Source organism: Dyadobacter alkalitolerans DSM 23607, from assembly GCF_000428845.1.
Classification (GTDB): Bacteria; Bacteroidota; Bacteroidia; order Cytophagales; family Spirosomataceae; genus Dyadobacter; species Dyadobacter alkalitolerans.
In genome coordinates this window covers 1-41,639 of the sequence record NZ_AUAS01000022.1, presented here as the reverse complement: position 1 = coordinate 41,639, position 41,639 = coordinate 1, and the positions used below count along the sequence as shown (strand labels likewise).

At 42.5% G+C, this 41,639-nt stretch carries 29 protein-coding genes and 1 pseudogene; 5 read left to right on the top strand and 25 right to left on the bottom strand.

Translation table 11 applies throughout. The features are described from left to right. On the top strand, positions 1-204 hold a 204-nt coding region (locus tag G395_RS0125205), incomplete at its 5' end, for a transposase (protein WP_026632581.1). A 157-nt stretch (positions 205-361) separates the two neighbouring features. On the opposite strand, the gene G395_RS0125200 is transcribed toward G395_RS0125205, so the two are convergent. From G395_RS0125200 to G395_RS32465, 8 genes are all read right to left on the bottom strand, one after another. After that, on the bottom strand, positions 362-1,837 hold the full coding sequence (locus G395_RS0125200; RefSeq protein WP_051350399.1) for a RagB/SusD family nutrient uptake outer membrane protein: 1,476 nt from the start codon (positions 1,835-1,837) through the stop codon (positions 362-364). A gap of 39 nt (positions 1,838-1,876) precedes the next feature. Then, positions 1,877-4,882: a SusC/RagA family TonB-linked outer membrane protein gene (locus G395_RS0125195; protein WP_026632579.1), complete on the bottom strand. Its 3,006-nt coding sequence runs from the start codon at positions 4,880-4,882 to the stop codon at positions 1,877-1,879. 384 nt (positions 4,883-5,266) lie between these two features. Continuing rightward, positions 5,267-6,169: a bestrophin family protein gene (locus G395_RS0125190; protein WP_026632578.1), complete on the bottom strand. Its 903-nt coding sequence runs from the start codon at positions 6,167-6,169 to the stop codon at positions 5,267-5,269. A gap of 145 nt (positions 6,170-6,314) precedes the next feature. Further along, positions 6,315-9,482 carry an efflux RND transporter permease subunit gene (locus G395_RS0125185; RefSeq protein WP_026632577.1) on the bottom strand — a complete coding sequence of 1,056 codons (3,168 nt, stop codon included), beginning with the start codon at positions 9,480-9,482 and terminating at the stop codon, positions 6,315-6,317. A 38-nt stretch (positions 9,483-9,520) separates the two neighbouring features. Then, complete coding sequence (locus G395_RS0125180) at positions 9,521-10,630, bottom strand: efflux RND transporter periplasmic adaptor subunit (RefSeq protein WP_026632576.1); 1,110 nt, start codon at positions 10,628-10,630, stop codon at positions 9,521-9,523. A 19-nt stretch (positions 10,631-10,649) separates the two neighbouring features. After that, a complete protein-coding gene (locus G395_RS0125175) occupies positions 10,650-12,011 on the bottom strand; it encodes a TolC family protein (RefSeq protein WP_026632575.1) in 1,362 nt (453 codons plus the stop codon). 404 nt (positions 12,012-12,415) lie between these two features. Further along, on the bottom strand, positions 12,416-14,119 hold the full coding sequence (locus G395_RS0125170) for a sodium:solute symporter family protein (RefSeq protein WP_026632574.1): 1,704 nt from the start codon (positions 14,117-14,119) through the stop codon (positions 12,416-12,418). Then, on the bottom strand, positions 14,116-14,283 hold the full coding sequence (locus G395_RS32465; RefSeq protein ID WP_169720083.1) for a hypothetical protein: 168 nt from the start codon (positions 14,281-14,283) through the stop codon (positions 14,116-14,118). Before G395_RS32465 ends, G395_RS0125170 begins: the two co-directional genes overlap by 4 nt. Positions 14,284-14,622: 339 nt before the next feature. Between G395_RS32465 and G395_RS30415 the strand changes: the two genes are divergently transcribed. Next, the gene (locus G395_RS30415; RefSeq protein ID WP_169720082.1) at positions 14,623-16,059 is read left to right on the top strand and encodes a capsule assembly Wzi family protein; all 1,437 of its coding nucleotides are present in this window, start codon (positions 14,623-14,625) and stop codon (positions 16,057-16,059) included. On the opposite strand, the gene rfbD is transcribed toward G395_RS30415, so the two are convergent. The 17 genes from rfbD to G395_RS0125075 all read right to left on the bottom strand — a co-directional run bounded on the left by rfbD (position 16,060) and on the right by G395_RS0125075 (position 35,924). Next, the gene (rfbD, locus tag G395_RS0125155) at positions 16,060-16,923 is read right to left on the bottom strand and encodes a dTDP-4-dehydrorhamnose reductase (RefSeq protein ID WP_026632573.1); all 864 of its coding nucleotides are present in this window, start codon (positions 16,921-16,923) and stop codon (positions 16,060-16,062) included. It lies immediately after the preceding gene. A 112-nt stretch (positions 16,924-17,035) separates the two neighbouring features. After that, positions 17,036-18,403: a sugar transferase gene (locus G395_RS0125150; RefSeq protein WP_026632572.1), complete on the bottom strand. Its 1,368-nt coding sequence runs from the start codon at positions 18,401-18,403 to the stop codon at positions 17,036-17,038. 252 nt (positions 18,404-18,655) lie between these two features. Beyond that, entirely contained in the window at positions 18,656-19,516 is an 861-nt protein-coding gene (rfbA, locus tag G395_RS0125145; RefSeq protein ID WP_026632571.1) for a glucose-1-phosphate thymidylyltransferase RfbA, read from the bottom strand. Positions 19,517-19,587: 71 nt separating this feature from the next. After that, the gene (locus tag G395_RS30410; RefSeq protein WP_084439856.1) at positions 19,588-21,147 is read right to left on the bottom strand and encodes a capsule assembly Wzi family protein; all 1,560 of its coding nucleotides are present in this window, start codon (positions 21,145-21,147) and stop codon (positions 19,588-19,590) included. Positions 21,148-21,244: 97 nt separating this feature from the next. Continuing rightward, positions 21,245-22,300: a dTDP-glucose 4,6-dehydratase gene (gene rfbB / locus G395_RS0125135; RefSeq protein WP_026632570.1), complete on the bottom strand. Its 1,056-nt coding sequence runs from the start codon at positions 22,298-22,300 to the stop codon at positions 21,245-21,247. A gap of 26 nt (positions 22,301-22,326) precedes the next feature. After that, positions 22,327-22,866, bottom strand: a complete 540-nt coding sequence (gene rfbC / locus G395_RS0125130) for a dTDP-4-dehydrorhamnose 3,5-epimerase (protein WP_026632569.1) — start codon at positions 22,864-22,866, stop codon at positions 22,327-22,329. Further along, positions 22,805-23,965: a DUF1972 domain-containing protein gene (locus G395_RS0125125; protein ID WP_211237802.1), complete on the bottom strand. Its 1,161-nt coding sequence runs from the start codon at positions 23,963-23,965 to the stop codon at positions 22,805-22,807. Before G395_RS0125125 ends, rfbC begins: the two co-directional genes overlap by 62 nt. A 16-nt stretch (positions 23,966-23,981) precedes the next feature. Further along, entirely contained in the window at positions 23,982-25,082 is a 1,101-nt protein-coding gene (locus tag G395_RS30405; protein ID WP_051350396.1) for a glycoside hydrolase family 99-like domain-containing protein, read from the bottom strand. After that, positions 25,054-26,178 (bottom strand): glycosyltransferase family 4 protein, encoded by a 1,125-nt coding sequence (locus tag G395_RS0125115; RefSeq protein WP_026632567.1) that lies wholly within the window; start codon positions 26,176-26,178, stop codon positions 25,054-25,056. Before G395_RS0125115 ends, G395_RS30405 begins: the two co-directional genes overlap by 29 nt. A 9-nt stretch (positions 26,179-26,187) precedes the next feature. Then, on the bottom strand, positions 26,188-26,775 hold the full coding sequence (locus tag G395_RS0125110) for an SGNH/GDSL hydrolase family protein (protein ID WP_157486817.1): 588 nt from the start codon (positions 26,773-26,775) through the stop codon (positions 26,188-26,190). 118 nt (positions 26,776-26,893) lie between these two features. Beyond that, positions 26,894-27,604 carry an acyltransferase gene (locus G395_RS0125105; protein ID WP_026632565.1) on the bottom strand — a complete coding sequence of 237 codons (711 nt, stop codon included), beginning with the start codon at positions 27,602-27,604 and terminating at the stop codon, positions 26,894-26,896. 32 nt (positions 27,605-27,636) lie between these two features. Continuing rightward, positions 27,637-28,554 (bottom strand): glycosyltransferase family 2 protein, encoded by a 918-nt coding sequence (locus G395_RS0125100; RefSeq protein ID WP_026632564.1) that lies wholly within the window; start codon positions 28,552-28,554, stop codon positions 27,637-27,639. 38 nt (positions 28,555-28,592) lie between these two features. Further along, positions 28,593-30,047, bottom strand: coding sequence for a flippase (locus G395_RS0125095; RefSeq protein ID WP_026632563.1), 1,455 nt, complete (start codon positions 30,045-30,047; stop codon positions 28,593-28,595). A gap of 2 nt (positions 30,048-30,049) precedes the next feature. Next, on the bottom strand, positions 30,050-31,363 hold the full coding sequence (locus G395_RS0125090; protein ID WP_084439854.1) for an O-antigen polymerase: 1,314 nt from the start codon (positions 31,361-31,363) through the stop codon (positions 30,050-30,052). A 362-nt stretch (positions 31,364-31,725) separates the two neighbouring features. Further along, on the bottom strand, positions 31,726-34,101 hold the full coding sequence (locus G395_RS0125085) for a GumC family protein (protein WP_026632561.1): 2,376 nt from the start codon (positions 34,099-34,101) through the stop codon (positions 31,726-31,728). 36 nt (positions 34,102-34,137) lie between these two features. Next, positions 34,138-34,965, bottom strand: a complete 828-nt coding sequence (locus G395_RS0125080) for a polysaccharide biosynthesis/export family protein (RefSeq protein WP_026632560.1) — start codon at positions 34,963-34,965, stop codon at positions 34,138-34,140. A gap of 221 nt (positions 34,966-35,186) precedes the next feature. After that, on the bottom strand, positions 35,187-35,924 hold the full coding sequence (locus G395_RS0125075; RefSeq protein WP_026632559.1) for a tyrosine-protein phosphatase: 738 nt from the start codon (positions 35,922-35,924) through the stop codon (positions 35,187-35,189). 933 nt (positions 35,925-36,857) lie between these two features. On the opposite strand from G395_RS0125075, the gene G395_RS0125065 reads away from it, so the two are divergent. The 3 genes and pseudogenes from G395_RS0125065 to G395_RS0125055 all read left to right on the top strand — a co-directional run. Beyond that, positions 36,858-38,495: a DUF1800 domain-containing protein gene (locus tag G395_RS0125065; RefSeq protein WP_026632557.1), complete on the top strand. Its 1,638-nt coding sequence runs from the start codon at positions 36,858-36,860 to the stop codon at positions 38,493-38,495. Between the two features lie 11 nt (positions 38,496-38,506). Then, the gene (locus tag G395_RS0125060) at positions 38,507-40,036 is read left to right on the top strand and encodes a DUF1501 domain-containing protein (RefSeq protein WP_026632556.1); all 1,530 of its coding nucleotides are present in this window, start codon (positions 38,507-38,509) and stop codon (positions 40,034-40,036) included. A gap of 7 nt (positions 40,037-40,043) precedes the next feature. Continuing rightward, a pseudogene (locus G395_RS0125055) lies at positions 40,044-41,639 on the top strand (T9SS type A sorting domain-containing protein); the annotation flags it as partial.

Genomic DNA, 41,639 nt, shown 5'->3' with positions numbered 1-41,639 from the left:
CAAAAACAGCAAGCCGACGAGCTGCTAAAAAGTGAGGAAGGCATTGTCAAACGAAAGAAGCGGTGCTATGACGTAGAACCCGTCTTTGGCAACATTAAACATAACCACGGCTTCCGCAAGTTTATGCTCCGCGGCAAACAAAAGGTCGAAATAGAGTGGGGATTGATCGCACTAGCCCAGAATATCAGGAAAAGGGCGGCCTAGGAGGGCTGTTTACGCGCCTACCTGGCAAATCCAGTAAGCTAGCTTTTAACGGCGGATTTTGAATCTTAATTCTCAGTTACAAAAACCAGAAACGAAAGAGGGTGCCCCATTTTGAAATGAGACACCCTCTTTGTATTTTGATCGGGCAATGTCCGGTTTACGGATTCTGGGTCAGCTTTGCATTGCGATCGATTTCGGCTTGCGGGATGAAGAATATCACGCGAGGGTCGGTGGGCAACACTTTCTGATTTACATTGGTTGTAGGCGTATTGTTCAAAGAATGTGTTCCGGGATAATTTCTTTCCATTGGCAAATTATTACGGAACAGATCATACGAGCGGTGCCCTTCAAATGCCAATTCAAGCATTCGCTCCTCCATGACTACATCCAGGGCCTTTTTTGTTCCCAGATTGGCAACGGTGTAAAGTTTATCACCCGTCAGACCCGCACGCTGGCGGATCAGGTTTACATCTTCAAGCGCCAGGGCCGTTTTTCCCAGTTTCGCATTGGCTTCGGCCCGGATCAGGTGCATTTCTGCAAGCCGCAGATACACCGGTGAGCTCAGGTTGATGACGCCTTCCTGCATGGAGTATTTGTTGACATAATACATCGGCGTTGAGGGCGAAAGCTTGACATTGTACTGCAGAGCCCCATTGATCATATACGGAGACACAAAATTGTTTCTCAGATCGTCGGGATTTTTAGATAGAAAGTCAACATACTTTTTTGAGGCATAAATCTCTGCCCAGCCACTTACACCTTGTCCCTGCGGCGTGCCGGATGCATCGGCGCTAAAATACATGGATCCAATCGCCGAGAATGCCCTATCCTGCACTTTTGTATGGCGAATAGCGAAAATTGTTTCGGGATTACTGGCAGGAGCCGTTTTGAAATAGCTGCTGTACTCTCCGCCCTGAACCAGCTTGTAGCGTCCCGATTTGATGACCAGATCAGCATATTTGATTGCATTATCATTCTCACCTTTGTACAGATATACACGTGAAAGCAGCGCCTGAGCGACTTCTTTTGATGCAAACGAATTTGACTTATTTTCAGACATCAGATCCGCTGCTTTGAGCAGATCCTGAATTACGGAGTCATAAACGTCTTTTACTGAGCTGCGGGCAATTGTGTTGATCTGATCGTCACTTAATCCGTCCAAAAGCAGTGGAACGCCGGGGTTATTGCCATTTTCCTGGGGATACGGCCGTCCGAAAACACGCACCAGATTGAAATGCATCATGGCTCTCAGGTAAAGGTTTTCGCCTTTGAGCTGGCGCAATGTAATGGAGGACTCATCGGGAACGTATGCAATAATCTTGTTGGCTGCCGCAATCACCTTGTAAGCCTGGCCCCAGAAATTAGTGGCGTGACCGGAAGTATTGATATGCGTGTAGCGATATGCCCGCGTAAGATCATCGCCTGATGACTGTCCCTGTGCAACCTCGTCACTGGGGTATTCCATCAAAAAATGCACGCTGCGCACATAAGCTGCATTCAATAGTACAGCATAAGTTCCAATGGTTGCCGTCTCAACATCTCCCGCATTGGTTAGTGCCGATTCTTCGTCAATGGAAGTTGTGGGCTCGTAGTACTTTTCACATGACACCGTACCCAGTGTCAGCGACCCCATTAATAGGAATTTAAATATTGAATATTGTCTCATATACTATTAGAATGAAAAGTTGATCCCGATAAGATATTTTTTGCTGATTGGATATCTTAAACTCGATAGTCCGGAGCTTAAATCAACCTGTGATAAGGAAACTTCCGGATCCGGGCCTGAAAACTTGGTTGCCGTCCATAAATTATCACCGCTTACAAAAACAGAAACCCGCGAAAAGCCGCTTCTGCCTAAAACATTGTCAGGAAGAGAATAACCCACACGAACGTTTCTCAACCGGATGTAACTACCATCTTCCAGGTAACGCGAAGAAGACTGGTTGGAATCTTTATTACCTCCCACAATTGCTTTCGGGTGTGTAGCTACATCACCCGGCTTTTGCCAGCGGCTCCAATCTTTGGCTGGAACCATTTGATTATAGGCTTCATAGAAACCATCATTATCGAAATACACCCGGCTTTCGTTGTATACCCAGTTCCCGTAAACAAAGTTAAAGAATGCAGAAAAGGTAATGTTCTTGTAGGTCAATGTATTGGAAAGACCACCCGTGAACTTGGGAGCAGCTGTTTTTCCTGTAAACTGACGTGAATCGGCCGTTTGCGCCTGGTTGTAAGTGCTCGTTAGTTCTTTGGTAAGATTACCATTAGCATCCTTTACAATTCTCTCCCATTGCGGATCGCCGTTTTCCGGATTTACACCCGCCCAGATCGGCATGTTGTACTCATCCATATTGTGGCCGACAGCGATAGGCTGGCGTGCGCCGGAGTTGAATACCGTGGACCCATCGCTCAGTTCGAGAACCTTGTTGCGGTTGAAGGCCATGTTCAGGTTGGTTTCCCAATTAAAACCATTGCGTTTGATGTTGGTAGATGTCAGACTGAACTCGATACCCTTATTGCGGATAGAACCAGCATTTACCCAAACGTAGCTGTAACCCGTCGTTGCTGCCAGGGGTTTGCGGTATAGCAGCTCGCTGGCCTCCTTAACATAGGCATCAACAACCAGGTCAATGCGATTGAAAAAACTCAGGTCAAATCCGATGTTTGAAGATTTGATCTTTTCCCAGGTAAGGTCCGGGTTTCCTTTTTGCGAAGGAGCAGCGCCGGGAAGTCCCGAGTAAGATGCATCGGCAGAAATGGTATACAATCCCAATGAAGCGAAATTGCTTAGACCGTCTGCATTACCAACCGTTCCATTACTCGCACGAAGTTTTGCAAAAGTCAGGGTTTTGTTATTTTTCAGAAACTCCTCATTACTCAAAATCCAGGATGCTCCTAACTGATAGAAATTGGCCGTAGAGTTGTTTTTCCCAAACAGAGAAGAAAATTCGTTTACAAAGGATCCGATCAGGAAATACTTGTTGTCGTAGTTATAATCGGCTTGTCCCAGAAATTTACGGAAACCCACCTGCTCATTGAGCCCGGTAGGATTGGTCAGGATATCCGTAGCCACAGACATTACGTCACGGCCGGGAGGCAAGCCTTTTCCTGCCGCGCTGGTGCTGCTCGAATAAGTCGTTTCCGCTTCGGCAACGCCCAGAAGCGTAAGTCCATGTTTGCCGAAATCTTCGGAATAGCGAATGCGGTTTGAGGTAAGCAAGCGGTTGGAATAGCTTGTTCCGTTATAGAGCTCACCACCGTTGGCCCCGCCCTGTTTGGTGCGTTTGTCATTATAGCTCGCACTCAGGCCATTACCAAAGTTGATCCGGTTATAAGATGATAATGTGATTTTGTCTGTCAGCTCGTAGTCCAGATCCACATCGGTTGTAACATTCAGGCTTTGGGCCTTAGCATAGTTATACTGAACGGAATGCAGGAAATTTTCCCGCTCGCGTCCCAGCCATCCGGGGTAACTTCTGCCGTCTGTGGGTTGGCCCTCACCATCATATGCTGGGTCGAATGGAAGGTTGTTATAGGCATCGTATAAAGTATTGCTGTTTGCATAGTTATCCTTGTTGAAGACGCCATTGAACAGCACTTTGGCGGCCAATCTTTTCGTCAGCTGCGATTGCAGGTTCGCGCGGAAGTTGTAGCCCGTCTTATCATTTTCGATCTGCGTTCCTTGCTCCTTGTAGTAGTTAGCAGAAATGTAAAAAGTGGTTTTCTCACTTCCGCCCGAGGCAGAGACGGTGTGGTTATTGACAAATCCCGTCCTGAAAGCTTCATCCCACCAGTTTGTGTTGGTTTGCAGCACCGACGCATCCCGCGGGTAAAAAGTGCTTTGGAAATCATACAACTGCTGGGAATTCATCAAGCGGAAATTTCCGGTCGTAGCCTGGGCAAATCCCATGGTGTTGGCAAAACTGATTTGCGTTTTACCTGCTTTCCCCATTTTTGTATTGACAATGATGACGCCATTGGCTGCGCGCGAACCATAGAGTCCCGTTGCTGCAACATCTTTCAAGACAGTAATGTTTTCAACATCGACAGGATTGTAACTGCCGCCAATGTTTCCGTCAACGACGATTAATGGGGATGTTCCCGCAGAAATAGTGCCTGCTCCGCGGATTAATATACGTCCTGCGCTGGTAGGGTCACCCGATGCGCTCGAAACCACAACGCCCGGCGCCTTACCCTGTAGCAGGTTGGGAAGTTCATTGGATGTGACATCTCTCAGTTTTTCGTTATTGATCGTTGTAACAGAACTTGACAGGTATTTCATCTTTTTGGCTGAATATCCAACCACCACAACCTGGTCCAGCTCCTGGATTGAAGAGCTCAGCGAAATGTCAAATACTGTTTTCTGACCTAATTCAGCCTCAACGGGTGCGTAACCGATGTAGCTGAATATTAATGTAGCATTGGCAACCAGATTTTCGGGGATGCTCATCGAAAAATCCCCGTTCATATCGGTAGCAGCACCGACAGCATTGTTGTTTTTAAGGGTAATGGTTACCCCCACAAGGGGCTCTCCCTTTTCATCTTTCACTTTACCCGTTACGGTTCTGTCCAGGCTGCTTATCTGCGAAGTGGGGTAGGCCATCAGCGGCAAAGCGCTGCCTGGATGCGGGGCAAAAAGTGATATCCCGATCATCATTGCAAGGGGATAGCGCATTGACTTTTTTCTGGGTAACCACAAGGATTGTTTGGGTTTGGGCTTAGGTTTTGTCATAGTAGTAAATTTTGTTTACTCGGCAAAGTAATCCAAATTTTACTACCCATCAATACTGTCTATTGAGAAATAGTGCAATTTTTATATATTAAATCTTAGATTTTCCAATAGATCTTTTTGTGTTCAGGTCTCATGCGTTATAATATCTACTGACTAGGTGTTTTCGTTCACGCAAATTATGTGCTCGATAACGCAAGAATCCACGATTTTTAGCCGGTATTGATTAAGCCAAAAAAATTATCAAACGCTGCGACAGGGGAAACTTGGAATAAGCATATGTGCCCAAACCAAGTGAAATGAGATAGCTATTCTGTGAAGGAACGGTATTTACATCACCACCCCATTCTTTGGCAAAATCTTCTCAGGAATTTTTGGTGCCCCGATGAGCTCTAAGAGATTAATCTCGATTGTTCGCGAAAGTGAGGTCATTGGAATGTCGTTTGGCCCGTTCTCGAATGGGTTCTGCATGACGTAGGCAATCCATTCCATATACAGGAAGAGAAACGAGATAATGAATGTGATTGGAATGGCGATCCGGCCGATGCTTTCGACAAGACCCATGGGCAGGATCAATGTAAATATGAAGATAACCAACACGACAAAAAAGCTGTATTGCGTTGGGAAAATGGTGTTCTTTATGCGCTCGCACTTTCCCATAGCATCGCATAAGCGTTGCAGGGTCTGGTCAATATTTTGATAAAGCAGGGTCTCGATCTTGCCATCCTGGTGCAGCTCGGAGAATTTGAACTGTATCAGATTTAAAATTGCGTTGGGAATATTATTCTGGTTGGCTGCGTAATCGTGCTCGGAGGCCGTCAAATGCAGATCAGCATAAACCAAAACCGGCTCCTTACGTAAAGAATTGGCCAGGGCATAGCACCAGGCAATCTGCAAATGGGTGATGTTGGCGACTACTTCGTCTTTTTCGTCTTTGTTGGTTTTAATAAAAGTGATTGACTGCCTGATAAGCGTGCGGCTGTCGTTGACAATCTCGCCCCAAACCTTTCGGCCTTCCCACCAGCGATCATACGCCGAGTTGGTCCTGAAACCCAGCAGCAGCGAAATCGCCGTTCCCAGAATGGTAATGATGGATATGGGAAAAGAGAGAAAATGCCAGTTCTGGTAGCTGAAAAGGTAAAAAACCAGCGTCGCGTAGGCAGTAACGGCCAGCAGACCGTGCCAGATGCCTTTGAGCAGCCGCCAGATTGAAAAGACTTGCTTAACGTACATGATAGAGGAATTGGTATAAAGTAAATCCTTGTGCTAAAAAAGAATGCCCGCACTGGGCAGCCAGCAAGATTTCATAAATAATTGATAAAAAAACAGCTCACAGAAATATTATTTCCGTGAGCTGTTTTCTTAAATGTGCTTGATGCTAAGCTATCTCAGTAGCAGGCGCATCAGGTGGAGTATTGTCGTGTTTCTTCTTGCCCATGGCTATCTTTTCAATGGCAACAAAAAGAACAGGCACCACGAAGATGGCCAGCGAGGTTGCTGCAAGCATCCCCCCGAATACGGTCCAGCCGATGGTTTTTCTTGACTCGGCCGCAGCTCCACTGGCAAATGCAAGCGGAAGTACACCCAGGATAAAGGCAAGAGAGGTCATAATGATGGGGCGCAACCTGAGCCGAACGGCTTCCAGGGTTGCTGCTACAAGCTCCATACCGCCATCGACACGTTCCTTGGCAAATTCAACGATCAAGATCGCGTTCTTTGCCGCAAGCCCAATCAGTGTAATCAGACCGATCTGTGCATAAATGTTATTTGATAAATTCGGCAGGAAAGTAAGTGTCAGAATCGAGCCGAAAGCGCCAATAGGGACGGCGAAAAGCACTGAGAAAGGGATAGACCAGCTTTCATATAATGCTGCCAGAAACAGGAACACAAACACGATCGAAATCGAAAAGATCAATGTCGTGCTATCACCTGCTTTGATCTCCTCGCTACTCATGCCCGAGAATTCGTAGCTATAACCGGCAGGTAGTTTCTGGGCAACTTCACGCAGCGCGTTAATGGCCTGACCGCTACTGTAACCTGGCTTAGGCGTTCCGTTGATTTCGACCGAACGGTAAATGTTATAGTGGGAAATCAAAGCCGGGTTTTCCACCACTTTGGTTGTTACCAGCGAGCCGAGCGGGATCATATTTCCCTCGCGGTTGCGGACATGGAATTGCTTGATCTTATCCAGCGACGAGCGGAAACTGCTGTCGGCCTGCACCATTACCCGGAAATTACGTCCGTAAAGGTTGAAATCGTTTACATAACTACTTCCCAGCAGCGTCGAAAGCGAGCTGAAAACGTCATTGACCTGAACACCCAATTTCTTGGTTTTATCACGGTCTACGTCAATCTGGTAACTCGGCGTTCTTGCATTAAAGAAAGTAAAGGCCATGGCAATCTCGGGACGTTTATTAACCTCTCCAAGGAAATTACGCATCACGCCCTCAAACTGCTGAATGTTATCCGTGCTGGTGGACTGCTGCAGCTGGAATGTGAACCCTGATGTTGCACCCAGACCAGGAATTGCAGGCGGCGCAATGGCCAGAACGCGTGCTTCCTTAATATCGGCGGTACCACTTTGAATGCGTTTAATAACGGCCTGCACGTGATGCTCGGCGCCTTTACGACTAGCCCACGGCTGCAAGCTAATGAACAGCGTACCCACATTGGACTTGTTTGAAAAGCTCAAAACGTTAAGTCCTGCCAAACCACCCGCTACACGGACTTCGGGGATTGCAGAAACGCGCTTCATGATCTCTTTGAGCATGGCAATGTTACGTGTCGTTGAAGTGGCTTCCTGCATTTCGTAGGTTACAAAAAGACGCCCTTCATCTTCAACAGGGATAAAACCGGATGGTTTGTTTTTGAAAAGGAAAAACAGACCAACAAACAGGCAGACCATCATCACAAGAACCAGCGGAGTTGCCTTGATCCATTTGGCCACGCCATTGGTATAACCATTTGAAACTTTATCAAACCAGCGGTTAAAGCGGTCAAAGAATCTTTCCAGCCAATTCTTTTTATCATTTTCCCCCTTGGAAGGTTTCAGCATGATAGCGCACAATGCTGGTGTTAATGAAAGAGCAACAAAAGCCGAAAGCAAAACAGATACGGCAATGGTGATAGCAAACTGCTGATAAAGCCTGCCCACAATTCCGGGCACAAAGCTCACCGGAACAAAAACGGCAGCCAAGATAAGGGCAATAGCAATTACAGGTCCTGAAATATCCTTCATCGCCTGAACGGTTGCATCCTTGGGTGACATTTTCTTTTCATCAATATAATGCTGGACGGCCTCGACAACCACAATGGCATCATCGACAACTATACCAATGGCCAGTACGAATGCAAATAGCGTCAGCGTGTTGATGGTAAAGCCAAACGGAATAAAGAAGATCAATGTACCAATCAGCGAAACGGGAATTGCAAGGATAGGGATCAGCGTTGCACGCCAGTTTTGAAGAAACAAAAACACAACGATAACAACCAGGATCATCGCTTCGGCAAATGTTTTCAAAACCTCCTCAATCGAAACTTTAACTACGGTCGCCGTTTCATTAGGAATCACATAGTCAATGTCCTTGGGAAATGTTTTTTTCATGTCCGCAAGCTTGTTCATCACACCTTCATAGGTGGCAAGCGCGTTGGCGCCTGGCGCCTGATAGATCAAAACGAAGGCTGCTGGTTTTCCGGCAACAAATGCATTGGCACCGTAATCGAATTTACCCAGCTCAACGCGGGCTACATCACGCAAGTAAACAACACTTCCTTCCTGAGGCGAGCTTCTTACGATAATGTCTTCGAACTGCGCCTTGGTGTTCAAGCGGCTATTGGTCAATACATTATATTCAAATGTCTGCGTATTAGGCTGCGGGTTACCTCCAACGGTTCCGGCTGCAACTTGAAGGTTTTGCTCGGCAAGCGCCGCTGAAATATCCGAAGGGGTCATGCGCAGGTTGGCCAGCTTTTCCGGGTTCAGCCAGATCCGCATACCAAAATCATCTGCTCTGGAAATAATATCTCCAACCCCTTTTACGCGCTGTAATGCGTCTTTAAGATAAATGTTGGCATAGTTACCAATGAACTGGGCATCATGGGTGCCATTGGGCGAGTACAATGCCAAAACGATCATGATACTTGGCTGGCGTTTTCTTACAGTCAAACCAAGACGTTTAACGGCATCGGGTAGGGTAGGCTCTGCCACACTCACCCTGTTCTGAACGTCCAGGGCGGCAATGTCGACATTGGTTCCAACATCAAAAACAACGTTAATGCTGCTTTGACCACTGCTGGTTGAGTTACTGGACATGTAAGTCATGCCCGGCGTACCGTTGATCTGGGTTTCAATAGGCGTCGTTGTGGTCTGCTCTACGGTCTGGGCGTCGGCGCCGGTAAAGTTACCGCTTACTGTTACGGTAGGCGGCGTTACATCCGGATACTGCGCAACAGGCAGTATAGTCAGTGCAATAAGACCCACCAGCACCAGCACGATGGACGTAACTATCGCTGTAACGGGCCTTTTTATAAAAATATCTGCAATCATTTTTACTGGATTATAATATTTAGTAAAAGAGCGAAGGATTATTTTCCCTCTTTAATAACTGCGCCTTCTCTCAGGTTCTGAACGCCTTCGACGGCAATCTTTTCTCCTTCTTTCAGCCCTTCTTTAATGATTACGTTGGCTCCCAGGGATGTTCCCAGCACAATCCGGCGCTGACTTACTTTGCTGCTGTCACCAGCCACATACACAAAGAATTCACCCAGCTGCTCAGTAACTGCCTTATAGGGGATTACCACAGATTTGGTAGCAGCGTTATTAAGCACGCGCACAGTTCCGCTCATGCCCGAGCGCAGCCGGTTGTCTTTGTTTGGAAAAACCAGCCTGGTTTTAATAGTCCCTGTTTGCGGGTCAACAGCGCGATCGATCAAGGCGATTTTGCCTGTCGCAGGAAAAATATCGTTTCCAAATTTCAAAGTGAATGTGGAATCAGCCGCCTTTGCGTTTTTCATCAATGTCGAAAACCGGTAGATTTCTCTTTGGTCCACATTGAAATCAACGGCCAACTGGGTGTCGGTTGAAACAGTGTTCAGAACGGTCTGGCCAGCCGTTACAGCCGCGCCCACTTTCACCATCGAGATGCCAATCACACCATCAAATGGAGCAGTCACTTTGGTATAGTTTACACTCGTTTGAACCGCCTGAATGTTTGCCTTGGCCGCCTCAGCTTGTCTTTTGGCTACTTCCAGGGCTGCATCTGCGTTATCAACAAGCTGTTTGGCTACAGCATCATTTTTTTCAAGCTCATGGTAGCGGTCAGCATCCTTCTGAGCGCGGGCCAGATTGGCTTGCTGAACATTAAGGTTAGCAACAGCCTGATCATAATTGGCATTATAAAGCTGCGCATCGATAGAATAAAGCAGCTGACCCTTTCTTACGCGGGAGCCGTCCTTAAAATGAATGCCCGTGATAAAGCCTGTAACCTGCGGCCGCAGCTCTATTTCGTTCAGCGCGGTTACCGTGCCTGGATATTCGTCGTAATAAGTTGCATCCGCGGTCGTCACAGCTACAAGTGAGACCGGCACGGCCGGGGGAGCTGCTGCTTGCTGCTGCTGCTCTTTTTTATCTCCGCAAGAGCTCAGAATGCCCAGAAACAGTGCTGCTGAAAAGTATGGTAATTTATTTGAGAACATAATAGGGGTATTTTTCGATTTAATAGTTCATTTGCCCAAGGGCTTTTTGCACATCGATCTTACTGGCCAGAGTCTGGTAGAGCGCATTGTAATAACTGATGCGTGCCAATCGCAGGTCCGTCTCCGAGGTTACTACTTCCAGATAGGTTTTAATGCCTGATTTATATTGGAGCTGGATCACATCGTATACTTCGCGCGCGAGATCCATATTGTCTTTCTGGGCAAGCAGATTCGTCAGATTGCCTTTGTAATTACCCAGCGCCTGCGAGTATTCAGCACTCACATTCATTTGAAGGCCTTTTATGTCCCAATCAAGTCTTTTGATCTGCCATTCTGCGGCTTTGGTGTTGGCCTTTCTTTTGCCGCCCTGGTAAAGGGGCAATGACAGCGTCAGCAGTCCGAATGAATTGGGGTAATTCTTGTTGTAAAGATCGGTAAACTGGTTATTCTGAAAGTTCAAATTGTAAGCCCCGTTGAGCGAAATGTTAGGCAGATAGCTCCATTTGTTATATTGAAGGTTAGCTTCCAAAAGCTTCTTCTGCGTGCTCAGCAGCTGAAATTCTATCCGTGAATTCAGATCCAGAGTTTGCAGCGTATCCAGCGATATCTCCCGTTCCATCTGCAATGTATCATAGGCGATCGCTAGTTGCTTGTCGGATGGGTAACCCATTAAGGATTTCAGATAATCGAGCTTGGCTTTCAAAAGCTCCTCATTGCTTTTCTTGCTGGCTTTGGTATTATTAAGCGAAATGGTAGCACGCTTAAAATCGATTTTATCAGCAATTCCTGACTTGTATTGATTTTCTGCATCCTTTAAGCTTCTTTCCAGGCGCTGAATGTCTTCCTGAGCTACATCAATCTGCTGGGTCGTTGCCAGCACATCATAAAATGCTTTGGAAACATTCACAGCAATGTCAGTCTTATTAAAGGAAGTGTTCTGGCTGGCCTGTAAGAGCACGTCTCTTTTAGTCTGGTTTGCCAAAAGCACATCGCGGTTGAAGATCTGCTGCGATAATGTGAACTGCGCTGCTGAAATGTTGCTGACACCAAGCTTTACGGGATTACCGGCAATAATGCTGGTCTGCACGATAAAGTTGTGTTGCAGGTTATAATTGAAATTGATCTGCGGATACCAGTCGGCAAGCCTGCTGCGGATCTGATTTTCGGTAATCCGCTCATCGATCAGCGATTGCTGAACAATGGGCTGGTTTTTAATGGCGTAGTCAACAACCGCCTGCAAAGTTGCCTGCTCCAATAAGGGCGCCTCTTTGGAACTTTCCTGAATGGCCTGAGAAAATATCGGGCAAAAAGAAGTGAGTGAAAGCAGTGCCGAGCTAAGCGCCAAACGCATTGTTTTTTGTGGCTTAGACCAATACTTCATGTAGATTTTTATTTTATGAAACAGATAGATATTGACGCTTTGGTAGCGCCGAGGTAAAGAACGGGACCCGGTCGCCAGCTGTCGGTAGAAATAAAATCTAAGCTTGACTGGAAAATTACTGGGTGGGTTAAGGGATACATAAACGGTTCAGGATGAAAAAATTTTGTATACAAACGGTGACATAATAGCCGTGAAAGCAGTTCGCCATGGTTCTTGGATTGTACTTATTAAGGATTTAAAACCCGGAATAGTTTCAGGGTAACCGGTAAAAATTTAGACTGCCAAGCAATCTTCTTCTAATAATCAAAATTTTAAAAGAAATTGTGCACAAACCTTGCGCGCTCCCAGAATGTGCTAAGGATTGCAATATTCAGGGGAGCTTGCTGCGCGCGCCAGGCAGTTACTTACAACGCATTCACCTCTTGGGCGGGTTGGGGCCAGATCTTTTCAAGGATCAGGGCAAAGAATATAACAAGGGCGCAGCCGATCAGGTTAAGCCATAGAAAGGCAGTCAGATCCAGCCAGTAGCTGAGAACCACAAATATTTCACCCAGTATACTGGCAAAAAACACAGCCCTGCTTCCTATTTTGGGGAAATAGAAAGCAACCAGGAATATGCCCAGGATCACGCCATAAAACAATGAACCCAGAATGTTAACGGCCTCGATCATACTGCCCAGCCGGGAGGCATACTGCGCTACGCCAATGCAGAAGATGCCCCAGAAGAATGTTGCCCAGCGGGAGGCTGCCACATAATTGCGCGAATCATCGTCTTTATGCACCATCCGTTTGTAAATATCCACAATGCTGCAAGAAGCCAGCGAGTTGTAGGCGGATGCTACCGAGCCCATTGAGGCAAGCAGGATCACCGCAATCAGTAAACCGACCATTCCTACGGGCAGGTAATCGATCACAAACCGCAGAAAAATATAGTTTACATCATTGATTTCCGCTCCATTGGCCTTGGAAAGCACAGCTCCGGCCTGTTTGCGCACATCCTGAACCTGGGTTTCAATTTTTGCCAATGCAGTGCCGGACTGTTCAATGGCGGGCTCATCATCTTTTTTCAGCGCGCGCGTCAGCTCCATCACATGCGGGCGCTTAGCGGCTTGGATGGCATCGTGGCGGGTTTCGAGCTTTTGGTACTCGGCGGCATACTGCGTTTTTCTGACCTGCTCCACGGCCGTTTCGTTAAAGAACAGCGGCGGATTTGTAAACTGATAAAATGCAAAAACCAAAACGCCCACCAGCAGGATCATAAACTGCATAGGAATCTTTAAAAGACCATTCATGGCCAGCCCCAGCTTGCTTTGTCCCTGAGAGCTTCCCGTCAAAAACCGCCCGACCTGCGACTGGTCCGTTCCAAAATAGGAGAGTTGCAGAAAGAAACCACCGATCAGCCCGGACCAAACATTATAACGGTTGTTTAAATCAAAAGTAAAATCAATCAGATTAATCTTGCCCATCTTACCGGCCACGTGCAGCGCATCACCAAAGGAGACATCATCAGGCAAAAAACGAACAACCATTACGCCGGCAATCACCATTCCAACCGTGATAATGCCCATCTGCTGCAAGTGCGTGTGAGAAACCGCGCGGCTGCCGCCTGCAATGGTATAGAGCATGACAATGCCCCCGGAGATAATATTGGTCCACATGATGTCCCAGCCCAGGATAGCAGAAAGAATCAGCGAAGGCGCATAGATGGAAAGCCCTGTGGAAAGTCCGCGCTGCAAAAGAAAAAGAAACGAAGTAAGCGCGCGCGTTCGAAGGTCAAAGCGCCTTTCCAGGAACTCGTAGGCCGTAAATATTTTAAGCTGGCCAAATTTGGGAACAAATGTGATGCAAAGTACCACCATAGCAAGCGGCAACCCAAAATAGAACTGCACAAACCGCATGCCGTCCGTATAAGCCTGACCCGGAGCAGATAAAAACGTGATAGCACTGGCCTGCGTGGCCATCAATGACAGCGTTACGTGATACCAGGGCATGGACTGCCCGGCCAATAAAAACGAGTCCATCGTATGCTTCTCGCGGCTGCGATAAATCCCGTAGGCAACAACAAATATCAGTGTGAGTGAGAGTACAATCCAGTCCAGCGAGCTCATTGAAAGTGTTTCATAAATAAATAGAAGAGGACAATCAGCAGAATGAGCGTGCCAATAAGCAGCTGATAAAGCTGTTTCCAGCTTTTGACAAATGGGGGTAAGCCGTCGCGGTCAACCAGTTTTTTGCTATCCCCGTCCTGCGGGCTATTTTCGTTTACATTCATCAAGAGCGGGTTCGGGGATTAAGGCTGCTGGCAGCCAGGCATTGTGTTATGGGGCAGCGTGCCACCGGGTAACGTACCACCGGCAGCGTGCCGCGGTAAAAATAGAACGGTTTTTACATTGTTTTAGCATGTGGGGTGAAAATTGGGATGAACGGGTGGGCTGGCAGTACGCAATTTATAGTTGCCGGCTATTATCTTTACCGCTCCATTATTTAGGAACTTATACCATCAAACTGTTAAACCTCAACATTAACCGCTTCTATATTGATGTGTACTCTCCGATTTCTACACTTGATTGTCGTTATATTGGTGGCAACACTGCCTGGCTTAACACACGGCATGCCTCCGGTAAGAGTAGTTTTTCAAGATCAAACGACGCAAGGCGACACCAACGAAATAACTTCCGGAGGAAAGGCCTGGGTAGAGTTTGCCGGTTACGGTTCAACTTCTTCCAAGACGCCTTTTTGGTTTCATGCAAATCAATGGGGCATAGTGCCGAACTCAGGTCAGATACTCAGCATACGTGCCGGAGTGGAAGCCAGGAAATTTTTATCAAAAGATCCTCAGTCCAAATCTAATTGGTCTGTAGTATATGGAGCGGAGTTTGTGGCTAACGGCGCAGCGCACAGTAAATTCCTAATTCCCCAAACGTATGCAGGCCTTGCATTCAAAAGCTTTCAGCTTACTGTCGGAAGGCGCAAACAATATGTTGGATTCAACGATAATGAACTTGGAACGGGTTCTTATATGTGGTCGGGCAACGCGCTTCCTGTTCCGCGTATACAACTGGGTTTTGAAAATTATGTTCCTTTAATCGAGAATTTTATCTATTTCAAAGGCTTTTATTCTGATGGTTTGTTAGACGGCAAAAGGCCGGTGACAAGCGAATTAAAGCTGCATAATAAAGGATTGTTCGTTCGCTTAGGAAAGCCAACCGGAACGGTGCAGCTGCACGGAGGTTTCAATCATGCAGTGCAGTGGGGCGGTAAATCACCCTATTTTACAGAGAATGGCCAAATGCCCAACGGTCTTGATAAATACTGGTATGTGATTACCGGATTCAAGCCGAAAAAGGGCACAGATGGAATTTCATCATTCGACGCGGAAAACAGAATTGGTAACCATGTAGCGAGCCTTGACTTCGGTTTAGAGCTGAATTTAAAATCCGTCAACATACTTTTCTATCGCCAAAACCTGATTGAAGACGGATCGCTTTTTTATCTAAATAATGTCAAGGATGGATTAAATGGCGTGACGTTTACCATGAAAAACCAAGAAGCTAGAAATTTCACATTGGATAAACTGACATTCGAATTATTGTATACCAAGAGTCAGGGTGGGAGTGAAGCAGTTGATGGCAATGCTATCCGGGGGAAAGACGATTACTTCAACAATGCCCAAGTAAGGGACGGATGGTCCTATTATGGAAGGGGATTGGGGACACCTTTTATTACCCCACAGTCAGAAAATGATTGGCCGAGATACGCTGATTTTTTTACTAACAATAACCGGGTTTGGGTTGTGCACACAGGAATGAAAGGCAAGCTAGGTGGTGCTATCTGGACTACTAAATTGTCACTTTCAAGTAATCAGGGAACTTACGATGTTCCATTACCAAGCAAATTGCTCCAATTTTCCGGAGTTGTCGGTCTTGAAAAGCAGGTAGAATGGCTAGGTGGCTCAGTTATTAAAGGTGCAGTTTCGGCTGATTCAGGCGAGTTTTTTGACGATTCTTTCGGACTGATGCTCTCAATCCGAAAGAATCTGTCATTTTAATTATTGCTGCTCTGCTGCAAGCCGCTGCAAACATTCTGCAAGGCTGTCTCTCCAATAAGGAATTTGAATAGAGAATGTCGTCTTGATTTTAGATTTATCCATTACTGAATAAGCGGGGCGAACCGCTTTGGTAACGTATTCCGAAGTTTTGACTGGATTTAAGTTGACCGAGGTTCCGCTGATGTCAAAAACAGCTTTGGCAAAGTCGTACCATGAAGTCACGCCCTCGTTGCTATAATGGTAAATACCGTATTCCTTGCTTCCAGATTCAATGATATCCAAAATTGCCCCCGCGAGGTCAATAGCATAAGTAGGAGAGCCCACCTGATCTACTATGACGCCCAGCTGATCACGTTCCTTGCCTAGACGCAGCATTGTTTTTACAAAGTTGTTGCCATATTCAGAGTAAAGCCAGCTTGTTCGGAGCGTAAAGTGTTCAGGTAAAATTTCGGCAATGGCTGCTTCGCCCTCCAATTTGGTTAAGCCATAGATATTTTCAGGCTCAGCAGGATCTGTTTCTGTCAATAATCCGGTTACATCGCCTTTAAAGACAAAATCAGTAGAGATATGAACCAATGCCGCATTATGGTTTGCGCACGCCTTGGCGATATAGGCAGCTCCGTCTCGGTTTACTTTTCGACAGATATCCTGCTCATCTTCGGCTTTATCAACCGCAGTATAGGCTGCGCAGTTGATAACGAATGATGGTCTTTCTGCTGCAAATAATTTATCAAGAAGCGTTTCATCCAGAATGTTACCATCCTGCTCGGATGGAAATGATATATCTGTAATATTTCTTTCAGCCGCAACTTTTTTCAGGCAGCTACCCAATTGGCCCGAAGCGCCGAGGACTACTATTCTCATGTTTCGTGGTTCGTTTAATCAGTAAAGATAAAAACACTCTTATTACTATGACATTAAGAAGCCTGGCGAATTGCTCTGCCAGGCCTCTTAACATTTAATTTTTTAGGTAAAATCACTGCCCTCTACCCAAGACCATAACCTGTACAGTTCTGAATATCAATCTTACATCATCAAAAACACTGTAAGATTTCAGGTATTGCAGATCATATTTCAAGCGCTCAACGTTCTTGGCTACCGTATCTGCATAACCCACATTGATCTGCCCAATTGACGTGATACCCGGTTTTACAGTTAAAAGACGCTGAAACTCGTGTGGAGCAGCCTCCATCAACATATCTACATCGTATTTATATAAAGGCCGAGGCCCCACTACGGACATTTCACCTTTCAATACATTGATAAACTGCGGCAGCTCGTCAAGCCTCGACTTTCTCAAAATCCTTCCAATTGGTGTAATTCGCGGATCGTTATCACCTTGCGAGTGCTGCAAACCCATCGTATGCGCATCTACCCGCATACTACGGAATTTGTAAATGTAGAACATCTCACCCCATCTTCCGGAGCGTTGTTGCTTAAAGAAAACTGGCCCAGGAGAAGTAATTTTAATGGCCGCCCAAACCAAGAAGAATATGGGAGCACCCAAAATCATTACGATTGCAGAGAAAACAAGGTCAAAGCTGCGTTTTAATGTTTGCTCGTTAAAGCTTGAAAATGGTTTAGTATTAACCTGTATGATTGGATACATGTCATGGTACTCGATAGTAGCCATGTTAGTCATAAAGCCACGGAAGTCAGGAACAAGGCGAATTTGTGTTTTGAGGCGCTCACCAAGCTTAATCACGTCACGAACCTGGTCGTCGCTCATTTCAGAAAGACAGCAATAGAGATAGTCAAGCTGGTTCTGCTTTACGATGGTTTCCAGATTGCCAATATGGTTTTGCTCACTATCCAGTTCGAACATGCCATAGTAGCGGTAGCCAAGTTCTTTCCTTTCGCCATAAAACTCGCGAATCAAAGAAGCAAGATCCCCCTTACCAACTATTGCGTAACGATTATAGTTGTATCCAGCCTTGCGATAGAGTTTAAGGAACAAAACAGCGCCAGCTCTGGAAGCTGTTGACAGCGTCACGAAAAGCGCGTATGTAGCTAAAAATTGATATCTGGAGTATTCCTCACCTTGCTTTGTTAGGTACAAGAAAGCCATCATAACGGCGCCATGGACAACAACTGCTTTGAGGAAATTTGTAAGCTGTGTATTGAAATGGTAAGAGAGGCGGGTGAAGAGGTAGGTTTTAAGAATGTGTATTGTGAAAATCCAAACTAAGTTGGCGACCAACAAGAGATTGACATAATTAGGAGCCAAAACATCAGAATCAGCCTGAAAGCGAAGCAAATATGCAATGAGAAACGAAAAATTCAGCAAGACCACATCGGTCCATAAATGGGCTTTTGGCAGAAGCCCGGGGTAGTGATTTTTCATAAGCAAGGTTCGTTGAGTATAATAACTTCGGACTGTCGTCGACGAATTTAGATTTGCACCGACTACCTGTTACCACAAGTATACGACACTTCTATAAATATTTCAAATTATGTAAACATTAATTATCAGCCAAACCGGTACTAGGCAGCTGATTAACAATATTTATTTTTTCGAAGGCAAATGTTTCTTTATATTGTTCAAATGGTAATTATAGAGCCAAGCTATAATTAGCATTCGAACAATACCAACTGATTAGAGCAAAATTCTCATCAGATAGGTTCCGTAACCACTTTTAACCAATGGTTTGGCGATTTCACGCAATTGTTCTGCATTAATAAAGCCCATCCGGTAAGCGATCTCCTCAATGCAACCTACCTTTAAGCCCTGGCGCTCTTCGATCACCTGAACAAATTGTCCGGCTTGCATTAGCGACTGGAATGTGCCTGTATCAAGCCACGCAGTTCCACGGTTTAAAACGCCCACTTTCAGCTTGCCGCGTTCCAGGTAAACCCGGTTCACATCTGTGATTTCCAGCTCACCGCGTGGGGAAGGAGGGATCGTTTTAGCGATTTCCACTACATCATTATCATAGAAATAAAGGCCCGGAACCGCGTAATTGGATTTAGGAGCTTCCGGTTTTTCTTCGATAGAGAGCACATTATTAGCCTTATCAAATTCCACAACGCCGTAGCGCTCGGGATCATGCACCTGATAAGCGAAGATCACGCCGCCATCCGGGTCATTGTTGGATTGCAGCAGCTGGGAAAGCCCTGAACCGTAAAATATGTTATCGCCCAGGATCAGGGCAACTTTATCATTTCCAATAAAGTCTTCACCAATAATAAATGCCTGCGCAAGTCCGTCCGGGCTTGGCTGAACGGCATAGGTAAATTCGCAACCCAGGCGGCTGCCGTCACCCAGCAATTTCTCAAAATGAGGCAGATCGTGGGGTGTTGAAATAATGAGTATTTCACGGATACCCGCCAGCATTAAGATCGACAACGGATAATATATCATTGGTTTATCATAAACAGGCATAAGCTGTTTACTAACTGCCAATGTCAATGGGTGCAAACGGGTCCCGGATCCACCGGCCAGAATAATTCCTTTCATTTGTGAGGTGTTATTAACGTTGATTATGGTTCAGTTTACTATAAATGCTTTACTGCGGTGGAGCTTGGTGTCTACCATGACCTGCTTACTTTGAACCAGAGGCCGGATGCATTGTAAAGCATGCTGCCTTGATCCATTGCAGCACATAGACTAAAATTTATATTTCTAATACTTTTCGACGCTTCTATATATCCTGAAAACTGATTCTCTCTTTCAAAATACGGCGGCTTGCCAGGAGTTCTCTTCGTATTTAGGGAATGCCCCCAGGGGCTTGTCCCATACGTACCATAATTTTTTGAGAAGGTGAGTTTACATAAAATAGAAAAAGAGGAGACAGCCGCATCTAAACCTAGATGAAACGCTTGAATACGATTATTCGTGAAATATTCATTGATCGCAGGCAAGTTTTTTCGTGCATACTTTTTGCTGGTAAATAGTGGATTACCCAGGTTTTCTCCGTTATAGGTCCATCCTTTCGGATATAAGTAGTTATTATAATAATCCTCATCACCGGACGGTGTTATTTTGGCATCAATCTCTCCTCCCTGACTTTTGCTGTTCATAAATTCAAATAAGATCTTTTTCAGTCTCACATTTGAAGAAGATTCTCTGAAACGGTTATTGGAATATTTCAGACCCCAAAGACCGTCTTTAATGTTATTTAAATGATACAGCCCGCCAACTTCATAGAAAAACTGGTGATAACCGGTAATTTGAGAATTGTCGAAATCATATTGAAAAGCTTGATCAATGGATCCCATATGATTACCTACTTTTGATCGTGACAGACCAGTGCCCCTCTCACCATAACTTTGACCAAACACAACATATCTGTATGTTTGCAATGTTGATAGCGTAAAGTTTTCCGGATTCTGCTTTATCTCACTTCCCCAAAAAGCCTGGTGATTGAAACCTCCGATAATCTTTAATCGCCAGCTCGGTTTACCCAGTCTGGCATAAAATGATTTTTGATGTAGAAAAGTATTGACTATTGTATCTCCCCTCGCATAGTCAACAAGTTGATTTCCAAGCCAGCCATGCGCAAAATTTCCTTTGACCGCCAGTATTTTTCCTAATATAGGGATGCTCCAATATTCCGGAATTGACAACTCGACTTTCGGTACGCCCAAGGCATTACCGGAAATAGAAAAAGAGCCTGAGGATAGTGTGGAGTCAACTAAACCCATGATATCTCTGCTACGTCCTCCTTGCAGTTGAAAAATACCTAGTTTCCCTTTGATATATGCTTGTATGAGCAAAGCCTGGGTGCGGTTTCCAACATTCAATTGACCCTCTGCTCCAAATCCCCAGTCTAGAAGGTGCCGTTCCTTTGTGTCATAATCCCGTTTTGTTTCGGCAGCAAATACTGCTGAAACCCCAGACAAGGGCACACCTCCATATTGATTCGAACGCATCCAGAATGGAAGCGTGCCTTTGGACGTTACGATTGCAGCTGTTGATACCCGGTATTTTAATGCATTCTTTGTATTTGTCAACGTGTCGGCGCCCGCCTTACTTTCTGTGCCAAATATTGTATCATTATAGCTTGGCTTAACATCTGCTGCTTTTACAATGTCTTTCGAACATTGCAAAAGCATTAAAGTGAAGATGACTAGGTTTCTCGTTATCATTTAACGTATATAACTTTGATAGAACTGTTTAAGATTCAAGTAAATATTCATTATTCCTGACATAGTTACTGCCTAGTCATATCTACCAAGAGGAGTTTTACCTTTCCTCGTACATTTCCAGATAATATTTCTGATAGTTGCCCGATGTGACATTGTTCAGCCACCCCTGGTTGTTCAGATACCAGTCTACCGTTCTTTCAAGTCCTTCTTCAAACTGCAATGAAGGTTTCCAGCCCAATTCCTGCGAAAGTTTAGTGGAGTCGATAGCGTAGCGAAGGTCGTGGCCGGCGCGGTCCGTCACGTAAGTGATCAGTTTTTCGGTTTCCCCTTTCTCGCGGCCCAGTTTCTGGTCCATAATGCTGCAAAGCAACAAGACAAGGTCCAGATTTTTCCATTCATTATGGCCGCCGATGTTGTAGGTTTCGCCGTTTTTGCCATCGTGGAAAATCACGTCAATAGCAATGGCGTGATCTTCTACAAAAAGCCAGTCGCGGATGTTTTCGCCTTTTCCATAAACAGGAAGTGGTTTTTGCTGGATAATGTTGTGGATCATCAGCGGGATCAGCTTCTCTGGGAAATGGTTTGGTCCGTAGTTGTTGGAGCAATTGGAAATAACAACCGGCAATTTATAAGTATTGTGGTAAGCCCTTACAAAATGGTCCGAAGAAGCCTTCGAGGCCGAATAAGGCGAACGTGGATCGTAACTTGTTGTTTCAGTAAAGAATGTGCCCGGATCGTGCAGTTCACCATAAACTTCGTCCGTAGAGACATGGTAAAAACGACGGTCTGTGAAATCGTCTTTCCATGCTTTTTTTGCAGCATTCAAAAGGTTAACAGTGCCAACAACATTGGTCAGTACAAACGACATTGGGTCCGAAATAGACCGGTCCACGTGCGATTCAGCCGCTAAGTGAATAATGCCATGAAAATCATTTTCACTAATGAGCTTGTCAATGAATTCAGCATCAACAATGTCGCCTTTCACAAATGTGTAGTTAGGCGCGTTCTCAATGTCTTTTATATTTTCAAGGTTACCCGCGTAGGTTAGGGCATCGAGGTTGTATATATGATAATCCGGATGAAAGTTCACAAAACGGCGCACCACGTGCGAGCCAATAAAACCTGCACCTCCTGTAATTAAGATCTTTTTCATTTTATATCGTGATATTAACTTATAGCCTACGCTTCTTTAAGTATCTCTTCAAATACCGGAAGCAACTGGTCTTTCTCCGAAACGATTGGATTTTCTATTCCCCAGGGAATGTTTAATGTAGGGTCATTCCAGACCAATCCACCTTCTGATGCCTTATTATATTGCGCTGTGCACTTATAATGGAATACACTATCTTCCAATGCAGCAAATCCATGCGCAAAGCCCTCCGGAATGTAGACCATTGCACCACTTACGCCATCTAAATCAAAAAGCTCGTATTTACCGAAAGTAGGAGAGTCGGGACGTAAATCCAGTGCCAAGTCGAGAACACGGCCAGAAATAACGCGAACCAATTTTCCCTGTGCGTGTGGAGCAGATTGAAAGTGCAGTCCACGAACCACACCCTTTTTCGAAAACGATTGGTTGTCCTGTACAAATTCACCAGTCAAACCCTGCTTCTTCCAACTATCCAAATTGAAGGATTCAAAAAAATGGCCGCGGTCATCATGAAAGATATTTGGCCTGATCAGGAAGACGTCCTGCAACGTTGTTGTCTCGAACTTCATGTTTCGTTGAGTAAATGGTTTTGAAATGATTTTCGTATTTGTCAATTATATTATTCCATTCATAAATGTTTCTGATTTTGTGAACATTATTGTCAGCGAAAGATATTAAATCTTCTTTACGCGAACTATCAACGACGGCCTTCACTTGTTGGCTGTTATCAAAATAGAGTGCGTCATCTTCCAATATTGTTGAATTAAATTCATTCTTATGGGCACAAATTAATGTATGAGAAGCCATTGCTTCTAACAGCGATGGATTTGTGCCTCCCACGGAATGACCATGAAAATATATGTTCGCATAATGTCTTACATTATTTAAGACATTAATATCATAGATTCCTCCAAGGAATCGGATGTTTGAAAATCCTGCATACTTGCTTTTCAAATATTCTCCATACTTGGTATTGTGCTTTCCAACTACCAAAAAAGGTGCCTTATTATCTGCAAGTGAAACGCCTTCCAATATTGTATCAACATTGTTTTCGGGTTCTAATCTGGCAATTAACATATTATAATTACCTGGACTTACATTATAACTAGCAAGGTCAGCTACATCCGGATTTTCAAAAGGATAAGCACCGTATGGAATATATGTAGAGGAAATGTTATATTTTTTTGTTAAATAATCTTGTATTCCTAGTGAATCAGAAATCCAGTAATCGCTAAATACAGTTCCAAGATATTCAGCTTTTTTAAGGAAGGCGCGAACCAGCTTTGAATACTTCGTCCGTTTCCATTCAAGCCCATCCATATTAGTAGTTATGATGGTATTTTTCCTTGGAAGCAACCAGCCCCAAACCGTACTGCTCGTGTAGCCTAGTTGGAGAATGATGTCATAATTCTGTGAGCGTGTATGCAAAATGCAATTCAGATCATACACAAACTGTCCAGCCGTTCCCCATGAATCTTCCGGATCATTGCAATGCACAAGTTTTACACCGTTCCATTCCGATTCCTGGTAAGGGTGACTATGCGAATTATAAACTGTGATATCATGACCGCGCTCAACAAGACCTTTTGCCAGATACTCGGCAAATTGTTCAAATCCACCGTAGTGGTTGGGGACACCTCTCGTACCAATAATAGCTATTTTCATCATGAAATCGTTGAGTAATTCAGTAATCTAAGCCTTCTTTAACACCGTTTAGTAAACTGTTTTTCAAAATTTTTGAGGGTGTTAGCCATGCCCCTTCACCATATTCATTCCATGCATAAATTACGGCCAGCTTTGTACTTGTCAATTTTGAGTCATTGCCATTCATCCATGTTCTACAAGATCTAATTGATTGCACTACGGAACCCTGAGAATAGCCAACAAAACGAGCAGTTTGCCCTTGACTTTCTTCCCAAGGTCGCTGATCCCAATTTAATGTAATAGCAGGTATAAAAGGTTTTGTGCTTGATGCGCAAATAAAATTCCAAACTCTTGACTCCGCAGTTCTCATACTATCAATTTCCAACTTACCTGTGCGGGCTTTTTGTAAGCCAGAATCATGGTAATTATAACCAGTAAGAACGTCAAAATTGCATCGCTCGGCTAATGAAATCTGTGCCGGGTCTGGATAAACGCATGCTGCAATCATCACTCCTTCCAAACTGTCGTCTCTAGCCAACTCGCGGAATGTGTCAAGAGCTTTCGAAACTCCGTCACTTGACCCAAATGATTCTACCAGTGATTTGACTTCAAAAAAAGTGATTAGCGGCTTGCCATCCAATTTCAAATAGGAAGGATCTTTGAACAGTCTGATCCATTTCCGGCACAGACTTTCCCAATCTTCTGGATAAATCTTATAGCCCTTATGATTTGCAACTAGAAGGTTGAAGTTTAGTTTACGTTTATTCTTCGCTTTTAAAAATAAATGCAGAGCTTGATTTTTTGGATCATCGGATAAGTTTCCCCCTTCATGCTTAGACTTTTGATACCAACAAAAGCTAAAAAAGCTTATTCCAGAATTACTCGCTAAGTCAATCTGCTTCTGCATAATTTCAGGAGTACTCGTCAACCAACCCCATATTGGCTTCCTTTCCGGAAAGTCTGCTTTTAATTTTTTGGTTGCATGAAAGGTTTTTCCAGTCCATCCATCAAAATAATATGCTCCAAGACGTATATCTTCCTGAGCTAAGGCAATAAAAGGAACCAAGAATGATAAAATGATACCTAATAGCCCTTCCCTAATCAATGGAAGATTAGAAATTTGAATGAAGCGGTTTGTCATTAAATATTTTATCAAGTTGCTTATACATTGTATTCATCGAAAACTTATCCAGAAATATTTTTTTTGCAGCTTGACCATGTTTGGCCACTAGCGCTCTATTGTCCAGATACTTCGATAAAAATTCATTTAACGATTGTGAATCGCCTGGTTCAAATAAAAAGCCACTATCATTGTGTTCAACAATCTCAGGTAATCCGCCATGGTTTGCTGCAATTACCGGCTTACCTAAACTCATTGCCTCAATTGCAATGCGACCAAACGGCTCAGGCTTGATAGATGGAACAATGAGTACATCCGCTTTTTTATATTCGTCTGACGGATCTTCTGCAAAATCAACAAAAGTTACTTTTTCTTCGAGATTCAAAGATTTAACTAACTGCTTTAAATCAACCAGTACATTTTCGTTTCCGGCAGCAGTGCTTCCAACAACCCTTAATTGGTAGTTCGTCTGCGTGAGCTTGGCTAATGATGAAATCAAGAAATCCTGTCCTTTCCAAGAATTAATTCTTCCTATCACCAATAAGTTTACAGTATCTGTATCGAGATTTGGGACAAAAGCGTCCATGTCTCTTGCATCGGAATATCCTTCAAAGGCATTATGTACGACTACACTATTTTTGAATTTAGCGAAACTATCTTGGGTAGAGTATGAGTTAAATATGACTAGTGAGCCAGATTTGTGAATAAAAGCTGATAAAATCTTCGAAAGCCAGGGAGACGGTATCTCCCGGATATGCAAAATCTTTTTTATTTTAAGAAAAGGTGCTAGTAAATAGAAATCGAGAATTACCGATGTATTGGTATAAAGAATATCATACTGTTCAATAAGTTTCTTCTTTTCTTTGAATTGGAAAAGTGGAAACAGTATTTTTCCCCATTGAAGGTTTTTTAAATATGTCTTACTAAGCAATGACATATTTAAAAATATTACATTAACTCCTAATTTCTCTAGATGACCTGCGAGAGGGCCTGTTCGTGGTAAAGCAACTGTAATATCAGTATAACGTTCGGTTTTCTTCAAGTAGTTTACTACCTGGAGAAAACTCCGATCAGATCCATACAAGTCCGCACTTTGATGAAAGCAGATGATTTTCATCTTATTATTTTAATTTCTTGACAAAAAAAATCCTATTCCCTTCCAAATCCTATCGGCAATTAATTGCATGCCTTTGTCAGAAGGATGTTTCCCTACCTGCGGATTAGTGTAAATGTTAATTGCGGTGTTCTCTGATTGGTTTTCATAAATACCATTGAGATCAACATAACTCCAGCCATTTTTCTGACAAACCGTATGAAAGATGTTGTCCACCTCTGGATTTGGCCAGAAGCTACCCACCAGGCATACTTTTGTTCTTTTATCTCCAGCTATGAAATCAACTAATAACTCCAAGTGCAAAGCAAGTGAATTTTTTATTGCAAGATTTTTATCAATGTTTTCACCTATTTTCAGGATAATCAAATCAGGAGATAATTGTCTCATCTCTCGAAATTGGGTTGTATCCATCTTCCAAAAGACTTTCTCGAAACTGTTTGCAATGTTGAAATATGAAATATTAGCCTCGGAACGCTTATTCCTTATGCTATCTTTAAGTACGTGCACAAAATCCTTTGCCTGAGCACTAGCGGCCATACCCCAATCTCCATACCAACCAATGCTAGGGGAGGATCCATGCACTGTAATACTGTTTCCCAAAATCAACACTTTTTGGACTTGACTATCAGGTTGAGAACAGGCAAGCGTTGAGGTTAGAAGCACGTAGATTGAAATCAACCGTGCCGAAAATAATTTGGTTATATATGTATAAATACAATTATGCATTGTCACTTATATTCGTCCTGGATTTAATTACTTTAGCAGGAACACCAGCAATGATGGAATTTTCAGGCATACTTTTCGTTACAACTGCGCCCGCTGCAATGATAGAATTACGTCCAACCTCTACTCCTGCTAAAATTGTAACTTTTGCGCCTATCCAGCAATTCTCACCAATTTTAATCGCTGCTCTAGTAGTCCCCTGATCTTTGATCAGAACATCCAAGCGGTCATAGTTATGATTTTCTGGATGACAACTGAAATACTGACCGATAATGCAATTCTGCTCAATAGTTAAGCCGCCCGATCCACCTAAACTAGCAAATTGACCGATACCAACTCCATTTCCTATTCTTATATATTCACCGACCCGGTTGAATGCAGTTGAAATAATTATTTGGCTATAAGCGCCAACACTGACCCCTGATCCAATAGATAGTTTGTGTTTCCCCATTGCGCTCAGTTGAACACCGCTGTCAATTTTGGTCCATTTGCCTATTGATATATTTCCATAATTAAAAAGCCTAACGTTACTGCCAAAAAATACTAAACCAGGTTTCTTGCAGTGCAAAAGATTAATAACAATGCCTCTTAATAAACAAATTGCCTTTTCACTTACAAGACTCAGGATGATAGTTGAGTTAATAGCATTGTCAAACTTGAAATTAGGGTTTCTGTAGCGAATTATCTTTTGAATAATACCTTTCATGTTTTCGATTTTAGTATAATTCCTAATTTGCGTTATCCTACGAATCGAAGACGGTTGCGTATTCCGTCATTTACACCCCAATAGATAGCTTTAACGGATTTATGGTCACCTGATATTGTAAGTTTGACTGTTAGATACAGAACCCAACGAACACCGAAAACTAGATAGAAAACAGGCAATTTCATGCTTGAATAATGTTTTTTCTGCAGCAGAATTTTATTGCGGGCTGTTAAATAGAATGCAAGCCACTTACCTCTGTTACTTTTGAAAGTGTGGTTAAACTTGTGGTATATTACTGCTTTTGGATTATACTCAATGGTGTGCCCTGATTTAATGATCCGCATACTGTAATCCACATCCTCGGTATTAGCAAAAAAAATATTATCTAATACGCCTACCGACTCAATAGATGCTGATGAAATCAAGGCACAGCAACCATTCATATATTCAATCGTTTTGCCTTCATCATATTTCCCTGTGTCCTGTTGATCAATACCATAGTGTTTTACAATCCCTGTAACAGGTGAAATTTTACCACCGGCAAACCAAATAACATTTGGAGCATGAGAAAAATATATTTTAGGTACCACAGCATAGCACTTAGGATTATTGTCGAACGTTTTTAACATTTCGGTTAAGAAATTAGGCTCGACTGTTGTGTCATTGTTGAGTAGCAAATAATAATCGGAATTATATTTTTCCTTAGCAAATACTATTCCTTCATTGTTGCCCCCGGTAAAGCCCAAGTTTTTCTTAAGATCTAAAATATCCAGTTTGAGATCACCAAATTCAGCTCGTATTTTTTCAACAGACCCATCGTGAGAACCGTTATCTACTAGTACAATGTGGTAATTATCATGATCAATTTGATAGAGCGATTCTAGGCATTCTCTAGTTACGTCGTACCCATTCCAGTTTAGAATAATGATTGAAACTGAGGATCTGTTCATGAATATAAATAGTTTCGATTAATAATTCTGTTAAACGCTTAAGCTAGAACTTGTTTATAACTTCGCTGAAACAGATTCAAATGTTTAAGCAAAGAATATAAAAAATAGGATAAGGTTCCAACAAGTATCGGAACTTTAAAGACAATCTGATGAATAAAGGTCAAACCGAACATTAGCAAAGCTAAAATCATAGTATAATACAGGTACTTAGTCGCAACTTTCTTTATTTCAGGAATAACTCTTCCTGAAATTATAAAAAGCAGAACTAAATCAACAACCATTCTTGCTGTCCAGGCCACTGCAGCTCCCATTACACCAAAGTAATGCAGCAGTGTAAATAACAGAGCAACATAAATTGGAAGCTCTATTATATGAAGTTTCGCTGTTATATTCGGATGGCCGGTGCTTTGTAACAATGCATGTGGCAGTCTTGCAACACTGTTAACAAAAAAGCCAACGACTAAGCATTGAAATATTAGTCGGCTAGTGTCTGCAAACTTTTGTCCCAGCCATATATCGAAAGCTTCCTGGGCAAATAGGATCAAGGTTACTGACATTGGTATCATTCCCAGCAACATGATTTTACAGACACTTTCAAAAATTGCTTTGCCCTGATTTTGCTGGGTTCCCCAGATATTGGAGAAGATAGGAAACATGACTGAGATTAAAGCTACGGGAGCCACGCCCAACTTATTAACCATATCTACCGGTACAGTGTAATAAGCAATTGCACTTACCGATATAAGTGAACCAATAATGAAACGATCAAGCTGCAACATTAAAGGACTTATTATGTTGCTTGCGGTAAGCCAAGCACCATACTTAAACAAAGAAGATAATAACTCAATCCGAAATGTACCTAGGGTAAGCGCGTTAATCTGATAACAGATAAATGTGTAAAAAGCGACAGAGATTAGCCGTGAAATAGCGAGTAAAATTGTTGCAAGCATTAAATCGTTAGACCAATAAAGTGCAACTAACGGGCTTACAAAGTTCAATATTCCTAAAAATAGCCTAATAATATTAATCTCTTTAAATGCTCTGTGTGCTTCAAGGAGCCCAATTAGCGCTGCTTGAAGAACAACAAGAGGCACACTTAATGCTAAAACTCTAATTGCGTTGATAGATTCGATCCTTAAATTTTCGCTTACTTTTAAGGTATTAGTAATCAATGAACTTGTGGATAATAAAATCACGGCTGCTAAAACTCCTAGCAAGGATATGATTATAAGAGAAGTCTTAATTAAATCAGGTAGTTCTTTTGCTTGAGGTCCTCCAAGCTTTTCAGATACAAGCTTGGTAAGTGCGCGGCCCATTCCGAAATCAAAAATGCTAAAGTATCCTATTACAGCCCAGATTAGAGTCAAAAGTCCAAAGCGATCATCACCAAATCCAGAAATAAGTTTAGGAATTGTAAAGATAGATATAGCCAGAGGCAGTCCTGAACCTAATAAATTCCAAAGGACACTCTGAGCAAGATTAAATTTTTTCACAATTACAATGATTTATTTAATATCAAATCCTCCTGACGTTGTTGGTGATAGATAGGTAATGGCTTTTTGAAGACATATAGTAGGATGGATATAAAAAGGAACCACCAAAACTCGAAACTTACAAAATCACTACGAATCCCCGCAATCATGAAAAAATAAAGAATTGAATAGGTGATCAATCTGTATATAAACTTTGTATTTAAGATCTTGACAGACTGATACAAATAAGAAAAGATAGCGGAATACAATGCAGAAGATACCAGCACTCCACCAAACGAAAAGTCGGCGTACATCGGCGATATAAAAGTAGCTGCGAGACCTGCACCGTGCCAGGTTCCCCCAATCATAGTCTTGAAAAACATGCCGGGTGTTGGAGTGCTGTCAAAAGGCAATGGCATCAACAGCGGTGAAATTTGCAGAAGCCCAAACGTAAAGTCTGTTTTTGACGGCATATTCTCGATGACGACCGACAAACCATATACCGCCGTACTTAATTCTATTTGCCCGTAGTAGATAATCCCAAGCAATGGTGAGTCAGCGCCTGCCTGTCCTAAGCCATACCAAATATCATCACCAAGCAAATTATAAGCTCGATAATAACCAATCACACCAACGAAAACTAGTCCGATCAAACCAAACAATAATATCTTCCAAATCCTAATTTGAAAATATAGAAAATGAACCAGAATGAGAGATGGGACAATAAATTTAAGCAAACGTGATCTTGACCCAGATAAAATAGCGATGACAACAAATGAAACGATAATTAAATATGCCCAGTAATTGTTCTTCTTGAGACCCAGTTTGCGATTTACGAGAACGTATGCCAAACAGCAAACGGACATAACATCAACCGTTGTTGCAATTGTTGCCAGGTACCCACTACTAGCATAAGCCATCCTCGCCTCATCGACGTTTTTACTAAATAAAGGAATTCCACCACTAAGCCATAAGTAAGCTGTTACGATGTATGAAAGGACTGAGAATATAAAAATGATTTTGAAGTTGAATGATTTTACAAACTTCCAATAGATTTCCTTAGCAGAACTAATACTTTTTTTCTTTTTCTCAAATGCCGAGGCAACTACCAGTGCACCAATTGTAAATCCACAAATTGCTAAAATATAAGTCAGCCATTGCTCCTCAGGGATTGGTTTTAAACTCAATTGTGAGCCTATTAGAAAATAGGATGAGAACAATAATGTATACCCCGGCCATGGAGCAAAAATGTGATCGTACGATGCTGATTTTACAGAGTCATAAATGACTTTGAACAGCAGCGCACCATACATTAGATAAAAGATTGACTGCATCATAAAATTAGGTATTTATGATTTGAGAACATAAGTTTATGCGGACTCCAGTGATACTTATAGACATTCCGCTATAACCAAGCTTGTTGAATATAAACTCAATGGCTTAAACTTGAATATGCTGATTCCGAGATTAAATTTTCAGCACACCAATTCTGCCTTGGATAATTTTTGCCCATGATTTTTTTGAAAGGTGTGCTGTCGCTGCCGATTAGGGTAGCTTAATAATGCTATTATGGTTATAGCGGCCGCCTAACAGGCTTAGCGTTAGGCGGGATTTAAAATGGTAGGTTGAAGAGTTCATATCGTTGAGTAATATTGCCACACACATGGCAATTAATGAATAGTTTATACCGCAAATGAATTCACCGGATTATTTTCTTGAGCCTTTTACCCAGGCTACTTTGTTCACTTTCCTCGGAATAATAGCCATAACCGTAACCACCGTAACCATATCCATATCCGTAGCCTGCTCCGTAATTTACACCATTGAAGATTACAGAAAGATTTGCGAATCTACGGGCTTTTTGAAGGTCACCGATGCGACGCAAATGATCCAGTATAGTATAGTTGAAACGGACAATGTATAGGGTTGCATCAACATACTCGCCAATAAGCGCTGAATCAGTTACTAAGCCATACGGTGGAGAATCAATAAGAATATAATCATATTGGTTCCGAAGCTCGGCAAGCATTGCTGGCAACTTTCCATTACTCAAAAGTTCCGATGGGTTTGGAGGAATAGGACCGCTTGTAAGAACATCAAATTTGGGATGTACTCCTGTTGATTGAATAAAATCCACGTAGTGGCCTTGACCGATCAAACAGTTAGAAGCTCCGAACTTATTTGGTACTTGCAAACGCTCGTGAAGGGTCGGCTTCCGGAGATCTAAACCGATTAATAAAACTCTTTTGTCAGAGTAAGCTAAGCTTGCAGCCAGATTTATACTAACAAAGCTTTTCCCTTCACCACCTATAGAAGAGGTAAACATAATTACCCGACAGCTTCCATCACCTAAATATTGAAGGTTGGTTCGCAATGCTCTGAATTGTTCCGCGACCGCACTCCGGCTTGTCATTTTAATAATCGCTTCTTCGGCCAGCGGATTTCCGCCAGCGTCTTTCATTTGACCAATCTCACCCAGAATTGAAGCTCTTGTAGCTTTTTCTATTTCTTCTCTGCGCTGAACGGTGTTATTCATCAAAATCAACAAATTGATAATTAGAATAGGAAGTATAAATCCGGCAGCACCAGCTCCAAGCCAAATTAATGCTTTTCTAGGCTTAACTGGATTAAATGTTGATATAGGAGCGTCAATTAATCGGCTGTCCGTCACGGTAGATGCATAGGCAAGAGCCGTTTCTTCACGTTTCTGCAATAGGTATAGATATAACTCTTCTTTGATAGACTGTTGACGCTTAATGCCTACAAATTCACGCTCTTTCTTCGGGATACTGCGTAGACCAGCAGAAAATCTAGTGTTAATATTTTCCAGATTACGTTTGGTAACAGACATTCCTCGCTTCAGATTTTGAACGTTTTCTCTGATCGATTGACGTGTACCGGCAAGTTGCGTATTTATCGTTTGCAGAAGAGGGTTATTCGGAGAGGTGGTTCTTGCATATCTCTCTCTCTGAAGATCCAGTTCGTTATACTTAGTTAATAAAGAAACAAGTACAGGATCATCAATCATATAAGTTGCAGGTGCGACTGCCCCTTCACCTGCATTGTTAATGTAATTGTCAACACTTTCAAGAATGCTAATTTTTGTATTTACTTCATTAAGCTTTGAGTCATTCTCTTTGATATTTTCGAGAAATAATTGAGACTCAGCGCTTATATCAGTAATGCCCTGATTAGTTTTATAAGATTCTACATCCTTTTCAACGTCCCCAAGTTCCCCGGTTATTAATCCGAGACGATTTTCAATAAATTTAAGTGTATTGCTGGCCTCGCTATTTTTATCACTCAGTGAAGACTGGACATATACGTCCAGCAATTTATTAAGAACATCTTTTGAACGTTGAACATCTGTATCTTCAAAAGTCAGTTCCAGAACTGTACTTTTAATATTTGGTTGTGCAACAGCAAGACGCTTCAACATCCCCTCTGCCAAATATTTGACATCAGTGAAATTTACTGTAATATCTTTTACGTCAGATGCGCTGCCCTTCAAAATTACAAAAGCACCCCAGGCATTATTAAAACGTTGGTTAAAAGTAAATAGCTTTTCTTCATCGTTGAAGCGGAAATGAAGACTATCTACAATATGAATAACCATAGGCTCTTCAAGTGCATATGGTGTTATTACCTCAGATTTTACAACAACAGGGCTGGTTTTGTACAAATTAACCGTCCGTAGAGCATCCTTTGTCGAATAGGAAACGTCTAGGGAGAGCTCCTTGATTACCTGCTCCATTAGTGTTTGTGACTTAATAATCTCTAACTCATTTTCTACCAATTTGTTTCCACCAAATTGAGTACTTAATTCAGACAAGATGTCTCCCTGGGCACCACTTAAACCTTTATTTTCATCCTTGATAAGTATGCTGGTTTTTGTGCTGTATATTGGCTGAGTAATCTGCAGATAAAAGAAGGCGATGGTTAAAGAAAGAAATATGAATATTGGAAATAAGTACCAATACCTTATGTATCTTGAAGCATACTCTTTCAAGTTGAATGACTGCTCGTCTTCTTCCAAAAGATGCAGTGATGTTGTGTTGAGTCCGTTGTCTTTCATAACTAGTTGATTATGTTCATTAACAAGATCTCTTGGCTACAGCCTGACCAAGTTTAAAATTAGAATTCCGAGGGTACTAATGCCTCCTACAATAGTTACAATTAAAGGGACTGTCCGAATCCGGCTATCTGTATCCAACATTCTTGCCTTAACTGGTTCAACATAAACCACATCGTTTTTATGCAGATAGTAGTAGGGAGAATTAAAAATATCTCTTGATGTCAAATCTATTCTAGCATATGAACGTTCGTTATTTTCTTCACGGATAATCATTACAGTGCTGCGATTTCCATATATCGTAAGATCTCCTGCAAGACTTAAAACTTCTGGAAGTGTTATTTTTTCATCCGGGATCACATAGACGGCTGGTGACTTAACTTCGCCAAGTACGGAAACTTTAAAGTTCAGGTTGCGAACAATTACAGATGGTTCTTTCAGATAATTTAACAAACGGGTCCGGATTGTATCAGCTGCATCATTTGTGCGCATGCCGGAAACTTTCAACTTTCCGACCAAGGGAACCTCTATATAGCCATCAACATCCACTAAATATCCTATTGGTTGAACACGAGGCCCTCCAACATTCGAATAATTGGTACTGGCAGTGGTAAATGTATTCGGTGTGTTAAATACTTCATTCGCTTCTGCGTTTAAGCTACCCACAATAATTGCCAGGATGTCGCTGGACTGAATAATTGGAATATACTTTTGATTGATTTCTTGAGATGAAAATGCCGTTGTGTCTCCTTGGAAATACACAATTGACTTTGGAGAAACACAAGATGTGGTTCCCGTAATTGTTGTAATTAATATTCCAGCTGCAAGAAAAAGTGATGGTAAGCGGGAATTTAAAAATATGCGCATATAGGGACTTTAAGTTACGTTGAAATTTAAAAAAAAAGATAATGATTTGAATTTGTGAATGTTAGCTTTTTGCGTAGTTGATAAAATAAGGCCACTGATAAGCTGAAATGGTACTGTACCTTAATTTTTCACTTCAAAAACCTAACGGCAATCTTATTATAATCCAAATTATAGCAGAACTGTATTTTATACAAATATAAGAAAAATTCAATTACCACAAATTATAACATCTGCAGTTTTTCGTTTTGAAATGGATAACTGGACAACCACTCATTATTGTTTAGCCTTTGAATCATATCCAGGTGCTGAATCTTATGCGCATCACTACCTAAAAAAGTAATCAAGCCATTTTGCAAAAGCCAATTTGCCATATCAGCAATGGTTTCTCCATAATAGCCACTTAGAGAAAGCAGATTAACTTGCAACTCACATCCCTGATTGACCAGTTTTCTATAAACCGATGGATCGGAATAATAGTAAGTGTAGCGTTCGGGATGTGCCAGCACTGGCTGAAACCCTTTTTCTATTATGTAGAACAGAGTTTCCGATACATTCAGCAGGGGGGTCGAATATGGAAGCTCTACTAAAACTCTATTACCCGGCAATGTCAGAATTTCTGAATCCGACTGCAGAAGTTCCATAAAATGCTCGTCAATAAAATATTCAGCTGCGGCATCAATTCTGATAGGCAATCCTTCGTGTTCAGCCGCCATGCGAACTTCGTGTAACCCCTTATTTATTATTTCAGGTGTGTTCTTATAGCAATCCCAAATGATGTGCGGTGTTGTGATAACGCGACTGTACCCAATTGAGGACATCTTTTCTAACATAGCTAACGCTTCTTCAATAGTCTGGACACCATCATCGATACCAGGAATGATATGGGAATGTATGTCTACTCCAATATGGGCAAGATTAACTTTGTGGACTTCTTTCTTCTTGAACAACCAATTCAGCATATATAGGCATAATAAAAATCTCAGTAGAACCTAGTATTTTACTTTAGTGCACTGTTGTGGTTCAAATCCAAAAAGTAAAGATGCTCCTTACTTGACGTTCATTCATATCGTTTTGAATGAAATAGCAATAGGGTACACAAGTTTTTGGAACAAGACCGTACACGGCCAAAGCAGGCTTTTCATGACGAAATTTATCTAAGACGAGTCTTTTATTTGTAACGCGAAGGAGGAAGTCTGTGCATGCAGTTACAGTACTTGTAAAGGAGTGTTTTTTCCAACTCTGTGTGGAAGTTAATCCGAAATCCAAAATCCGCCAGACAAACTTGTTTGGAATTGGTTCACTAGTAGCTTTTTGAAGAGCGATTTTCATATAAGACGTTGAGTACATGCAAAGGTACTAACAAGAATCAATTATAAAAATTCGCCAAGACAAGATTTGAATTATTCCTGGATTTAGATCTTAAAAAACAAAAATTTCTTAAAACTTTACAATGTGACGGCAGGTTCTGCAAGCTGTCCAACATCTTCCGATGACGTTCTTCGCTACTATTTCTCGATCAGCACAAAGCATTGCTTAATAAATCTTTGGCTCATCAAGGTGTGCAATGTCAATTTCTAGGGTTATCCCCCAGATCATTATCGCTGTATAGTTCTCAACAACCTCTGCCAGCACCAAGTCAACTGTGCGTTACAGTTGTATTAATAGGGTTTGATGGATCTCTCATGTCTGGTAAACAAGATATCAGACAAAAAGAAAAACAATCAAAATTCTACAAATCGGGAAACAATTTGTAGAATTACTTTGTTAACATTTCGAGTTACTTTCTATTTTCATGGTTTTCTATTAATTTTTCGTAAAATTACATCGATGTAAAATGTTTTTGATATAGAAATACTTTTACACAAAGGATTCTACTCGCCCTTACACAACACATGGCTTTTTTACAAACCTACACTCCGGTATTATCCCAGGCAGCAGCTGCTCACCTCTTGAGGCGTGCTACTTTTGGCCCAACCAATCAAGAAATTGCTTCCTTCACTGGCAAAAACGCTTCTGAGGCTGTCGAGCTACTAATTGCAAATGCATCACATCGTGCAACTCCACCACCTCCCGTTGAGATGGATGAAAGCCGTGCTGATGCGGGACAGCCTTTTCTCACCAAGCCATTCGATCAAAGTCGAAATTCCAACTATTACAATTATGTGAAATATTGGTGGATTGGCTTAATGGCGGAACAAAACGGACGTCCATCTATTCTTGAAAAGCTTACTGCTTTCTGGCAAAACCATTTTGTTGTAACTCAGGCGGGTGTGGAAGATTTTCGCTACATGGACAGATACTTGAGATTTTTGAGATCTAATGCACTTGGCAATTTCAAGGATTTAGTCATAGGTATCTCGAAGGATCCTGGAATGCTGATTTTTCAAAATGGTAATGAAAATGCGAAAGAATTGCCGAATGAAAACTATGGAAGAGAATTACAAGAGTTGTTTGCTGTGGGGCAAAAGGACTTCAGCGGCAACTATAATTACACTGAACAGGACGTTAAAGCTGCGGCGCAAGTTCTGACAGGATGGCAAGCATTGAACAAATTTAAGGAAGGTTCAACGACAATCGGCGCAGTTTTCAATCCGGACAGGCACGATACTTCCGATAAGACTTTCTCTTCCAAATATAATAATACGACGATAGTCGGTAGAAGTGGGTCAACTGCAGGGGACGAAGAATTAGGTGATCTTGCTAATATGCTCTTGTCTCATCCAGAATCTCCAAAATTCATTTGTAGAAAGCTATACAGATGGTATGTCAATCCAAATGTAACACAGGAAATAGAGGATCAAGTCATAGTTCCTTTAGCCTCTTTCTTCTCAAGCAGCGCCAATAACTATGCAATTGTCCCTGTCATAAAAAAACTTTTATCTAGTGATATTTTTTTTGATACAACTAATGTTGGTGCAATTGTAAAGTCCCCGGCAGAATTACTCATCGGGGCTGTTCGTCTGTTTGACCTGCCGGTCCCGAATATCACTACTGAATATGGGGCATTTCAGCGAATGATTGCTTTTTTAGGTTCAGCTATGAACAGCCTTCAGCTAAATCTGCTTAATCAGCCTTCCGTTTTCGGTTCTCCCGCATATTATCAAACTGGCTACTCCAAAAATTGGATTAATGAAAGCACACTAGGGCTTAGAGGTGCACGTACAGATAATTTGGTATATCCATATCTGGAAATCAAACCAGGCTATTTGTTAGGTATTGATATTCTGGCCCGGTTACGCGCTATACAGCCTAATTTCTCTGACGTCGCCAGCTCACCTGCGATTACTTGTGAAAAGGTTTTAGAAGAATTATCAAAGAATCTCTTCGCAATTGAATTGAATCAACAACAGAAGGATTTCCTAATCGATTCCATCATGATGATGAAGAGTAGTGCAAGAACAACATGGATCCGTGAGTGGGATGCCTATCGAACTTCTCCAGCAGACATTTCAAAACAGAACATCATTTTATGGCGATGCCGCACGATGCTGAAATACATGTTTAGAATGGCTGAATATCAAATATTTTAAATCGTAAACAAATGAACAGGAGAAACTTCTTTTCAGCAGGAGCTGCCCTTATGCTGCCTGTAATGCTAGATGGTTTTGGAATTAAATCGTTAGCCAAAGGTTCTGCACTTGTCCAGTCTTTAAAACGTACAGCAGCATTAAATAACGATCGTGTATTGGTCATCATTTATTTAGCCGGAGGCAATGATGGTCTGAATACGGTGATTCCACTGGAATATTACTCGAAATATAACGAGCTAAGAACCAATATTGCAATTCCGGAAAGCAGTGTACTTAAGCTTCAGGGAAATGTTGGAATGGGCCTTCACCCTGCCATGACCGGGATGCGCGCACTTTATGATGAAGGTAAGCTTGCTATCGTAAATGGAGTTTCATATCCCAATCCGGATCAGTCACATTACAGATCTACGGATATATGGATGACGGCGGTTGACGCTTCGCAATATGCATCCAGCGGCTGGGCTGGGCGATACCTGAACGATCGCTTCCCAGGATATCCCGAAGCATATCCGACGAGTGATATGGAAGATCCGTTAGCGGTCCAGATTGGGCAAATCAGCACAACTGCGCTTTTAGGAAACGATCAATCAATGGGAATCACTATCCAGGATCCTAACATATTTTATCAACTGATTGGAGAACCAAGTACAACCTTAGACACAAATCTTCCTTGCTGTGATGCTGGTGAGTTAATCTCCTTTATTCGTCAAAAACAAGTAACAGCCGTAGGTTATGCCGCTGAAATTAAAGCGGCTGCGGACGCTGGCAGAAATCTAGCAAGTTATCCAGCAGCTTCTGAAAAAAATGAGCTGGCCGACCAGTTGAAAATTGTTTCAAGGCTTATTCACGGCGGGCTTAAATCGAAGATCTATTACGTAGAGCTGGGTGGCTTTGATACACATTCTGGACAGGTAGGGACTAATAGTACTGAGGGGACTCATGCAATTTTACTCAAAAAGCTGTCTGATGGGATTGCGGCTTTTCAAAACGACTTAAAACTACAGGGAATAGAAGATAAAGTTTTGGGAATGACTTTCTCTGACTTTGGAAGACGCGCAACTTCTAATGCTTCCAAAGGAACTGATCACGGAGTCGGTGCACCAATGTTTGTTTTTGGTACTGGAATAAAAAGGCAATTGGTAGGTACAAATCCTGATCTTATAAACGGGCTGCTTCCAGCTTCCCCACCTTTATGGGATAAAAATCGTGACATTAAAATGCAGATCGATTTTAGAAGGGTTTACTCCGATGTTTTAAACGACTGGTTTGGTACAGCTACATCAAAGACAAGTCAACTACTCTTCAAAAATTTTCAAACCACGTCGCTGTTTTCTGATGTCGTGCAAACCATTGGTTCTGGTTTCTGGGCAAATCCGGAAATCTGGTCTCATGGCCGAGTTCCCTCTTCCCGGGATATAGTTAACGTTAATTCCGGCCATAAGGTAACAGTGGGACAAAATATCGTTGCAAAAGACGTAAAGGTGCAGGCGGGTGGAGAAATAACATTTTTGGGCGACTATAATATTAACATCACAGGCTAACCATTATATGAAGAACCTATTCAAACTTTTAGTTAGCATCTTTTCCTTAATCCTTCCTGCATACGCATTGTTTGCTCAGTCAACAGGGATTATAAAAACAGAAAGAAATCCTATTGGTATTGTCAGCTTTTCAGAATCATCAAAACTTACTGGAATTGGAGATGCAAAGCATGTCGACGGTTATGCGAAAAAATACGGCACCGCATTCTTTATTTTTCCAGTTGGACAAAATGGCGTCTATCGGCCATTTGCAGCCGATGCAGATGGAACATCCGGTGCCTACTTCATGGGGAATGTAGGCTCGGCCTCAGTGCTAACAAGCGGGCCGTTTAACCTAAGTCAAAAGGACAGTTCTATCAGAACAGTCAGTGATAAGGAATACTGGGATATTAACGGCTCAAAGGCCGCAAAAATATCGCTTAGCTGGAATGCTGCTAGCAATTTAGCCGTGCTAACTGAAGATGCGCTTAACCGCGCGACTATTGTAGGTTGGAGCAAAGCTAATTCAAGATGGGAGCGAATCGTATCTGTTCTTGATGAAAATGCTTTAACAGGAGGGGGGAGCTCATTAAGTGCAGGATCCATCACAACAGCGCAAGCAATCATTCCAGATAGTTATGAAGTTTTTACAATAGGGTGTTCTAACGCAACATCCCTACCGACAAGTTTTAGCGGTAATCTTGAAATTGTGTCCGATTCAATTATTCAAGGTTGGGTATGGGATAAAAATCATCCTAATGCTGATTTAATAGTTGAAATACTTGAAGGGAGTGTAGTAATAACTAGTGTGAAAGCTAGTGAGTTGAGAAATGATTTAGAAAATGCAGGAAACTATGGTTTTACCCTGCCAATTCCTATAGCCTTGAAAGATGGTAAGGCGCATCAGATAAGTGCCCGGGTCCGTAACTCATCATATATATTAAATGGCTCGCCCAAGGAACTGGCATACTTGTATGAAGGCGTTTTCGAACAAACAGATTGCTATACTATAAAAGGTTGGGTTTGGGATAAGAGGCGCCCTAACTCAACACTTACTATCGAATTAGTAGAAGGAAACACGGTATATGCAACCGTTACTTCCAACTCATATCGCGCAGACCTAAAAGATTCGGGTAAAGGAAGTGGCAACTACGGGTTTAGTTTCGCTTTCCCGGCGGCGCTTAAAGATGGGAAGGCACATGAGCTGAGTGTCCGAGTCAAGGGTGGAAACTATCTTTTACCTGGATCAGCACAGCAAACAAGTTGCTCAACATTGCAGTACATCGGTGTTTTTGAAGCGGCTGACTGTAAAGTAGTGCGCGGCTGGGTTTGGGACAGGAGCTACCCAGCCTCACCACTAACGATCGAGCTTTACGAAGGCAGCACCGTATATGCAACGGTTGTATCAGATGCTTTCCGCTCGGACCTGAAAAACGCAGGTCCTGGCAGTACGGGCAACTACGCCTTCAACTTTACTTTGCCCGCGACTTTGCTTGATGGGAAAGCGCATCAGTTGAATGTCCGGGTGAAGGGCAGCAACTACATTCTGAGCGGGGGTGCCAAGACTGTTACGTGCTACTCACAATTATATGAAGGCAGCCTGGAAACGGCAGATTGCAATCAG

Bases quoted from the DNA above. Each gene is read 5' to 3' on its own strand.
- G395_RS30405 (WP_051350396.1), bottom strand. From the start codon at position 25,082: ATGACAAACCGCTTCATTCAAATTTCTAATCTTCCATTGATTAGGGAA.
- G395_RS0125190 (WP_026632578.1), bottom strand. From the start codon at position 6,169: ATGTACGTTAAGCAAGTCTTTTCAATCTGGCGGCTGCTCAAAGGCATC.
- G395_RS0125195 (WP_026632579.1), bottom strand. From the start codon at position 4,882: ATGCGCTATCCCCTTGCAATGATGATCGGGATATCACTTTTTGCCCCG.
- G395_RS0125105 (WP_026632565.1), bottom strand. From the start codon at position 27,604: ATGAAAGGTATTATTCAAAAGATAATTCGCTACAGAAACCCTAATTTC.
- G395_RS0125100 (WP_026632564.1), bottom strand. From the start codon at position 28,554: ATGAACAGATCCTCAGTTTCAATCATTATTCTAAACTGGAATGGGTAC.
- G395_RS0125200 (WP_051350399.1), bottom strand. From the start codon at position 1,837: ATGGGGTCGCTGACACTGGGTACGGTGTCATGTGAAAAGTACTACGAG.
- rfbB (WP_026632570.1), bottom strand. From the start codon at position 22,300: ATGAAAAAGATCTTAATTACAGGAGGTGCAGGTTTTATTGGCTCGCAC.
- G395_RS32465 (WP_169720083.1), bottom strand. From the start codon at position 14,283: ATGAATGTAAACGAAAATAGCCCGCAGGACGGGGATAGCAAAAAACTG.
- G395_RS0125080 (WP_026632560.1), bottom strand. From the start codon at position 34,965: ATGCGCATATTTTTAAATTCCCGCTTACCATCACTTTTTCTTGCAGCT.
- G395_RS0125075 (WP_026632559.1), bottom strand. From the start codon at position 35,924: ATGCTGAATTGGTTGTTCAAGAAGAAAGAAGTCCACAAAGTTAATCTT.
- G395_RS0125115 (WP_026632567.1), bottom strand. From the start codon at position 26,178: ATGAAAATCATCTGCTTTCATCAAAGTGCGGACTTGTATGGATCTGAT.
- G395_RS0125185 (WP_026632577.1), bottom strand. From the start codon at position 9,482: ATGATTGCAGATATTTTTATAAAAAGGCCCGTTACAGCGATAGTTACG.
- G395_RS0125090 (WP_084439854.1), bottom strand. From the start codon at position 31,363: ATGATGCAGTCAATCTTTTATCTAATGTATGGTGCGCTGCTGTTCAAA.
- rfbA (WP_026632571.1), bottom strand. From the start codon at position 19,516: ATGAAAGGAATTATTCTGGCCGGTGGATCCGGGACCCGTTTGCACCCA.
- G395_RS0125085 (WP_026632561.1), bottom strand. From the start codon at position 34,101: ATGAAAGACAACGGACTCAACACAACATCACTGCATCTTTTGGAAGAA.
- G395_RS0125060 (WP_026632556.1), top strand. From the start codon at position 38,507: ATGAACAGGAGAAACTTCTTTTCAGCAGGAGCTGCCCTTATGCTGCCT.
- G395_RS0125150 (WP_026632572.1), bottom strand. From the start codon at position 18,403: ATGAAAAATCACTACCCCGGGCTTCTGCCAAAAGCCCATTTATGGACC.
- G395_RS0125170 (WP_026632574.1), bottom strand. From the start codon at position 14,119: ATGAGCTCGCTGGACTGGATTGTACTCTCACTCACACTGATATTTGTT.
- G395_RS30410 (WP_084439856.1), bottom strand. From the start codon at position 21,147: ATGATAACGAGAAACCTAGTCATCTTCACTTTAATGCTTTTGCAATGT.
- G395_RS0125065 (WP_026632557.1), top strand. From the start codon at position 36,858: ATGGCTTTTTTACAAACCTACACTCCGGTATTATCCCAGGCAGCAGCT.
- G395_RS30415 (WP_169720082.1), top strand. From the start codon at position 14,623: ATGCCTCCGGTAAGAGTAGTTTTTCAAGATCAAACGACGCAAGGCGAC.
- G395_RS0125180 (WP_026632576.1), bottom strand. From the start codon at position 10,630: ATGTTCTCAAATAAATTACCATACTTTTCAGCAGCACTGTTTCTGGGC.
- G395_RS0125175 (WP_026632575.1), bottom strand. From the start codon at position 12,011: ATGAAGTATTGGTCTAAGCCACAAAAAACAATGCGTTTGGCGCTTAGC.
- rfbC (WP_026632569.1), bottom strand. From the start codon at position 22,866: ATGAAGTTCGAGACAACAACGTTGCAGGACGTCTTCCTGATCAGGCCA.
- rfbD (WP_026632573.1), bottom strand. From the start codon at position 16,923: ATGAGAATAGTAGTCCTCGGCGCTTCGGGCCAATTGGGTAGCTGCCTG.
- G395_RS0125125 (WP_211237802.1), bottom strand. From the start codon at position 23,965: ATGATGAAAATAGCTATTATTGGTACGAGAGGTGTCCCCAACCACTAC.